The sequence below is a fragment of the Roseivirga spongicola genome, from assembly GCF_034376045.1.
GTDB lineage: Bacteria > Bacteroidota > Bacteroidia > Cytophagales > Cyclobacteriaceae > Roseivirga > Roseivirga spongicola.
The window spans coordinates 1903157-1960827 of the sequence record NZ_CP139724.1 but is presented as its reverse complement, the minus strand read 5'-3'; the positions used below and the strand labels follow the sequence as shown (position 1 = coordinate 1960827).

Below are 57671 nucleotides of genomic sequence, written 5' to 3'. Positions count from 1 at the left end.
AAACAAGTCTCCCATTCCATACGCTACAGTCGTAGAATACAACTCCAAAACCAACGGAACAATAACCGATGAGGAGGGATTCTTTGAATTAAAAATCAAAATATTAGAAGAAAGCCAGATATATATAAGCTCCGTAGGCTACAAAGACACTATCATTTCGGCAGCTATAGCCCTAGACTTGGAACGTATACTGCTCAAGCCCGACATCAATAACTTAGGATCATTCATTATTAAGGCCACAGCAACTGAAACTACAGAATTAGGAAACTCTAAAGCTATTATCAATGAAAAGAATAATTATCAGGCCAGCTTAGGCTTCTACTGGGGAGTCTACTTTAACACTAAGAAAAAAGAAATTGGAGGTATTTTAGATAAAGTGAATATCTACATCAATAAAATGGGTTTTCCTGAGACTCCACTGTTAATGCGAGTATTTGAATTTACTGGTGAATTCGAATTTTTCAGAAGCCAACCCAAGTACCTATTTAAAGAACTAACTAGGGAGCCAATAATTATGAGAAACAATAATTTTGGCTGGAATGAACTTGATGTTTCACACCTAAACATAACAGTCCCCTCCAGTGGTCTATATGTTCTATTTACTCCTGTCGGGACTGACGAAGAATATCAGTATGAAACAATTTCAGGGTTAAAATTCGGATCCACAATCGGTATATACTCAGATAACAAGGACTCCAAAAGAATTTTCCCGGTTTTACAGGATCGAGATAGAATATCGGTTATGAAAAAATCAAGAGCCCCAACTCCAGCTGTCTCGATAATCATATCCAACACCAATTGATATAAAGAGTCATCTTTTATTGGGAATTAAACCAGTCTGTCTATAAACAGACTGGTGCAGCATAACGACTAATTTATTCCTCCCCTTGGTTCAAGGGTAGGTGGTCGAAGACCGGAGGGGTTACTTCTTCTTCATACTCATATCTGAATCACGCTTGGCCTTAAACTCAGAACCTTCATTCCACTGTGGCCAATAGGTTTCATTGGCCAATCTATAGCCAACATTAAAAAGCAGTTTGGCATCCTGAGCAATTCCATTTAAACCCCACTCTTCAGGCTCATAATTATCTTGAGGTTGGTGGTATTTTACTGCTAAATATTCCTGTGTTTTCTCATCGATAAACTCCACTCCTTTTTCCTTAGACTCATAAGAACCAGAGGCATATAATGCCGGAATACCCACTTTAGCAAAATTGAAATGGTCAGATCTAAAGAAGTAGCCTTTTCCTAGATCAGGATCTGGAATTACATATCTGCCTTGTTGCTCCGCAGCAACTGTGGCATAATTATCTAGCTCTGACTGGCCATAACCTGTAATGGTCAAGTCCTTCATTTCTCCATAAGCTGGCAAGCCATCTATGTTGATATTCGCAACCGATTGGTTAGGCGGGAAAATCGGGTTTTGAGCATAGTAGGCAGAACCTAACAAGCCTTGCTCCTCAGCGGTAACAAAAAGAAATACTACTGATCTTTCCGGCTTCTTCTCCAGCTTTGCAAAAGTCTCTGCTATCGCCAATAGCCCCGTAGAACCAGAAGCATTATCATGAGCTCCATTGTAAATTGAGTCACCATCTATTGGCTCTCCAACACCAAGGTGATCCCAGTGAGCAGAATAAATAATGTATTCATCAGGTCGTGTAGAGCCCTTCACCATGCCAACTACGTTTCTTGACATCTCGCGCTTTACTTCGTTGGTTACGCTAACCGAAGCAGTTAAGCCCATAGGTATAGGTTTGAAATCTTTGGTTTTAGCAATCTCAGAATAATCTTTAATTCCAGCTTCTTTGAAGAGTTCTACCGCAGTACTTCTGGTAATCCAACCCTGAATGGGACATTTATAGCCAGCATTCGGATCGTCTAGATTTAGCTTGGAGCCTGTCCATGAGCTTTGAACCACCAACCAAGGGTAGCCAGCCGGAACAGTTTCGTGAACAATCAAAACTCCAGCCGCACCTTGTCTGGCAGCCTCCTCATACTTGTAAGTCCAACGACCGTAGTAAGTCATCTCTTCTCCTTTGAAGAAGGTAGAGTCACCAGAGACAAAACCAGGGTCATTCACCAAAACCACAACCGTTTTTCCCTCTACATTAAGCCCTTCATAGTCATTCCAACCATATTCAGGAGCGACAATTCCATAACCAGCATACACCAGTTCGGAATCCTTGATCTGGGTCATCTCCTCTGGTCTTTCAGTATATACCACCACATCAGAAAGCGTGTTGAAAGTCATAGTTTTACCTTTACCCTTCACCACCATGGTGGGCGACTGAGTTCCAGTGATTTCGACCAAAGGCACATCTTGAAAGTAGGAATCGCCATTACCCGGAGCCACTCCCATGGCTTTCAATTCGGACTCTAAATAGTGAATGGTTTTCTCCTCCCCTTCGGTGAAAGGCTTTCTACCCATAAAATCATCGGAAGCCAGTACCTGCAAATGTCTGTCAATAGATAGTGTGTCTATCTGAACATCTAACTCGGTGGTTTCTGAAGAAGAACCTATACAAGAGTAAATCGTGGCTAGAAGAGCCAGGAACAATATATTTTTGAATAGTCTCATAAATCTGGATTGTGGTCTGAAGTTATGGAAAATTAGTTCTCAAATAAATTGATCTTATTTAACTAAATAATTAGTTTTCATTCATGAAGACTCCAATCTTAATCCTCGCACTATTCTTATCCATCAATATGTTCGCTCAAAATGGTCCCCTCGGTCTTTGGGCAGTAAACGAAGTAATGGTGGGCGACAGGAATGTAACTCCAACTGCCAAATGGTTTCTCTTTCAAAAAGATGGCTCTTTAACCTCAGGCAATGGCAATATCGAGAACTTTTCGAGCTTCTATCAATATGACGCAACAAAGAAAGAACTGACTCAGAGTAATGGAAGTGAACCTGATCCGTATGGCTCCTTCAAAACCGAATTAACCAAATCACATATGACTTGGGAACGCCTGGAAGACGGTATGAAAGTAATCGTTCAACTCACCAAAGTGGATAAAAAGCCAAAAGCTCCTTGGGATTTACTTCAGGGCGGGTGGACAGAAGTCGGGTTTGAAAAGACAAATCTAGAAACAGGTGTAGGTGTAATAGCTGATGTGGAGAGTACCAAATATTTCTTTATGTGGGACAGGGCCTACAGAAGAACCAATGAATTCGGGAAAATCATGGAAACTGGAATCTGGCACATTGGAGGCCACTCCAACGAAATCTGGACCATCACAAACTCTGACAACACCAAAACCATCTGGGAACTGACATTTGATGGCGAGACAATGATCTGGTCTCAACAAAGAGGAAATGAATTGATAAAGGTGTACTTTGAGAGGGATAATGATTAACTTGAAGTTATGTCTACTTTCTTAACAGAAGAAAAAGCGAAGCTGATTTCTAAAATCAACGAAATAAAAGATCAATCTGTAATAGATGACCTAATGCGGTTACTTGCCATCAATTTCGATGACTCCATTTATCTTTTATCTGATGAACAACGAGCCAATGTTATGGAAGCACGCGAACAAATCAGAAAAGGGCAAGGCATAGACTCAGAACAAGCTGACGGTGAAATTGATCAATGGTTAAACGAGTAGTTTGGTCACCTAGGGCTCAAATAGAGCGAAAGGAAATCCTAGATTTTTGGTTCAAAAGAAACAAAAGCAAATCATACCCTAGAAAGTTAAATCTGTTATTCAAAGAGGCAATAAACCTCATTATTGATTATCCCGAAATTGGCAAGCCAACTGATTTAGATAATGTTCGAGCCAAGATAATTCGTGACTATATAATGTTCTATGAGAGTAATGAAGACGAGTTGTTCATTCTTTCGATTTGGGATACAAGGCAAAACCCAGAAAACCTTGAGTTTAAACTCTAATTCTATCTTTGCAACCTTAGCGGTTAATCCTCACCACAAAGTTCCCCAAGTCATTTCTTGCTTCAAGCTTCCAACTTCACGCTTCAAGCTAATACCCATACTTCTCCTTCCACATAGCTTTCAAGCGCTTGCGCATTTCGTCTTCGCGAGCATTGCCTTTAGGGTCGTAAAGTTTCGTGCCTTTAATTTCCTGAGGTAAAAACTCTTGCTGCACAAAATTGCCCGGATAATCATGGCTGTACTTATAGCCCTGACCATAACCCTCTTCCTTCATCAGCTTGGTTGGAGCATTACGAATAGGCATTGGAATCGATAAATCTCCTGTCTTTCTCACCAACTCTTGCGCGCGGCCAATAGCCATGTAAGCAGCATTGCTTTTGGGTGAAGAAGCCAGATAAGTCACCGCTTGCGAGAGAATAATTCGCCCTTCTGGATAACCAATCAAATTCACCGCCTGAAAGGCATTCGTAGCAATTACCAAAGCAGTTGGGTTAGCATTGCCAATATCTTCTGAAGCCAGGATCACCAGCCTCCTTGCAATGAATTTGATATCCTCCCCACCTTCAATCATTCTGGCCAAATAATACACCGCGGCATTCGGGTCGCTTCCGCGAATGGACTTGATAAAGGCCGAGATCACATCATAGTGCATGTCGCCCGTCTTATCGTAAGTAGCTACTCGTTGCTGGGCAATGTCTTTGACCAACTCATCGGTTACCACTGCCGGATCGCCTTCAATATTCTGAACTACCAGGTCTAACAGATTGAGCAGCTTGCGAGCGTCACCACCAGAGATATTAAACAATGCCTGTGTTTCTTTTAGCTCTACCTGACGCTTGCTGAGGATTTCATCCTTTGCCAAAGCCTGCTCTATCAAACGAAACAAGTCTTCTTTAGTAAGTGACTTGAGGGTATACACCTGACTTCGCGATAGCAAAGCCGAATTCACCTCAAAAGACGGGTTCTCAGTTGTTGCTCCGATTAGGGTAATGTCGCCCTTTTCAACAGCTCCCAACAAAGCATCTTGCTGCGACTTGTTGAAGCGGTGAATCTCGTCTATAAAGAGAATCGTATTCGACTGAAATCTAGCTCTTTGAATTACTTCACGGACTTCCTTTACTCCTGAACTTATGGCACTCAGCGTGAAAAATGGAGCTTTAACCGAGTTGGCTATTATATTGGCTATGGTAGTTTTGCCGACTCCCGGAGGCCCCCAGAGTATCATGGAAGGAATTCTTCCAGCATTAATTGCCCTGCGTAAAACGCCCTCCTTTCCAACTAAATGCTCCTGACCGATTAGATCTTCGAGCGTTTGAGGTCTAACTCTTTCTGCAAGTGGCTTTCCGGTAAAATCCATAAGACAAAATTAAGTGCTCTAAGCTAGATGGAAACCATGACGCTAGAAAATCAACAGAATTATTTCTAAGCTCGAAACTGCCATCAAGTCGTCTGACCACTCCAAGTGGTCTGACGACTAAGCAGCATTCCGGTAACTAAGTCCCGAACAGAAAGGACTTTGACCCCAACCCTTCCCGAGGCTTCGGGAGGGTGAAGCGATGAAGCTTTTCGACCTGATGAAGCTAAAGTCCCCTTTAGGGGATCTAGGGGTACTATTTCAATCCAATTGTTGGTAGAAAAAAAGTAAATTTCCAGGAACATGATGACCATTTACTCGGTTCAGAATTGTAACAAATGTTACTTCTTCAAAGTATTCGTGCTTTACCTTTGAAGAAGCTTTTCCACCCATAAATACAACCAATATGGATGTAGAAATCTTAGCCCGAATTCAGTTTGCCTTCACCGTGGCCTTTCACTACATCTATCCGCCTCTTAGTATTGGCCTCGGACTGGTAATGGTCTTTATGGAAGGGCAATACCTTCGAACCAAAGACAAAACCTATGAAGTTTTGGCCAAATTCTGGACTAAAATTTTCGCCCTGACTTTTGGTATTGGAGTAGCCACCGGAATTGTAATGGAATTTGAGTTCGGTACTAACTGGGCTACTTATTCCCGTTTTGTTGGGGATATTTTTGGGAGTGCTTTGGCTGCTGAAGGAATATTTGCATTTGCTCTGGAAAGTGGCTTTTTAGGTGTTTTACTTTTCGGATGGAACAGAGTTAGTTCTAGGGTTCACTTTATTTCTACCGTGGGTGTTTGGTTGGGCAGTATGTTTTCAGCCATCTGGATTGTTGTAGCCAATAGCTGGCAACAAACTCCTGCAGGCTACCAAATTGTAGGCGAAGGTGTCAATGCAAGAGCGGAGGTAACCGATTTCTGGGCAATGGTTTTCAACCCATCGAGCGTTGAAAGAATTCTCCATGTATGGATTGGTGCTTTTCTGGCCGGAGCATTTCTCATCATCTCCGTTCACGCCTATTATCTACTCAAAGGAAGACATGTTGAACTTTCTAAAAAAGCCATCAAAATAGCACTTGGTATTGCCTTGATTTCATCTTTAGCGCAACTCGTTACTGGTCACGCTTCTGCCGAAGTAGTCGCTGAACATCAGCCAGCCAAACTAGCGGCTATGGAGGGGCACTTCGAAGAAAATGCCCCTGCCGATCTTTACCTGTTCGGTTGGGTAGATAAAGAGGCGAAAGAAGTGACAGGCTTAGCTATTCCAGGTGGAACCAGCTTTTTAACACACCAAGATTTCAACGAACCGATTAGAGGTTTGGACAGCTTTCCACAAGATGAGATTCCAACTCAAATCAATGCTGTTTTTCAATTCTATCACATCATGATTGCCATAGGCATGGGCCTAATTGGCCTTACCATCTTAGCTGCATTTTACTGGTGGAAAGGCACTCTATTTGACCAAAAATGGCTTTTGAAAATATTAGTCATTTCGGTACTACTTCCGCAAATAGCCAATCAGGTGGGGTGGTTCACTGCAGAGATGGGTAGGCAGCCGTGGGTAGTTTATGGCCTTCTGAAAACCTCAAACGCACTTTCTGAGGTGGTAACAGCCAATCAGGTACTATTCTCTCTGATCTTATTTTTCGTGATTTACGCTTTGCTTTTCACCCTGTTTATTTATCTACTGAACAAGAAAATTAAGCACGGCCCTGACGAATCTCCATTAAAAGACCAGAGACCACGACAAAGAGAAGTAAGCAACGCATTTAGCAATTAATATGGGCACGTTTATAGGCATAGAATACTCAACTTGGTGGTTCCTAATTGTTGGAGCACTCTTTTCTGGTTATGCTATTTTAGATGGCTTCGATCTTGGCGCAGGCGCATGGCACCTGTTCCTCAAAAAAGAGGAAAGTAGAAGAATTGCCTTAAATGCTATTGGCCCAGTTTGGGACGGAAATGAGGTTTGGCTAGTAATTGGAGGTGGAGCACTGTTTGCAGGCTTTCCTGTTGTCTATGCCAATATGTTTTCTGCCATGTACATTCCCTTCATGCTATTTTTAGCCGCGCTCATTTTTCGGGCAGTGGCCATTGAGTTTAGGTCGAAAGAAGAAATGGCTTGGTGGCGAACCATGTGGGACGTGAGCTATAGCGTCAGCAGTATTTTGCTGGCTTTACTTTTGGGCATTGTATTAGGAAACATTCTGATAGGAATACCACTCGATGAAAACAAGCAGTTTACAGGCCACTGGCTTAGCTTCTTAAATCCGTATGCTATAATGGTTGGCGTTACCACTTTGGCTGCATTTATGATGCATGGTGCTATTTATCTGGGGTTGAAAACTAAAGGGAAGCTTTATGCTCAGATTTATCAGTTTCTCAAAAGAGCTATTATATTTTTTGTGGTGAGCTTCATCATTGTAACCGTCTACACCCTTATATACATCCCTCACCTTACAGACAAAATCCAAAACAACCGATGGATGTTCGTTATACCTGTTATTGCGTTTTTAGCTATCGCGAATATTCCGAGGCTGGCTACTAAGAAAAAATTCTTGCAAGCCTTTCTATTTTCTTCTCTAACGCTTGCCATGCTTTTGGTTATTGTGGCTTTGGAGCTTTACCCAACTATCATTTACAATACGGCCGATCCTGCTCACCACATTACCGTTTCCAATGCAGCATCCTCATCTAAATCTTTAAAGATTATGCTCATTATGGCTGCCATCGGTATTCCATTGATCGCCACCTACACCTACTTTGTCTACAAAACCTTCTGGGGCAAAGTGGAATTGGATGAACATAGTTATTAGTCAGTTTTAAGTTCTATCTTCAAAGTTTAGTGGAGTTCGAAGAATTCATTAAATTAACTAAATGAATAGTTGTCTGGCTTTTATTATATCCCCTCTGCTTCTTTTAACCGGATGTGTTACATCTCCAAATTCCATTTGGAATGAATCTCAAATCGAAGGATCGTGGTATGTTCCTAAAGAGAATGAAGATGAAATTTATGATTTGACTTTTGATTTCGATTCGAATTACTCCCTGTTTCTCGGTCCTTATGGAAACTTTGGTAAATATGAATTAGCAACCGATTCCTTAATAGTTGAATCAGTATCTGATGCGAAGTTTGTTTTCCAGATTGAAGAAATCACTGATTCAAAACTTGTGCTCAAATACATCTCGGGTGGAGAGACTAATCCGTCCTTTGAAGACTATTTTGAATCCAACAATCGGCTCATTTTGAAAAAAATCACTGAGAAAAATGACCTTATTGTAAACCGTATAACATTTTCTAGTAGCGTCTGTTTTGGCACCTGCCCATCTCAAGCAATTGAGATAGACTCGGTTGGCAGCATCAACTATATAGGAGGAGCCTATTCAGAATTTGAAGGGGCTGGATTCGGCCACTTGCCTGAAGAAATTCTTAAAAGCATTTTACGATCGGTCAACTCACTTGATATCTCTGCGATTAAAGAGTATTACGAGTCACCATGGACCGATGATGCCAGCTATTATTTGAAACTTGAGCTTCAAAACAAAAACCAGCCAATAGAATTAGAATCATACGGGTTTGGTGAAACACCCAGTGAGCTAGCCCTCCTCTTATTCAAACTCATGAAAATTACTCAAGTTGTTTCCTTGAAACATACCTCTTTGGACAGTCTAAACCTTCACGACAAGAATCTTTCAGAAAAAGTCTTCTTTGAAGAGTTTTGACTTCAGTCCTATAATCATTTTGAAACTCCTCCTCCGCTAGGAAGACATTACTGCTGCCATCATACTCCAATAGATTGGAACAGCTCCTTCTGAAGTCTAATATCTCTCACCTATAGCCTCATTCAACTTTAAACCTTGAACATTAAACCTTAAACCCACCCTTTCCATTCCCGAGGAATTTCTTCCGCTCCCTTAAAAGCTCCGGTACAGGCCATAACAGCAGCGTACTTTTGATCATCACAAAAACTCAAAATGTTATGAAAAAAGTAGTTGTAAGATTAATAGCGATAATCGCATTTGTAGTTGCCTTGCAAGTTCAGGCTTATACTCCCTCTAAACTGAATGTTAGAGTCATTGGTGAAGGCCAACCCATGATTATGATTCCAGGTCTTACTTGCGATGGTGCCGTTTGGGACACAACCATTGAAGCTCTGGGCGATCAGTATCAGTACCATGTACTCACTCTACCAGGCTTTGCTGGTCAGGCACCCTTAGAGAATCTGGAAGCTGGCTTCTTCGATCAGGTAAGAACCTTGGTTTACAATTACATCGATGAGAAACAGATAGAAAAACCAATAATTGTTGGTCATAGCCTTGGCGGTTTCCTTGCGCTTCAAATAGGCATAGAAAAGCCAGATTTGGCTGAAAAGCTAGTAATTGTTGATGCTCTACCTTTTATGACAGCCATTCAAATGCCTACGGCAACCGAAGAAAGTGCCAAGCCATTTGCTGAAAACATGAAGCAACAAATGAGAGCTGCTGCAAACCAGACAGACGAACAAAAAAGAACCTTCCAGCAAATGCAGTTGCAAAGCCTTATCCGCAACAAGAAGTACATAGAAACCGCAACCAACTGGGGTGTTTCCAGCGATATGAATACCGTAGCCCAAGCTATGTATGAAATGTACACCACCGATATTCGTGCCGATTTGGCCAAAATTAAAGTACCGACATTGGTATTGGGAGCTTGGGCAGCTTACGAGTCTTATGGTTCAACCAAAGAAAGTGTCATGAATATGTACCAGGCACAATACTCCAAGCATCAGCATTTGGATTTAGACCTCTCTGAAGGTGGTTATCACTTCATCATGTGGGACGACCCAGAGTTCTTTCACAACTGGTTGAACAAATTCCTATAAAGCTAAACCCGATTGGTGAATGATTTAATGTTAAATTATTCACCAATCAATTTCTAAGATGAGCAAAAGAGTCATTTATTGGATCTGTCAGGTATTAGGTTGGGGACTTTACACCCTTTTCCTCATAGGTATGATGGCGCTCTTCGGTGGAGAAGGCTACATCACTTCCTCTTCATTGATTCTCCAAGGTATCATTTACGTATCACTAATCCTCTTTTCACACCTTTTCAAACTACACATACAACGCAGCAATTGGCTCGAGCTAAGGCTGAGCAAACTCATACCCAGGGCCTTTGTAGGCACACTAGTTACTGCTATTGTTACTCAAGTTTTTATCCACCTGATCATCTATCTGATCTTCCCTCTATCAGGAATATCTGGCTTTAGTTGGAGCGGTTTTATTGGCTATGTCTTCAACATATATATAGTACTCATACTTTGGGCATCCATTTACTTCATCATCAAGTTTATGGAGAAAAACCGCAAGTCTGAGCTAGAAAAACTAGCGCTAAAATCGGCCTTACAAGAGGCTGAGCTCATGATATTAAAGAATCAGGTAAACCCACACTTTCTCTTCAATGCCTTGAACAACATCCGCTCGCTTATACTGATTGAGCCAGAAAAGGCTAGAAAAATGGTTACGCACATTTCAGACTTACTGAGATATTCCATTCAATTCAACGCTTCTGAAAAGGTGGCTTTAAAAGAAGAGATTGAGATTGTGAAAGACTACCTACAATTGGAGTCAATCCAGTTTCAGGAGAGGCTCAGTTACACTTTCAACATATCGCCAGAAACACTGAAAGTGCAGATACCTCCAATGGCCATTCAACTATTGGTTGAAAACGCTATAAAGCATGGTCTTTCAACCCAGAAAAATGGAGGCCAAATTTTAGTTAGCACATCATTGATTGAAAACTACTTACTCATTGAAGTAAAAAACTCTGGCCAACTACGCTCTAGCCAAAAGAGAGAGGGCATTGGCTTGAAAAACTTAGTAGAACGAATGAAGATTCTGTTCGGCACTTTTGCAGAGTTTAAACTCGAAAACAGCTCTAACCAAATGGTCTCAGCCACCTTAAAAATACCAACCTCATGAAAGCCCTTATCATAGACGATTCTCACTTAGCAAGGCAAGAACTTAAGCATTTACTGAAGGCTTTTGATCACGTACAGGTTCTGGGTGAAGCCGAAAATGTGGAACAAGCGCTGGAGCTAATAGTAGAAAAGCAACCTGAATTGCTATTCTTAGACATTCAGATGCCAGATAAAGATGGTTTCGAACTATTAGAGGAATTGGTTGACGTGCCTGAAGTTATCTTCACTACAGCTTTCAACGAATATGCCATGAAAGCCTTGGACCACAATGCCTTGGACTATCTACAGAAGCCCATAAAGGAAGAGAGACTCGGTTTAGCCATAGAAAAGGCCTCCGAAAAAATTAGACAAAGAAAAGATCGGGAGTCCAAAGCCAAACTTCTAGGCTTAGACAATCAGGTATTTGTAAAAGATGGCGAACAATGCTGGTTTGTAAGTCTTGCAGAAGTTAGAGTTCTGGAGATTATGGGCAGTTATACACGTATTTATTTCAAGGAAGAAAAGCCAATGATTCCACGTTCGCTCAACTATATGGAGTCTCGGTTAGACCCTGAAGTGTTTTTTAGAGCCAACCGCCAGCAAATCATCAACCTCAAATACATCGATAGAATCGAACCATGGTTCAGTGGCACACTTAAACTATACCTCAAAGGTGGAGAAGAAGTGGAAGTAAGTCGCAGACAAAGTATTCGTTTTAGAGAAGTAATGAGCTTTTGATGCTAAAGCCTTATAGGGTATAAAACGAAATGAGTTTTGCCTTTGCCATCCATCCAAAACCACCTAATTTTCGCCCATGAATAAGGTGGAGATCAAGGCGAGGCTAGAAGAATCTTACGATCATTTTCTAAAGTATCTCGGCAAACTTTCCGAAGACGAGTTCGAATATGCTCCTGATGGCAAATGGAATGCAGGTCAACAAGCCGAGCACTTAATTAAAAGTACTCGTCCGCTGATACAAGCATTGGGCTTCCCTAAGTTCATGATCAGCTTTAAGTTTGGCAAGTCCAATAGACCTTCTAGGACTTATGATGAATTGGTTGCCAAATACAAACAAAAGCTAACCACGATGGAGGGCGATCCTCCAGGTTCGTATGTACCAAAAAAGGTGAAATACTCGGAGTACTCTAAGCTCTCCAAAACCCAAACCGAGATTATTGAAAAGATAGAGAACAAGCTCAGTAAGTGGTCTGAAGATGATTTAGACCAATACATTTTCCCTCACCCTTTGCTTGGAAAAGTGACCGTAAGAGAAATGCTCTATTTCACCATCTACCACGCAGAACACCATCAAAACGTGGTAAAGATATACTTGAAGGGTATCTAACCCCCTCCAACTCCCCCTAAATTAGGTGGAGAGTTAGCCTCGTCTACGACAATCAAATTCCAAGAGCAGAATTCAATTCCCCTCCTTGTTTTAAGGAGGGGTTAGGGGTGGTAAAAGTTTTTCCTAAATTCCGTCATGAAACGCGTATTTACTTTTATCCTAGCTATTTTTTCATTGACAATCATGAAAGCTCAGGAACAGAACCCTCCCGTAAAAGTGGCTGTAATAGGCCTTACACATACCCATGTGCATTGGATTCTCGGCAGAGAAGACCGTGGCGATATCGAAATAGTAGGTATTGTTGAGCCCAACACCGACTTAGCCGAAAGATACACCAAGCAACATGGATTCTCCATGGATATAGTTTACCCAACTATGGACGCATTGATGGAAATCGTGAAGCCTCAAGCAGTGACTGCCTTCGGTACAATTTATGACCACCTAAGCGTGGTTGAATTCTTTGCCCCAAAGGGCATCCATGTAATGGTTGAAAAACCTCTGGCTGTTTCTTTAGATCATGCCAAAAAAATGCAAGCCCTCGCTCAAAAGCATAACATTCACCTGTTAACCAACTACGAAACCACTTGGTATGGTAGCACCCTGAAAGCCTATAAAATGGTGCATCAAGACAATATGATAGGCGATATCCGCAAGATTGTGGTGCATGACGGCCACCCCGGGCCTAACGAAATTGGTGTAAATGAAGAGTTTCTCGAATGGCTCACTGATCCAAAATTGAATGGTGCCGGAGCCCTAACCGATTTCGGCTGCTATGGAGCCAACTTAGCTACATGGTTAATGAAAGGAGAAAGACCACAATCGGTTTTCGCCATGACTGCTACCAATAAGCCTGACATCTATCCTAAAGTAGATGATGAAGCCACTATTGTTCTACAATACCCAAAAACTCAAGTGATCATTCAGGCCTCATGGAACTGGCCGGTTTCCCGAAAGGATATGGAAGTTTATGGCGTGACCGGCCAAATCATTGCAGACAATGGCAGCACCATTCGCTACCAGCTAGGAGATAATGCCCAGGAACAGAAACTAACCGACCTTAAAAAGGAAAGCCCGAATGATGATCCTTTCACTCTATTGGCAGCAGTTGTTCGTGGACAGATTACCCCACAAGACGCAGACCTCTCTGCTCTTCAAAATAATATGGTGGTGATGGAAATTCTAGATGCAGCGATGCAAAGTGCTAAGAGTGGGAAGGTAGTTAAACTTAAATGACCACCCCTAGCCCCTCCTAAAACAGGAGGGGAATCAGTGCCAGTAACTGTCTGGATTAAGTAATCGATGGTTTTTCCAGAGTTTCCCGGACTTCTGTCCTCTGCTGGAAGAGGTACGGTCTCGAGACTTCGGGAAGCAGAGGGGAAGTTTACAAACAGGATAGATCAACCTTATTGCATGGCCCAGTTTCTCAAACTATCGAAGTCTTCAGGGTCAACTGGTATTTCTCTGATATCTTGGGTCGTATCTCCATAGGTCATTACCAGCGTAACTTCCCAATGCGGTTCATATAGATAATTGAATTTCCTCTCAAGAATATAACCAGTATCAATATAATTGACCCTGTAACGATCTATTTCGTAGATCAACTTATTGTCAAATCTTCTTATCTCCTTCTCAAAATGACCCAGAGTTCCGCTTACCTCATAACCTGAGTTCCAAACCTGAGTTGTCCAATAATGATCCTGCAGCCTCCTTCTCCTAAAATAAGGCCCAGGCTTTTGTGAAGTTGATTTTGTAAACCAATCATCTGGTAATTTCTCGAGACCTACGCTATTCCTGAAGTCATTATACTTTACACCATAGGGTTCAAACTCCGATTGATTTTGATAGAAAATGATCGTATCACCATAAAGCACGGTATCTCGGTATATTCTATAAGCATAGAATATGAAGATTAATAAGGCTCCGATAAAAAGAACCTTCTTCTTGATCACTGACCCAGGAATTTAATACAAACCGGAGTTGGTACTTCCTCAATGTATCCGGTATCAATCAGCTCACCGGTTTCTTGATTGATCTCATAAGTAACAATGGTGTTAGTATCTTGATTGGCTACCAGCATAAATCGACCTGAAGGATCAATCTCAAAGTCTCTTGGAGTTTTTCCTTTTGATGGATAAGCTCCAATTTTTATCAATTCACCATTATCACCAATTTTGAAGGCAAGAATTTCATTGATCTCACCTCTATTGGAGGCATAAAGGAACTGCCCACTCGGATGAATCTTAATGGCTGCAGCAGAAGATTCTCTATCATCTCCATTTTCTTGTAAGGCTATCATCTGTACCTTTTGCTCTAAACGAAGGCTATCAGAGAAAGTAGCTACTTCAATAGTGCCAATTAATTCATTCAAGACATAGACAATATCTTTCTCTGGGTGAAAAACGATATGCCTTGGCCCCGCCATTCTTGGTGGATTGATAAAGTCTCTCAGATAATTGAGTGTTTGCCCAACAGTGTCCAACTCATATGCATAAATCTTATCAGCGCCTAAATCAACAGCAGCCACCAATCCATTCCTTGGGTGCTGAATAATCTGATGCGCATGAGGTGCGTCTTGCCTAGGGTGAGAAGAACCACCTTCATGCTTTTTGTATGAAGAGTAGTTGCCCAACATTCCGTCTTCCATAATGGGTAAAAGCACAACGCTGCCACCCACATAATTAGCAGCCATTACAAACTTGCCTGAATTGTCTATGCTCAAATAGCAAGGATATTGCCCAACACTACTCACTTCATTGAGGTAGGCCAAACTGTAATCTTCCGGATTGTATTCAAAAGCCGTTACTGCTGCAAAACTATCCTCTCCTCCATCGAATTCATTCACAGCATAGACATTCTTACCATTTGGATGCACAGCTAGATAAGACGGACTAATAACCGCATCACTTGTGGCTTTGTAGCTTATAGCGCCTGTTTTCTTGTTCATGGAATAGACATAAACGCCTTCGCCCTGCCCATCTACATGACCTTCTTTTTTGGTGTAGGTTCCTACAAAAAATATGGCTTCGTTGCTTTCTGGCTTTGCCACTTGTTGTTCAGTTTTCTTCGACCCACAAGCCGTAAAAAAAGCCAGTAGAGCAAGGAGGATTATCTTTTTCATTTATAGTTTTTTCAGAACCTCAATTGTCTTGGTAAGGTCATCATCAGTAAAATCGTAATGTGTTACGAAGCGAATTAATTGAGGACCAAAGCCAAAAGCCAGAATATCATTTTCTGCTAACTTATCCAGAAAGCTCTGATTGGTATACTTATCTGTCAGTTTGAAAATGAGAATATTCGTTTCGCAAGGCAATACTTCTTCAACATAATCAAGCCCTTCAAGAACCTTAGCCATTTCTTTGGCTTTGTTATGGTCGTCCACCAATCTATCTACGTGGTTTTCTAAAGCATAAAGCCCTGCAGCAGCCACATAACCAGCTTGCCTCCAAGCTCCACCCATTACTTTTCTAATGCGCTTAGCTCTTTTGATATCTGCGTGACTTCCAATTAAGAGTGAACCTACAGGAGCTCCTAATCCTTTACTTAGGCAAATAGAAATAGTATCGAATACCTCACCATATTGCTTAGTAGTTTGGCCAGTAGCTACCAAGGCATTGAACAGCCTAGCACCATCTAAATGTAACGCCAAACCATGTTCATGACAGGTCTCACGAATGGCCCAAATTTCCTCGAAGTCGTAGCAACTTCCTCCACCTTTGTTGGCCGTATTCTCCAATGAAACTAGCCTAGAAACTGGTGAATGAATATCATCTGGCTGAATGGCAGATTCTACCGCCTTGGCTGTAATCCTACCTCTTTCTCCTTCTAATAACCTTACAGAAGCACCAGCATTAGACATTATTCCACCTGACTCATAGAGGTAGATGTGTGAATACTTATGGCAGATTACTTCATCTTGAAGATTACAATGCAGCCTGATACCAATCTGGTTAGTCATGGTTCCTGAAGCACAATAAATAGCGGCATCCATTCCAAACATCTTGGCAGCCTTTTTCTCCAATGCGGCCACTGTTGGGTCTTCCCCAAACATATCATCGCCTACTTCTGCCTCCATCATCGCCTGATGCATAGCAGGTGTGGGCTTGGTTAAAGTATCGCTTCGTAAATCAATAGCCATAGAAATATTCTTGTTTGGTACTTGTAGTCTTAATTAATGGTTGAATGGCTTCGAAAGCCTCCAAAGGCCTATCCGTAGCCAAAATATCTGCACCGCGTTGAATATACCCCAAATAAGTTGAATCTCCCTGTGCGATGGCCTTTCTATCCAAGTTTCCCAGAACACCTAAAATACAGTAGATTCCCTTTTCATGGAGGAAGTTATAAAGCGAGGCTTCGGGCTCAGAAACTCCTACGAAGGCAATCATTCTATTGTCTGGCACACCCAGATTGCTATGCGCCTCATAAGCCTCTTGCGACCCAATGCCTACAGATATCATTAGGGAGCCATCTAATTGATTGACCTTCGCAGCATCTCTAGCATTATAAGTGATGATGGCAGCGTAGTCTTGTGCATTATGGGCTTGCACGGCAGCCACCACTTTCTCGAATGGCACACCACGCTTCACATCTAGTGTAAGTACCGCTCTTCCATCGGCCCATTTTAATACATCATCTAAAGTCGGAATGTCTAAAGTGGTGGTACTACCTTCGTTGTCTACCAACTTCATCTTTTCAAGTTCGTCATAAGTGACCTCCATAACTTTCCCTTCACCGGTTGTCGTTCGGTCCAAAGTGTAATCATGCATCATCACCAATACTGAATCTTTTGTCATGGCAATGTCGCACTCAATGATGGTTGGAATTTGATCGGAAATGTGTTGAAAGGTAGCGATGGCATTTTCTGGGTAGCCGGGGTATGGCCCTCCCCTGTGTGCACTGATCAACGGAACCCTATCTGGAGACCAAGTAAAGAACTCAGGGCCAGCGCCATTAGCTATCCTGATTCCCTTTTCAACATCTGAGGTATTTGCCTTAGAATCTGAGCTTTGAGGAGTGCATGCTGCTATAGCTGATAAAAATATGGCTAAAGCCATTAATGAGGAAAAGCGTTTCATTGGGGCAATGTACAGTGCTAGAGAAAAAAGCACAAGAGAAAAAAGTAAGTCATTTCCGAGGCAGTAAATCTTATATCTACTGCCTCGGTAATCATCTCCGTTTCAACCTAAACATATGAAGAGATCAGGTGCTTGGGTCTTGCACCATAAATGACCGGACCGTCTGTCACTTAATGGGTGTGTAATCTCCTAGTTTGCTTCTCAACTGAAGCAACTCGTTTCTTATACCATCATGTAATTCTTTAGGCACCTCTTGTAGGTAGCTATTAAAATGATTGTCTAGGCTGATAATCATTTCATTTTTACTTTTTCTTCCTTTCTCGGTCAGTTGTACGTGAAATGAACGACCATCGTCCTCATTTTCTACTCTTACAATCCAACCATTCTTTTCCATTCTCACCAACATACGTGAAATGGACGGGAGATCTTGGAGCGTAACCCTGCTGATCTCTGTCGGTGTTACGCTCCCATGATTCCAAAGAATAATCAAGACCTGCCACTGCTCAGGCGTCACAGAGTACGCCTTTAACCCACGAATAAGCTCTCTATGAAAGAGCAAATAAGCGCGATACAGATTATAGCCGAGATTATTATTAAGGTGAAAGAGAGCCTTACCGAAATCCATGTTTGTGGTTGTAAGTCTGGTTGAAACTAAGTAAAAATACTTGTCTAAACAAGTATTTGATTGACAAAACTCTTCACTGAACGATTTTCTTATTTTTCATGCAGAGCGAAGCGCAGGCGTCCTTGTATCGGCAGCTAAGAACCCCAAGTTCTATCGACTAATTCAGTGAGATTCTCCAGTCGACCTTAAGGGCCTCGCTCTGGATGACGCACGAATAGAAAAATGAATGAGAAGTAAATATGGGGCTCAGCCCTTAGAAGAGGTATTTTCTTCCAAATCCTTCAATTCAAGCTTGATGGCTTTAGTACTGATTTGGGTTTCGATAAAGGAGAGAAATAGTGAGCCAAGTAATAGAAAAAGGCTTGCTCCAAAAATATACTCGGCAACTACTTGTCTGCCTAAGTACATAAGTACCATGCAGAGCACGCAGCAGAAAAAACTGGCAATACCAAGCGCTTGCATATTACGAATCAAGATAAGCCTAAGCCTTAGGTTCTTGATCTGACTGAAAAGTGTGGTTCGCATTTCTGGCGACTCTTTATACCGAACTCTTAGGCCTCTAGCTAGAGTAGCCAAAGCCACAAATCGATTGGTATAGGCCAAAAGCAACAGGGTGATTGCAGGGAATAAAAGTGCCGGAGTAGAGATGTCTATGTTCATGAATTATCCTTTCTAGAAGAAATTTTTTTGTCGAGAGTTTGCTTCCAAATTCCCCTTAAAACAACAAGACCAGAAATATACATTACTGCTTCCGTGATGTATTGTGCTAAATCTGGGTTAGACAGCCACTGAAGGCCAATAGCATACACTAATAAGAGCGAAATACTCAGGCAAATTGCAGCAATAATTAGCAGTATTTTCTCTAGTCGATCACTCATATTCTCCCTTCAATTTAAGGTTTCTTCTACTCATTTCTGAAAACCCACTCGATCCAAACCACCAAGCGGCCTCGTAAGTAGCAGCAAAGAAAATACAAATCTTAACCTTTTGGTGGACACTGTTCATCAATCTCACAACAAAAATTATGAAAAAGAAAACAATCCTATCCCTTGGCATCTTGGCTCTGCTAGCGACTGCAATAGTCTATGCTGCCGACCACATTGATGCGCCCGGAGTAACAGGCACTAGCTCTGATATTACCGATTACTATGCTTTTCAAAGCCCAGAGAACAATTCAAACATTGTATTTGTAGCCAATCTTCAAGGTTTGCTATCTCCTTCGGCATCTACTTCTGCTGCCTTCGATGAGAATGTAATGGTTGAATTCAACATTGATACCAATGGTGATGCCATGGAAGACTTGGTGATACAGTGTACTTTCAAAGATGGTATGGTAACCGCTTATGGCCCAGTAGCGCCAATTGCTACAGGAACAAGCAGCACACTTGTAACCATTGGCAGCTCTGTGTCTACTAACATTACAACTTATGGCTCTGCTGCTAGTATTGGTAGCGAAGGAGGCATAAGACTATTCGCAGGTCCGAGAGATGACCCATTCTTTATGGATTTTGCCCAATACGGAGAAATTATTGGTGGCAACGCATCAAGTTTTAACGATCCGGGAGCAGACACTTTTGCTGGCACCAATGTAATGTCGGTAGTGGTAGAAGTACCTAAATCAATGATTGGTGGTTCAGGAACCATTAACACTTGGGTAACCAGCAACAGAGAGCAATAATATTTCAACCTTAAAAGAATATAAAAATGAAAATCATAAATAATAAAATTTGGATGTTGGCTGCGGCTCTATTGTTAAGCGTTGGATTCACTTCTTGTAGTGATGATGACGATGAGATGCCCGAAATGCCAGTGAACTATGCTCAGGAAGATCAGATGGGCAGACCAGCTATTAACACAGTATTTGTTAGCAGTTCTATGAAAGACAATTTCAACACTACTGCTCCTAGTGCGCAAGGCGCGGCATATCAGGCTGCTTTTGAGTCTAGGCTATTAGCCTTAAACCCTAACTATAGCACTAACGCACTTGGTATGGATGCAACCACATTTACTACTGCATTGGCCACAGATGTACTAAGCGTTAGCCTTGATGGTACCACAACTTTCTTTGATGGAACCAATGTACTGACTGGAAGAGCCCTAGCGGATGATGTAATTTCTGTTGAGTTGCTACTAATATTTGGTGGCCCTGACGGAACTGCCAACCCTGGTTTATCTGACGATAATGTAGACGCTAATGACAAAGCGTTCTTAAGTTCTTTCCCTTACCTGGCCACTCCATGGTAATAAATATGCTGTGCTTGCCCTACAGGTAAGCACAGCAATTTTCTTTGACCCAACCCACTGAATTATGAAAAATATAATCATTACCCTCCTCTTTCTTGGTGTTATTTCTTGCCAAGAGCACAACAATCAGACACCTGTAGCCTCTACTCAAGACTATGAGGCATTAATGGCCAAAGCTGCCGAGCCACAGCAGAATCTGACCCAATCAGACATAGAGTTTTGGCAAAACAAGCTCAAAAACGAACCTCAAAATATAACCTACCTCTCTAAACTAGCTTCTCTTTATAGCAGTCAGTTTCGAGTAGACGGTAACATCGATCATATTTACAAAGCAGACAGCATTTTTGAGTTAGTGGCCGAAAGAAATCCATTCTCTAATGCCGCAACCTTTCAAGCGCTGGGAGTAAACGCCATTACCAAACACGAATTTCAAAAAGCTAGGGAATATGCAAAGTCAGCACTTAGCGAGGGCGACCAGCAGGGTGCCTCTTACAACCTTCTGTTCGATGCCTCCATGGAAGTTGGAGATTATGCTACTGCTGAAGGTATACTAAATAGATATGAGCAGAAAAATAGCTTTCAATACTTAATTAGAGCTTCAAAAATGGCCGACCATAAAGGCGACTTAGATTTGGCCATTCACTTAATGGAGAAAGCGCATGAAAGAGTTAAGGGGAACGAGAACCTTTACCTATGGTCTAAATCTAACCTTGGCGATATGTATGGGCATGCAGGAAGAATTACCGATTCTTATAATGCCTATTTAGATGTGCTCAATAAAAATGCTCAGCATTGGCATTCATGGCAAGGTCTGGCTTGGATAGCTTACGCTAAAGATGGTAATGTTAACGAGGCAAGAAGAATTCTAAAGTTTGTAGACCAGCACCACTTCGACCCTCAATTGAAGTTAAGCCTGGCAGAACTAGCCGATTTTGAAGGCAATGCTGAAGAAGCCCAAAACCTAAAAGAGGAGTATCATCAGATTGTATCTGATCAGAAATATCTTGCCATGTACAACAAGTACTTAATACTTTTGGAGGCAGAAGATTTGAACTACCCAGAAGTGGCTTTAGCTAGAGCGGAAAGAGAAAAAAATTATAGACCCACGCCCGATATGTTTGACCTATTGGCTTGGAGTCACCTAAAGAATGGCAATAAGCAAAAAGCGCTTGAAATTGCCCAAACTCAAGTTGAAGGAAAAACCAGTGAACCAGATGTGATTTTTCACTTAGGCATGATTTACCTAGAAAACGGTGAGTCTAAAAAAGCAAAGACCTATTTAAACGAAGCTCTTGAAGCCTCTTACGAGTTAGGTCCAATTACTACTCAAGCAGTTCAAACAGCTTTAAGTTCGCTTTAAGTGAAACAGTTGGTATCAGGTACTTTGTTGGTTTTATTTAGTGCACTTATTTTCGGATATGCAGGCGCTTCTTTAACCCACAAAGTACTTCACCTTTATCAAAACTCTCTTCACCACCATCACCATGGACATAGCCATAATCATAGTGATGAGGACACTGGTAATCAGCACGATGTTGATGACCATAGCAAAGCGCTAAAAAACCTTAACCAGAAAGAACAAGACAATACCAAGCAATCAGCCGACTTCATCAGCTTTTTTGCTGTAGACATCATTCATGAATATATTCTAGATGAACCTTCTGAGGAAAAGGCAGAAAAAGCAACTAGCTTTTACGTAAACCTTTATAAGGCAAGAGACCTCAGTACCTCCACCCCTCCCCCGAGTTTATAGTGTATCATATCAGCTTTACACTCAAGAGCTATTAGCCCTTTAGGCTATCTATTGCTCAATTTTTAACACGAAAATACACTCTGATGAAATCAGTAAGAATATTATTATGCCTGATCTTTTTGGCATCAGGCACACTTGGCTATGCACAAACCAATATGGTTCAAGGCACAGTACTCAATGCAGAAACCAACGAAACACTCCCTGGAAGTAACGTTTATATTAAAGAATTAGAAATTGGAACTTCAGCCAATGCACTAGGTTCTTTTAGGTTTGAAGAACTTAATTCTGGCACCTACACAATGGAAGTCAGCTTTGTAGGTTTTGCCAAAAGGTCTGTACAAGTTCAGGTTCAATCGGGAACCAATCAGAAACTGCAGATAGCCCTTCAGCCCTCTTCCATCCAGATGGAAGATGTGGTGGTTACACAGAACTTAGATCAGAATTCCAATACCATATCGGCTGTAGACATTCAGTTCAGACCAATTAACACATCTCAAGATGTGCTGAAAATTGTACCCGGCCTCTTCATTGCTCAACACGCTGGTGGAGGAAAAGCCGAACAGATTTTCTTACGTGGATTCGATATTGACCACGGAACAGACATAGAGCTCAATGTAGATGGAATGCCTGTGAATATGGTTTCGCATGCTCACGGCCAAGGCTATTCAGACTTACACTTTGTAATTCCTGAAACCATTGAGCAAGTAGACTTTGACAAGGGACCATACTATGCCAAGCAAGGTAATTTCAACACTGCTGGCTATGCCAACTTTTTTACCAAAAGAAGGCTAAGCGAGAGTATGTTTAAGATTGAAGGTGGGCAGTTTGGCACCTTCAGAACTGTGGGTCTATTCAACTTATTAAAAGCACAGAAAGCTGAAGACCCAAGCCTTTATTTAGCAACCGAATTCTTCAGAACAGATGGATACTTCGAGAGCCCACAATACTTCAACAGGTTTAACAGTCTTTTGAAATACCATCAAAAACTGAACGACACACAAACTCTTGAGCTTTCATTCTCTGGTTTTACTAGTAGTTGGGATGCTTCTGGCCAAATTCCACAACGAGCTGTAGACAACGGAACCATCACCCGTTTTGGCGCCATAGACGATACAGAAGGTGGTGAAACCAGCAGAATTAATTTAAACTCAAAGCTTACCACAGAACTCAGCAACGGAGGTTACTTTGAAAACCAAGTATATTTTAGTCAATACAACTTTAACCTAGTTTCTAACTTCACATTCTTCTTGAATGACCCAGTAAACGGAGACCAAATAACCCAGTCTGAGAATAGACAAATCTTTGGATCTAAGAATAGTTATTGGGTTGAAAACATGCTTTTTGGACTACCAGCAAGTACCGAAGTAGGAATAGGTTTCCGCTATGACAAGAACAATGATGTTCGTCTTTCGAGAACATTGCAGAGAAGTGAAGTACTATCTGATTTAGCCTTTGGCAATGTTCAGGAAGCCAACATTTTTGCTTTTGCTGAAGAGCAAGTTGATTTAACGAAAAAGCTATCGCTAATAGCTGGCTTAAGGTTCGATCAGTTCACCTTTGACTACAGAGACAAGCTGAGCAATACTTACGACCGTGAATCTGTAAATAAAAGCACTGTAAGTCCTAAGCTTCAGATTGGTTACCAAGCGAACAGCAACCTAAATCTATACGTGAAATCGGGCATCGGATTCCATAGCAATGATACGCGTGTAGTCGTAGCTCAGCAAGGCCAAGAGATCTTACCTCAAGCATACGGAATTGATGTTGGAGCTATATGGAAGCCAACAGAAAACCTCTTGATTAACGCTGCTTTGTGGAGGCTAGACTTAGACCAAGAGTTTGTTTATGTAGGCGATGAAGGAATTGTTGAGCCTTCTGGAAAAACGCAAAGACAAGGAATAGACCTAACCGTTCGCTACCAAATAACCGATTGGTTATACTTCAATTCTGACGTTAACTTTACTGATCCGAAAGCACTCAATACAGCGGAAGGAGAAGACTACATTCCTCTTGCGCCTACCTTTACAAGCATTGGAGGATTCAACTTCAATTTTGACAGTGGTTTTAGTGGCAGCTTACGCTACAGATACTTAGACGATAGAGCGGCAAACGAAGACAACAGCTTAACGGCAGAAGGTTATTTCTTGCTAGATGCCACCTTAGGCTATGAGATTGGCAGATTTCAGTTAGGCCTTAGTGTAGAGAACATTACAGATACTGAGTGGAATGAGGCACAGTTTGAAACAGAATCTAGACTGAGAAATGAAGTAAATCCTACTTCTGAAATCCACTTTACGCCTGGTACTCCTTTCCAAGCAAGACTTTCTCTAGCAGTTAAGTTCTAATACCTTTTAATATGGGTTGGAATGAAAAACAATGCCAACCCATATTTTTTTATCTCTACTAGATCCAAAGGTGAATATAAGTTCGTAAGTCTAACCATAGATTCCTTTTCACCTAAAATGGAATCACTACTCACCAAACTAATGCACTCAAAATATTAAGTGACTATTGTCGCTTTAGAAATACAATCAAGTCCCAATTCTACTTTGGTTGAGGTGTTGGAGCTTACCAGATGGGTAAGCTCCTATTTTTTTGACCAAGCATAGCCCTTCTTAACAGACCGATATCTAGCCGCAAGTAAAAGCAAGGCACAACGGAAAAACACTTGTGAACCTCTCTCGGCAAAGGAGAAACATTCTTAGCTAAACATTGAGCAAAGCTCCTATTCAAATACGTAAGTGAGAAAATAATTAGACGGTACCGAGCACTTGCATAGACTCTAGCGTTGGGTTTTCGCTACCTCCTTTAGGCTCAATGGTTACTGCAAAAGCTGCAGAATTAGACATGTTCTTCATTCTTACCAGACCTTCAGCATTCCAATCGAATACACCAGCATCTACAGGCTTTCCATCTACAATGGCCCATAGTTGATACTGCTGATCTTCAGATAGTTCTTTTAGGTTTCTGATATCCAAGTAGAGTTCTTGGCTTAATTGATTCCAGTAAACGCTGGCAAATGCATCTTTGGCATTATCTGTTCCTGGCATTTCAATTCTTCGGAAGTCAGGGTTAGTAAGTACAAGTAAGTCGCTTTCAATATCTCCAAGCTCTTGCCTTACCCTATTATATTGCTCAGCCATTTGCTCATTATTAGAAAGCAATTCAGCATAAGCCTTATTAGTATTTTTCCACTTGGCTCTATAGTCTACAGCTAAATATCCGCAAACAAGCGTAAGGGTTAGTGATGCAGCTACAGCGTACTTCAACACTGGAGAAGGCTGCATTTGAACCACTTTTGGTTCCTCTTTAGGGCTAGCCTGAGGTTGTGGCTTAACCACAGGTTTTTCCTCTTCTTCTATTAAGTCTAAGATAGAAGACTTTAAATCCCTTTTTGGAGTTTGAGCCGTAGCCATAGCCATATCTTCAAAGGCCAACTCAATATTATTGAGCTCATCTTTGATCTCTGGGTACTTGGCCATCATAGCCTCAACCTCCATCATCTCTTCAGACGAAAGAGCACCGAGGGCGTATTCCTCAAGTATTCCGGACGATATGTATTCTTCAATATTCACGGCTATGCCACTCTTTTTCTCATATGGTTAAGTGCCGAACGTAGCCTGGACTTGACTGTACCCAAAGGTATATCATATTCTTCGGCTATTTCGGCATGAGTAAACCCTTCGAAATATATCTTTTGGAGTATAAACTTCTGATCCTCAACCAAACTATCCATTAGTGTTTTCACACCAATCGCATCAGTACTCATTTCAGTACTATTCTCGCGATCGAAAGTATATACGTAGTCATCAATCGAGTCGGTTTTAGAAGACCTAGAAATTTCCTTAGACCTTAACTTATCGATTGCTGCGTTTCGGGTGAGGTTCATCATCCATGTGAAGAACCTCCCCTTAGACGCATCATATTTGTCTATCTTATTCCAGATTTTAACGAAGACGTCTTGCAGCACTTCGTCTGTAATGTCATCGTTCTTAATTATTCTAGAAGCCACGCCATACAAAGCAGCATTGTACTTATCGTACAAATAGGAAAGAGCACTTTTATCTCGGTTTCTCAACCGCAGTACTAATTCGCTTTCTTCTATATGTGTTGGCGTTGGTGAGATAAAAATTCTTATAAATGTATCACTTCATCATATGCTGCTGCAGCTGCTTCCATTACAGCCTCAGACATAGTTGGGTGAGGGTGAACCGTTTTAATGATTTCATGACCAGTAGTTTCTAGCTTTCTAGCTGCTACTACCTCAGCAATCATTTCAGTTACGTTGGCACCAATCATGTGTGCGCCAAGCCACTCACCGTATTTGGCATCGAAAATTACTTTTACGAAACCATCGCTAGCTCCACCAGCCTTAGCTTTTCCTGAAGCAGAGAATGGGAATTTACCCACTTTGATTTCATAACCTGCATCCTTGGCCGCTTGTTCAGTCATACCTACAGAAGCTATTTCTGGTTGGCAATAAGTACAACCAGGAATGTTACCGTAATCTAATGGCTCAACATTCTGACCTGCAATTTTCTCTACACAAATAATTCCTTCGGCAGAAGCTACGTGAGCTAAAGCAGGACCATGAACAATATCACCAATAGCGTAAATGCCTGGGATGTTAGTTTTGTAGTAGTCGTCTACAATTACTTTACCCTTATCGGTTGCTACGCCAACATCTTCCAAGCCAATTCCTTCAAGATTGGTAGAAACTCCAACAGCAGATAGTACTACATCGCACTCTAGCGTTTCTTCACCTTTCTTAGTTTTTACAGAAACCTTACAAGTTTTTCCTTTAGTGTCTACAGAAGTAACTTCTGAGTTGGTCATTATTTTCATTCCAGCTTTCTTGTAGGTTCTTTCTAATTGCTTAGAAACCTCCTGATCTTCTACCGGAACAATTCTGTCCATATATTCAACAATGGTTACTTCAGTACCAATTGAGTTGTAGAAGTAAGCAAACTCTACACCAATAGCACCAGAACCAACCACTACCATAGACTTAGGCTGCTTTTCTAGCACCATTGCCTGACGGTAGCCAATAATTTTCTCTCCATCGATTGGCAAGTTTGGCAACTCTCTTGAGCGACCACCAGTAGCCACAATAATATGCTCAGCAGAATAGTCTGTAGTTGAACCGTCTTCAGCCTTCACCTCTACCTTCTTACCCGCTTTAAGCTTCGCGAAGCCAGAAATATGATCGATTTTATTTTTCTTGAACAAGAACTGAATACCCTTGCTCATGCCTTGGGCAACGTCTCTACTTCTTTTTACCATGGCACCGAAATCGGCCGAAGCCTTATCTACTTTCACACCATAGTCAGCAGCATGCTGAATATATTCAAATACTTGAGCACTTTTTAATAGGGCTTTGGTTGGAATACAGCCCCAGTTAAGGCAAATTCCACCTAGCTCAGCTTTTTCAACCACACCTACCTTCATACCGAGTTGAGAGGCCCTGATTGCCGCTACGTAACCACCCGGACCACTACCAATTACAATTAAGTCGTATTTAGTTGCCATATTTTTACTTTACCTGTTTTTGGGAGAGGCAAAGTTAAGCCAAATACCATCACATCAAAACACGGAAATTGGAGGAGTTGCGGGTTTTGGTTTTATTTGAAAGTTGAAAGCCAACAGGGCTCAAAATCGACCATAAAGATAAATAACTGAATATGGGTTTATTAACCGGAAAAACAGCGCTCGTTACTGGAGCATCTAAAGGAATTGGAAAGGCCATTGCCACCAAGTTTGCTCAAGAGGGAGCCAATGTGGCATTCACTTACCTCTCTAGTGTAGAGAAAGGTGAAGCGCTTGAAAAAGAACTAGCAGAGTTCGGCACAAAAATTAAAGGCTACCGCTCTAATGCTGCTGAGTTTGCTGCGGCAGAAGAATTGGTAAACGGAATTGTTGCTGACTTTGGAAGCTTAGATGTAATTGTAAATAATGCTGGTATCACTCGCGACAATCTCTTAATGAGAATGACCGAAGAGATGTGGGATGAGGTAATGAACGTAAACCTAAAATCTTGCTTCAACACTGTTAAAGCGGCTACCAGAACCATGATGAAGCAAAGAGCTGGCTCAATCATTAACATTACTTCTGTAGTGGGTATTAAGGGAAATGCTGGCCAGGCTAACTATGCCGCTTCTAAAGCAGGTATCATTGGCTTCACAAAATCTGTGGCTTTAGAACTTGGTTCTAGAGGTGTAAGATCTAATGCTGTAGCTCCTGGTTTTATTGAAACTGAAATGACTGATGCATTGGACGAAAAGACCGTTCAAGGATGGAGAGATGCTATTCCTTTGAAGAGAGGTGGCGCTCCTGAAGATGTAGCTAATGCATGTGTTTACTTGGCTTCAGACATGTCTTCTTACGTAACTGGCCAAACCATAGTGGTAGATGGCGGAATGCTGACCTAAGCACCGCTCATCAAAACATTGAAATTTTAACTATCGGTTGATGACCAAGTTTCGTAGTAATGCGTTAATATGGCATCAACCGATTTTCATTTCAGATTGATAGCCATTGCGTAGCTTACCTGCCTTACTTACGAAAATCACACTTCAAACAGACTTTTCACTTTGGTTTCTACCATTGTGTTTGGTGGTAGGTATTGGATACGCACTAATTCTTTACTCCAAAAAAACACCTTGGAGCAAGGGAGTAAACAGGCTTTTGTTCTCCTTCAGGGCTATAACCGTTTCTCTGCTTTGCTTTTTATTACTGGGGCCACTGATTAACCAAATCAGTTTCTTTGAAGAAAAACCGATTGTGGTTTTGGCTGTAGACGATTCCGCATCTATAAAAGATGCTTACGATAGCGTTCAGTTTCAGCAAGTAAGAGAGTCAATCAATCAGCTTCAGGCTCAGCTAAAAGATGAAGATTACGACTTAAAGATTAGAGGGCTCGACCAGTATTATGATGATTTCGATGAAATCACTTTTCAATCTCAATCTACTGACCTACACAAGATACTAAAAGGCATTCGCCAAGATTTTGAGCAGCAAAATTTAGCAGCTACTATTCTTGCCAGTGACGGTATCCATAACTACGGCAGCTCTCCGCAATTCCTTACTTTAAATTACCCCGTCTACAGCTTGGCAATGGGCGATACTATTCCAGCACAAGATTTGAGCATCACAAAAATTAACTACAACAAGATTGTTTACCAAGGAAACCAATTTCCGTTGGTAGTAGACATTTTTAACAATGGCTATGTGGGAGAAGAGGTTTTTATAGATGTGCTGAAGAGTGGCTCTGTGCTAAAAACCCAATCTATTACACTAGATGCCGACCAAGAGATTAACAGTTTTGAGTTTATTCTAGATGCTGAACTCATAGGAATAGACAGCTATCAGGTAAATATTAGGCCGAAGGCTGGTGAAAGCTCTACCAACAATAATGCGAGAACAGCCTTCATTGAAGTGGTGGATAGCAAACAGAAAATTTTGATTGCCGCCTCCTCTCCTCACCCTGATGTAAAAGCTTTAAGATCTGTGATTGAATCGAAGGAAGGCGTTGAAGTCTCAACCTTTTTAAGTGGCATTACCGAAGACATTCCAGAAGGGCCGTTTGACCTGATTGTATTACATCAACTCCCGCAGCTAACAGACCTACCTAGTTGGTTGAATGCCGCGGTTGAAAACTCTAATACTTGGTTTATAACGGGTGTAAATGACCTCAATAACATCAACAGGCTGAATCCTGTAATAGCTTACAACAATTTTGGGCAATCCGATGCAGTAAGCATGAATGTAAACCCAAACTTTGAACTCTTCCAGATTGATGAGGACTTAAAATTTAGAGCTGCCAACTACCCACCAATACCAGCGCCTTATGGCAACTTCGAAATAAAAAATAACGCAAGTATTTATCTCTACCAGAAGATAGGGAGCGCTGAAACTAGCCGACCGTTATTGACTATCTACAATGGTGACGACAAAAAGTCTGCAGTATTTTCTGGTTCAGGCTTTTGGAAGTGGAGGCTCCAAGAAAGTGGTCAATACGATGAACCTGAGCTTTTCGATGAGCTTTTCGGCAAACTTATTCAGTACCTAGCTACTAAAGATGATAAGCGAAACTTCAGAGTTAATACTACGGATGAAAGTTACTTCGACACAGAATCAGTTGAGTTCATAACAGAGGTGTACAACGAACTTTATGAGAAAGTTTATGACTACAACATAGACATGAATATCACTAATAGTGAAGGCGAGGTAGAAGAGTATAATTATGTGAACTCTCCTACTGAAAATTTCAAAATCAGAGGCTTAGCACCTGGCGTATATAACTACACCGCTTCAACTAGTTTAGCAGGAAAAAGAGAAACCGCTGAAGGTAGCTTCTCTGTGGAAAAACTAGCTTTAGAAGACATTAACTTAACAGCCAACCATCAGCTCCTTCGTAACATCTCCAATAACTCAGGCGGAGAATTCTTTCTATTAGAAAACTACAGCAATGCACTAGAAAGAGTTAAAGCACTCAACCCTCGACCTATCACTAGGTCTAATGAAACGCTAAGTTCAATTATTGAAAACCCCATTTGGCTAATTGTTCTAATTGCCTTGCTATCAGCCGAATGGTTCCTCAGAAAATATAACGGGAGCTATTAAAAAAATCACCTAAAGCACTTGCTTACTAAACTAATTAATTAGTTTATTTGTGTATGCACACTAAGGTCATATCTCTATTATTTCTTTTCCTGGCCATTTGCTCTTGCGATATGTCCGCAACCCGCGAAGAAGCTGATGAATTCTTAAAGCAAGGCGAATACGAGGCCGCTGTAGCCACTTACGACCGAGTGATTAAGCTTGAACCAGATGACATTTACTCCCTATTTAATAGAGCAACTGCCAAAGAAAAACTAGAACTATGGGACGAGGCCTATGATGATTACGACCGACTAGTAAAGCTTAGGCAAAATGTAAAACTGGCTATGTTAGGCAGGTCTAGATGCCTCTTTGCTCAAGAGAAATACGAGTATGTGGTACTAGACATGAATACACTCCTTACAGGAGACCCAAAAAATATTGAGGCACTTGACTTACGCGGTAGAGCATACACCAAGATGGGCGAAAACAACAAGGCTGTAGACGACCTTACCATTGTAATTGACAAGGAACCTAATAATGTACAAGCCTTAATAAGCCGAGGGGCTGCTTATGCTAGAGGCAGAGCTGGTTCTTGGGCCATTCAGGATTTCGATAGAGCATTGAAAATAGAACCGAACCTTCCTGTTGCTCACTTCAACAAAGGAATGGTCTTTTTCCTTTACAGCAACTTTACCGAGGCGGCAGAAACATTCGACAAAGCAATTGAATTAGACCCTGAATATGCAGAAGCCTACACCAGAAGAGGTATGTCTAAATTCGAGTCTAAATGGCATAGCCTAGAAGATGGTTGTTCAGACTTTAAAAAAGCAGAAGACCTAGGCGATGAATTAGCTGCCGCATATGTAAAAAAATATTGCAAATAGCCGATTACCTCGTTATCTATGGTAAACGCTTAGCTATGATCAAAAAATTTCTGAGACACGGAAAGTACCCTACGAATGTTAATCTCGGCCTATTGATTTTTAGAATAGGTATTTCTGCCATGATGATAACACATGGCTGGGGCAAGTTTCAGAAAGTTCTCAATGGAGACTTCAGCTTTGGAGACCCGCTGGGCATTGGTGTGGAAGCATCTTTGATTTTAGCCGCTTTTGCAGAGTTTATCTGCTCATGCTTACTCATCTTGGGTCTCACAACACGTTTTGCGGCAATACCATTAATAGTAACTATGCTTGTTGCTTGGCAAATTGCCCATGGAGACGACCCATTCTCTAGCCAAGAGAAGTCTGTGTTTTACTTACTTTCTTATGTTTTCATTCTGATCACTGGCCCTGGGAAGTACTCTCTCGACCATAAACTGTTTGGGAAGAAGGGAGTTCGGAGTCTATCATAGCAATAGTCTCTCTTATTTCTTCCAATACACTTTCTACAATCACTGCTGTACTGGCCTTATAAGAAAGACCAAATTGCACCAAATGCTTAAACTGATCTGACTTGATCTGTTTGGCCAATTCTCGCTTCACACTGTTATCGGATTGGCTATACCTCAAGCCTATAGCAAAGGGAAAGTTTTCTTCTACAAAGGGAATCAGCTTCTGTCGTACATGTTCAGCGTCAATCAGCGTCCAAGTAGTAACCAATTCAAAGCTACTTTCATACAGTCCTACTAGGCGATTGGCCAAAGAGTCGTTTTCAATTATACCTATTCTACCAGAGCTTTTCATTTGCTGATAAGTGATATCATTAGTATTGAAAGGCACATAATTGAGCAATGAAATGGAGTAATTAGCTAAACTATCTATTGGTAACGCATCATCAGACATGAGCAGCTTTTGTGCATTTTCTACTTGCAGTTTTAGCTGTTTCATTCCTTCATGAAGTGCTAGGCTATCTACCTTTAAATTCTGCTTGAAATTGAGAAGCAACTCCGTTTCTTGAGAACTCTCTTGTTTGGATACACGCCACTCGTTTAAAGCGAACGATGCGGAAATACCGAGTATCAGAATAAATATTTCGGCCAAAAAATACCCGAACCTTCTAGGCTTTTGCTCTCTTCTCATGGTTACTGCTATTGACTAAAGCTAGCAATAATTGAAACTAGAAGCTAGAGGCTTTGAAGCGGGAAGCTGGAAGCTGGGAGCTGGGAGCGGTAAGTTAAACTTCAATCTGAAAAATGGAATTCGAACTTACTTAAAATGGCAGTCCAGCCGAACGCTTGATTTCAGACATTACAAAAGAGCTCTGCACGTTGCCGATATTGTCTAGCTCAGAAAGCTTTTGAGACACAAACATTCTGTAAGTCTCCATATCCTTCACCATTACCTTTAATAGGTAATCGAATTGACCACCAATATGGTAACACTCCAACACCTCTTCCAAAGCCATTACATCTCGCTCAAATTGCTCTATAAACTCCTTCTGATGATCTTTCAGCGAAACACTACAAAATACGTGCAATGCCAAACCTACCTTTTGAGGGTTCACTACTGCCGAATAATGCGAAATGTATCCTTCCCTTTCAAGCTTTTTAATCCTCTCATGTACGGGAGTAATAGTTAAGCCCAATTGAGCCGCTAACTCTTTATTAGTAAGCTTCGCATTTTCTTGAAGAGCCCTTAAAAGCGCCTTGTCTGTTTTGTCCATTAGATAAAATTTCTGGGAGACACTCAGAAAGTATCTCAAAATAGATATTTATACTACTAATCTATATCAAAGCAGTTTCATTTACCAATCTATTGACTAATAATAGACTCCTAGTCTAACTTGAGTAAATTTTACAGAAATGGACGAGAAAAAGAATTTCATGCAACCGGAGAGTCTAATGATGTCTTACGGTTATAAGCCGGAGCTATCGGAAGGAGCAATTAAATGCCCAATTTTTCAGACAAGTACCTTTGTTTTTAAAACTGCCGAAGAGGGTAAAGCATTTTTTGAGGTAGCTTATGGGCTTCGCGAAAAGCAAGAATCCGAAGAGCTTGGCCTCATCTATAGCAGACTCAATAACCCCGATTTGGAAATTCTTGAAAACAGATTAACTCTTTGGGATGGTGCCGAAGACTGCGCTGTTTTTGAAAGTGGAATGTCGGCCATTACCACGGTTCTGATGGAATTCTTAAGCCCGGGTGATGCCCTTCTTTACAGCCAACCTGTTTATGGTGGAACCAGCCATTTCATTGAGCAGATTCTAACTCGTTTCGGTATTCATGTAATTGATTTTGACTCAACCGACACTGCTGAGACTATTCTTCAAAGAGTGGAAGCGGCAGGCCTGATGGATAAAGTAGCGATGATTTATGTAGAAACTCCTGCCAACCCAACCAACGCGCTGATAGACTTGAAGATGTGTAAAAGCCTGGCTGATCAATTCGGTACTGAAGAAAGAAAGACTTTAGTGGCTGTAGACAACACCTACATGGGGCCACTTTGGCAACACCCATTAAGGCATGGAGCAGACCTTATTCTCTATTCCGCTACCAAGTACATTGGTGGCCACAGCGATGTAATTGCCGGAGCTTGTTTAGGTTCCAACGAATTAATGGCCAGAGTTAAAGGCATGAGAACCTTCTTAGGCAACATGGCTGGCCCATGGACAGGCTGGCTTCTTATGCGCAGCTTGGAAACCCTGAAGGCACGCATGAACATTCAGGAGTTTAATGCAGGCAAAGTGGCCGAATTCCTTCAAAATCACCCTAAAGTGGAAAAGGTCTACTATTTAGGAATGATTGAAGACCAAGAGCAAAAGAGAATCTTTGATGAGCAGTGCGAAGGCAATGGAGCTATGGTTTCATTCGATATTAATGGCGGAGAAAAAGAGGCCTTTCAGTTCTTAAACAACCTGAAGTTGATGAAGCTTGCGGTGAGTCTTGGCAGCACCGAATCGTTAGCTGAACACCCTGCTTCTATGACTCACGCGGGCGTGCCTCCTGAAGACAGAGTAAAATACAACATCTCACCAAACTTGGTTCGTTTGTCAATTGGCGTAGAAAACGAGAAAGATATTATCTGGGATATCAATCAGGCTTTAGAAAAAGTTGGGTAGGAGCTGGGAGCTGGGAGCTGGGAGCTGGGAGCTGGGAGCTGGGAGCTGTTAAGTTGAACTTGATTCAGGAAAGGTGGTTTGTTGTTTTTATTCTTTCTATACTTCTTTCTTTTGTATTAGAACAGTATTTATTTTTAAATTAGAGGATATTAGTCAATTTGGTTGCCTTTTAGATAAAGTGCCAATGTTGACTTTTGATCTATTTGACCTAGGTAATTTAGGATTCGTGGTTATTGTTAAATGTTTAATCAGAATGATCAAATCACTTGTTATGGATATAATAGAAACAATTATTCGCGAAGCAGCCTCCGTGCGAAGACTGGCATATTTGCTTAGTAATGATTGGTCGAAAGTTAACTCGGTACTTCTTTAGGATAGGAGGTGTTGGGGGTTCGAATCCCTCGCTTCGCACCATGCATTAACAGTCACCCGACTGAAAATCGAATATCTCTTTAAAAATATTCCAGAAGATCTTCAAAAAACCAGAGTTAATACGGGTTAATATTTTCTTGACGTGTATTTACGTAAGTTTTAAAGTAATTATAGGGCGGTAGAGATATCAATTTTTGATAAAATACGTATACTTGCACAGACGCTTTTAAATGTTCGAAGATTCACGTGCTACGTGGAAGGCTATTAGAACATCTAGGAGCGTTTCCTTTTTTTGCTACCTCCTATATTCTCAGATTTTTTAGGTACAAAAATCCAATGTCTATATTGATCTGTAAACTTATCCAGTTGATCTTGAAAGGAAGTACTAACCCCAATATTGAAATTGGGCTTAATTGATCTGATATTTTGATTAATATGTTTGTATACTTTCTCTTTAGCTAAAGTGCGCTTTCCTCTTCTTCTCTCGCCATCGGGTTTGTCTAAATGATGATCATTTAGTCTAAAGGCAATTGAACCCAAAACAACATCAACACACTGTAAAATTAAATGCTTTTTAGAGTCCACTTCATAAATCGAATCTTTTTTTATGAAAAGGTTTGAATCTATTAACTCAGGCAGAAACTGAATTCCGTATATGTATTTTTTGAAATCGATATTACTCTTTTTGGTTTGTGGCAGTATATCAAAAAAAAGCTCAAGGTCAATTGGGTAGTCGGAATCTAAATGCGAAAACCCGAAGGCATGCTTAATAAATTGATAATAGAGTAAGTGGTAGGATTTTCTTTTATGATCAGATGTAAGTTCTACTGGAACATTGCGATTATCAGTGAACATGATTCTAACCTTAATTTTACCCTCTCTTATAAGCGAAAAAAAAGCAGAAATGATCTTTTTGTATGATTCAACCCTGTGCGTATTTATATTCGACCATTTCAGCTCAGAATCTTCAAACTCTAGTTCAGAAAGCGTTTGATTCAATCGGTTCTTTACATATTCATAATCCTCTTTAAAAATAAGAGCACCTCCATAGAAGTTTGAATAGTGCCTGTCTTTCTTGACAGACTCATCACAGAATATCAAAAAACCTTTTCTCATTTATTCATCGCTTATATAACGATCTTTATTCTTAAGCTGACCATACGTCCCTAGTCTACTGCTGTTATCATCTTACAGCCAGCGGCAACTCGCTATGCATAATCTATCAGTGCTCTCAATCAGTATGAAGTCTGTTAATACCAATCTTTATTAAGGATACTACTTGTATTCCTCTTTGCCCTCTGCAGCTAAGGGTACTTCCGTTTCTTTTTCCTTGTAGGCTTTAGCTGCTTTTTTAGAACCTGTTTTAATTCCATTTATACGCTCCAACAAAACACTGGCGGGCTCATCATTGGGGTTTTGAGGTACCAGCTCTCCTTTAAAGGCTTTGTTTAAAATGGCTTGGGGTAAAGTGTCTATTTTGGTTTTAAGGCTATTGTATTGCGCTTCTATCTTATCTGCCACGGCAAACAAGCCTTCTACTCGCTTAACGATTTCTTGTTGTTCTTGAATTGTTGGAACCGGAATTTGAAGTGCCTTAATCTCAGAGGTATTGATATTATTTACTCCACTGGTCGATCTTGCAACCTCAACAATCTGAGATCTTAGAAATCCGCTCGATAATGAATAGTTTAAGTATGGAGCTAGAAGTTTTTGATCAGTTCTTAACCGAACAAGATAACCAGCATAGGCCATATCTGCTTCCTTCTCTGAAACTATTGCTGATTGCCCAACTAAAGAAACACTTCCATTAGATCTAATTATCAGTATATCTCCGACTTTTAATCTAAGTTTATTGAATTCTTTTGACTCCAATTCAGAGAACTTCAAATCCTTTAAATCTAAATGACCTTTCTCAGTATCAATATTCGGAATCCTTAAGACGGGAACACCTTCAATATCATAATGAGATTTTTTTGATGTTCCATACTTTATATCCGATAAGCAATCACCTAAGTCCTCTACAGGAAACGGATCCATACTAGTCAGCTTACCAGTAACCGCTTGGGTAAGTACTTGCTGGCGGAAGTTTTTTAGTAGCGCTGGTATGCGGTCTAGCTTGGTTGTGAGCTCATCTAAATGCCCAAAAATCTGATCTAACTTGGCTGCAATACGCTTTTGTTCGGGGAGTGGGGCAAGGGGTATTGAAATTTTGGAATACTCCTTAAATTTCAGGTTGCGTAAGTTATTACTTCCACCTTGGTAATTTACTACCTCACCAGAATAATAGAAAAACTCCAGATAGCTGAATAGGTATTTGCTATGAATCTCTTTATTTGGTCGTATTAACCTTAGAAAGTTGGTAGGTACTTTCGGGTATTCAGAGTTATGAGTAAAAACTTCTTTGTCGATAAATACTACTCTACCTACTGGCTGATCAGGTCCTCCTCCACTTATTTCAAGAAGAATATCGCCCTCTTCAAGTTTTCTTTTTTCAAGGCTATTTGTCTTTATTGCTCTAATCGATGCGCTTTGCCCTTTTTCTGAACTCCATTTTTTTATTTCGCTACCTCTTATACATGCCACTAAAGAATAATCTTCTTCAGAAATTTTTTCAGGGTCCTTACCCCAGTCTCCCCCTATTACGAAAGCGATCAAAGAATCGAGTTCATCAGATTCCCATCCTAATGGTAATTTCTTCTCCATTAACCCAGTAATTCAATAATTCGGTTGAGTTCTTTTTGAATGTCGTTTAGCTCTTCGGCTGCTTCTTTGGCAATATCCAACGGTTCACCCAGATTGGCATTTTTGCTTACGCTTTCATCTTCTATCAGGCCAATATCCAAAGAGTCGTTTTTGGCGGCAATATCTTCTCGACTAAACTGTTGCCAGCGTTCGTCTTTAATGGCTTCGCGCTTGTTATGGTCTATTGCGCCATTGTAGCTTTCTGCTACTTTTTCTGGCTCAATACCACCGGTGTAAGCTTTTATAAAACCATCAAAAGCCTTTCGGGTAAAGAGGGTGCGCTTGCCATAGCTTTCTACATTGGTGCGCATATCGTAAAACCAGATATTTTTGGTGTTACCAGTTTCTTTAGTGCCTCTGTTAAAAAAGAGCACATTGGTTTTTACACCAGCCGCATAGAAAATACCTGTAGGCAAACGCAAAATGGTGTGCAGGTCGCACTTGTCCATCAGGTCTCGCCTTACCCGTTGGCCATCACCATCTTCAAACAACACATTATCGGGCAATACTACGGCTGCTCTGGCTGTTCCCTTTTTGTGCAAAGAGCGGTAAATGTGTTGCAAAAAGTTAAGCTGCTTGTTGCTGCTGGGGAAGGTAAAATCATCGCGTGTGGGTTTTTCGCCTCCCTTCTTGGTGCCAAAAGGAGGGTTGGCCAAAACGCCATCAAAATTTTTAAAGTCTTTGCCCTTGTTGGAAAGGGTATCGTCTAAATAAATGGTGCTTTCCAGTCCGTGCAGCTTGGCATTCATTAAGGCCAGGCGGTGGGCATCTTGCACCAACTCACAACCGCTAAAGGCTTTCTTTTTCTGGAATTCAATTTCCGCAGGGCTTAAATCAAAATAGTCATCGGTTTTGGCCTTTAGGTATTCATTGGCGGCAATCATAAAACCGAACGTGCCCGCTGCTGGGTCATTCCATTTTTCGCCCACTTTTGGCGCCAAAAGCTCCACCATAATATTAATTAATGGTCGGGGCGTAAAGTATTGCCCAGCACCACTTTTCTTTTCGCCCGCATTCTTTTCCAGTAGGTCTTCATAAACATGGGCAATCATGTCTTGCTCCTGGTCATCATACCAATCTATGCCATCAATTTGGGTAATGAGTGTGCGCAGGTTAACTGGCTTGCGCAGTGTGGTAGAAGCATTCTCGTAAATCTCTTTAATACTGGCACTGGTAGATTCTCTACTAATGTTGGCCAATAAATCGCGGTACAAGTCGAATAAAGCCTTATTGTCTTTCTCCTCTTTAAGCTTTTTCCATTGGTATCTTTCAGGAATGTCTCCTTCAAAGTTTTTGATCTCAGAGAGTTTAAGGAAGAGTATAAAAGTAAGTTCGTTAAGGTATTGGTGATAGGTTACGCCATCATCGCGCAACACATTACATAAGTCCCATAATTTTTTCGCTATCTGTTCTGCGCTCATAGGTTGTTGTATTCTTTTAGATGCTGAATAAGTGCATCTATTTTCTTTTCTTCAGATTGATCGATCGCTTCAGCACCCAGTATTTTCTGGCTTTCTAAGTACAGTCGCAATATTCTGACTCTATTTAAAAATTCCAGTTGCTCAGTTTCTGCATTGGCCTTTCGGCTTAGGGCTCTGTCTTTTTCTGCTTCGGCCAGCAATTTGGTAATTCTGGCTGCAATTTCTTCGTTTTCTAGCCCACTCTTTTTCAGTCGTTCCTTTAAGCTGCTGATGGACTCGTTAATAATTTCATGTGCCTCACTACCGATGGTATTGCCCTTGGTGGGGTCAATAACGGTATCCATCATGTCTTGGAAGGTTTGCTCTAGCTTGGGTCCAATGGTTTTAAGAAAGCCAGCAAGCTTCTTACCGCCTTTGGGCATAGCAGATTGGTTTTGCTGAATTTCTTCTTGTGTGGCTATCACCTCGCGCATTTCAACAAACGCCCTAATTACAAAAACTGAAATAGAGTTGGCCAGAGGCGAATGGATAACATTGGCTACTTGTAATGCGCCATGTTCGGTAAAAGCATAGGGCAAGGAGCGTCTGCCGCCCCACTGACTTGAGGTCGCAGATTGCGACTTCAAGTTTTCGAACTCTTCTTTGGTGAGTTGAAAGCGGAAATCATCAGGGAACTTACCAATATTCCGTTTTACCTGTTCATTGAGTCGTTTGGTTTCCACTTTGAAAACACGGGCCAGATCTTCATCGAGTAAAACATGCTGCCCCCTAATGGTTTGAATAGCGGCTTTAGTTTTCGATATGGTGTCTAATTCCTTCAAAGTCTGCTTGTGGTCGCAAGTTGCGACAGCAAGTTTAGCTTACATTGGCGTATAGTGCCTCATTTAGCTTACTAATGAGTTGGTCGAGCTCATCATCAAAGATTCTATTTAGGCGGTCGAAGCCACCTTTATCAATAAAAGGCGCATCATTCAGGTCTTGCACGGTTAATATGTTCTCCTGCAAAAGTTGCTTTTCAAATCGGTCGATCCACTTGGCCTGAGTTACATTCCATTGCTTTAGTCCTCTAATGGTATCAACCGCTTTCTTTATTCTTTCTTCGTGACTAATGAGTGAGCTACCCAAAGCCATGGTTCTGATAAAGGAAATTATATCGGCCGCTATGTCTTCATTTTTAGCATTCTTCCAAGCAATATTCAGCCTATTAGCGCTAAAACCAGCCTGATCTAGTTCAAGCATGAGTTTTCTAAGTGATTGCCTATCGAGCGAAGCAGGTTTGGTACAAACTAGATTGAGCGCTTCGATTTTCGTTTGGTTCTCAATAACGAACGCTCTAAAACTCTCCAGATAATCTTCTGGCTTCTTTGCCCTACCATACCCTCGTTCAGTTTCTAAGTGTTCATCTTCATGGTCAGAAACCAGAATGGCCGATAAAGGAGGCCTCATTTCATCGAGCACTTTCCAAAGGCTTGGTAATTTCTTAACCAGCTTTTCAGCTTCCTGTGGAGTTGAAGTTAAAAGCTCATTGATTAGCTCATCGGGGTCTCTATTTTCTGCATTGTAGGCAAAAAGCTCCAGCTGATGATCGGTTAGCCTTCTTCTCTTTCTCTGTATTTTAGCCACAAGCTGCTCTACTTGTTTGCGTACTCTTTCTTCAGTTTCAAAGTGCTGAAATTCCTTCACCAAATCTTCAAAGCTTTGTTTGGGGTTGGCCACCACAGGCTTCATTTGAGAATACTCCTGAAGCGTTTCATAGATTTTAACAGCATCGAAAATCTGAAATACCTGTTTATCTATTTCATCACACTTTCGAGTGGCTCTGCCCAGCATTTGTTCAAAGAGAATTCTAGATTTGATTCTCCTCATAAACACCAAATTGCAAATGGCTGGCACATCAATACCAGTGGTTAGCAAGTCTACCGTAACTGCAATGTTGGGGTATTTTTCATTCTTGTAGCGTTTTACCTGCTCTTCTGGATTATAAGATTTACCAGTGATCTTCTGAATGGCATCGTCATTCAAGTCTACGCCAATAAGATCAAATTCTTCTTTCAGGTATTGGACTATGTCGTCTGCATGATCATCAGTAGCGGCAAAAATGAGTGTTTTCTCTTCTCCTTCGGGGTCTAGATATTTCACCAATTCTTTTACCACAGTACGGTTAAAGCTTTCTGACAAAACCAGCTTGTTAAAGCCAGAGATCTCAATTTTCAGTTCATCTTCTAGCTGTTCCAGTTCTATAATACTGTTGGTTTCCTTATCGTAGGCTTTAGGCTTTTCACCTTTCTCCCAAACTATACCTTCTTCTGACAATTTGGTTTTGATAAGGTGAGGCGGGTCATGATCGATCAGGTAGTTATCAATAACAGCCTCGCGATATGAGTAAGTAAAAATTGAGTCGCCAAAAATCTCTCTTGTGTGCAAAGCAGGCGTTGCGGTAAGCCCAATGGCAAAGCAATCGAAGTAATCGAGCACCATTCTGTACTTACTTACATAGTCTTTCTGGTCTTTGAAATTGATGTCTTCTTCATCTATTTCTCTATCCAAAAGGTAACCTCTGTGTGCTTCATCAATAATGATACAATCGTATTGATCTACACTCGGTTGTTTTTCGTCATCGGCATAGAAAAGGCGCTTTACCATACTTTGCACAGTAGCAAAGTGCAGGCGTGTATCTTCTTCCGGGTTCAATTCTTTCAGCCCTTTTACATCATATATTTCTGCAAAAGTGTTGAGGCCTACCAATTTATTGTCCTGAAAAGCATCGGCTGCCTGTTTGGCTAAAAGGGTTCTATCAACTAAAAAGAGAATCCGTTTGAAACGGTTGGTTTGAATTAGGCGATAGCACAAACCAATGATAGTTCTGGTTTTACCAGTACCAGTAGCCATGGCAATAAGCGCACGCTTTGTATCAGGTTTTTTCAATAGCAATTCCTCCACCTTTTGAATAGCTTTCACCTGATATTTTCTAAGCCCTAGCCCTGCCTTGTCTTCCAGAAAATCTCTCGACTCGGTTCTTAGTCTTTCTTCTGCCTCCTCTAAATTCTGTTCGTAAAGCTTTATAAGCCCCTCAGGACTATACCAATTGTGAAGCGCCTTAGCACGGTTTCTTTCCTTTCGTACATCCAGAAACCAAACTCCACTTTTCGTTTTGATCTGTTCTAGATATGGCCGTCCGTTGGTGGAGAAAAGAAAAGGGACTTTGTAGTCAAACCATTCTCCCAACAGTTCTGCATCATGGTCTGCACTGACCAACCCTGCATAAATTTTTGATTGTCTGAGATCGGTTGAAATGTCTGTTGCGTACTTTTTAGCCTCAATTATTCCATATAACTCAGTGCCTATAAACAAGGCATAATCGGCCCACTTTCCTGAACAAGGCCACTCTGCTATGGCCATATTTCTACCTCGTTGGGGTAGTGTTCTTTTGAGTTTGAAGTTCAGCTCAGTTGTATTGGCTTCCCAACCTGAAGACCTAAGTTGCTGATCGATCAACACCCTAGTCTGCTGCTCGTTCATTTCAATTTTACTAGCAGCCTTTTCTGACCTTTGTTTAATTTCAATTGCCCGATCTTCGTCCATGCTGCCCTTTTCCCTTTGTTCCAGCATCTGATTGAATCGAGCTTCCAGTTCACCATATTGCTTTTCTAATTCATGCAAGGCATGCCTGGCATCCAAGTTTTTAGGTGGGCTGAATTTTACAGAGGTAATATCTTCATTGCTGCTAGAGTAGGCTTCATAGAACCACTTTCCAACTTTAAATGCAGAAAACAGTGTTCCTGTAGCTTCTTGGACAGAGCCTCTGTTTTGATGTATGGCAAGGTTACCAGAGTTTTTTATAGCAAAGAGTAAATCCTTAACAGTGTTAGGTAAAACCCCTTCGAATTGTAGCGCCTTTAACTGATTATGGAGGCTATTCTCTCTGGGAAACTCTAAGTGATGTTCTTCAAAAAGCTTAGAAGTAAGCTTCTCTATAAACAACCTTAGTTTAAATAAACTAGAAACGGGGTCCGTATGCAGATTAAACTCAGCCGATTGTCCGATATTAAAAAGTATCGGGTATTCCTCTTCTAAAAAATCAAAGTTAGAGTTTTGCATTGGTGCGTGTCGAGAATCGAATCAAAGTCTAACTATTTCCCTTCAATTCAGATCAATTACTAAAATTTCAGTTAATAATAATGAAAAGTCTTTATAGACTAAAACCACTCAGATAAGAGAATCTGAACCCCCAACACTTCGAAACTTCAACACTTAACTTTAACTTTGCGGCATGCAGAACGATCCGGAGTTGAATGGTAAATACTTGGGTACAATCACAAAAGACTTTGTGGTAGTATCTGACACTTTGAAAGAAGCTGCCTATCAGGTAAAAAAAAGAGGCTTCTCTGAGTTTCCTATTTTCCCTATCGCCAAAACTGAGATTCCAATTGGCCAGAAACTGATTGGCAAAGAAGACTTGGCTACTAACTGGAACTACTACATCACTTACATCGATGAATTTGTACAGCGTAAGCTTATTGAAGACGAAGAGGCTTTCAAAAAAGCATATAAAAACCCAGATGAATTTTGCTGTCTTTTTGTGGTAGAGCCCGATTTTACCAACTTTTTATTCGTTCCTTACCCTGAAGACGAGTAGGTTCCGAGCAGCCTTGTCTGGTAAAATTTACTAAACTAAATAAGGCGGATAGCGTTGTGTAATTATATTGTGCCAACGTTATCGCAATGATTCAGCTATTTCACGAGAAAAAAGAAACCGTCAGAAGCCTGCTTAATAAGCTGGTTGAGATTGGTAACAACGTGACATGGCGCATCAATAACAGTTACAGTAACGGCATCGACCAAACCATTTTGGAAATTCAAATCTTCGAAAACAAGATGCAGACTGGCAGAATTGCCTTTCAGCTAGAAGATGGCCACGTAATCAATTATCGCTACAAGGAAATGGAAAAGAGAATTCCGGTTCAGATTGTAGATATGTTGCTAGACGTGATTGGCTACGAACTACAAGCCGCTTAAGCTTTCAAATAGTCTTCAATATACTGATCGAAAATCTTGATCATTTTTTTTGTCTGAACCCCAGGCTTTCCGCCCCCTATCAACTGCTCATCTAGCTTAACTATGGGCAAAACCTTTTTGGTTGTACTTGTAATGAACACTTCGTCTGCTTCCAACAATTCCGATAAGCTGATAGCACCAATTTGCACCTCGAAATTATTACTTGCAGCCTTCAACACATGCATTCGAGTAATTCCACCTAAAACACCAGCTTCATTGGTTTTAAGCACACCATTCTTAAACACAAACACGTTGCTTCGCGAAACCTCAGAAATTTCCTCACCATTATGGTAGAGCACATCTATATGACCTTTAGACTGCCACTCACTTTGTAGGGCCACTGTTGTGGCATAATACAGCGACTTAATAGCTGGGAAATCTCTTTGGTATTTGTAGAGCATCAGGCTGGCACCATCTTGGTAAAGCTTGTCAGAAGCATCAGCAAACGTATTATTAAGAATAATTATCTCAGGTTCCCCTGGAGTAAACCCGTCAACTGAATCGCCACCTGTAAGCAAAATTTTAACCGAAGAATAAGCAAAACCATTCCTCCTCAACAACTCATTGACTAAGCCAGCAATCTCCTGCTTAGAAAGAGGAACAGCCATATTCATACCCTTGGCCGAACGGAAAAGCCTATCCAAATGATCTTCCATAAAGAGCGGTTGTTCTGCATGCGCTTTGAAAAACTCAAATACTCCATAACCTCTTAAAAAGCCAACATTATCTACTGAGATATGAATGCGTTCTTCTTTTACAAACTCACCCTTGAAATAGTGTACCGGATTCATTGCTTATGAATTATATTTTTCATTTTTATCTAGAGTAAAGGTCATCCTCTGCTCTAGTTTTGCCTAAAGTTATGTCTAAAGACTATTACGCCATACTGGGAATTGAGAAAACAGCTACAGAGAGCGAGATTAAGTTGGCTTTCAGAAATAAGGCAAAGCAATTACACCCAGACATTAACAAAGAAATAGCCTCCAAAACATCTTTTCAAGAGCTCAATGAAGCCTACAGTGTACTTAGTGACCCTGAGTCTAGAAGAAAATACGATGAAGGCGAATTGGAGTCAGGTGAGATAAGTTTCACATGGGAGGAAGTGGAGCAAATTCTTAAACAACGAGAAGAACAAAGAAGACGAAACCAAAAATACAGTGATGAGTTTGGTTACCATGGAGAAACACAGTACCCTCCTACCAACTACGAAGCAAACTCTAGAGTTGCCATGATGATTAACCTCTTTATTCTTCTTTTTGCTTTCAGTTTTGTGCTAGACTTTTTCGTTTTCAAAGACAACGGTTCTGAACCCATTCTTAGCAAGAACACCATTATTAAAAGGATGAAAAAAGGGCCTATGCAATCGTGGCATGAGCTCAAAACAGCTTCTGTAACTTTCTACATCTCTTATGAAAAGCCAAGCCCAAATATTGGCGACATGGTAGAAACCAAGAGAAGCATGTTTTATGGAAATCATAAGTACCGAGTGAATAATTCTGGCAATTTTCAAAGAGCCGATGATTTACCAATGGTAACTTACATTATGGCACTCATCTCTTTATTGATCTCCTACTTTGGTTACTCAAAGTTTTCGAATGCGGAACAAAAGTTTAACTCAGCCATTATTGCTGGCTTTCTCTGTTTAGCCATGCTAGTAATGCTGCTCTACCCGAGATGATCCCAACCTTGCGCCTTAAGCGGCACTTGGTTGCCATTCTTAGTCATTAGTAAATTGCCTTTCTCTAATACCTGTGCATGACCTATAAAGTGAATATCTCTGTGCTTATCTAGCTTAGCATGATCTTCTTGCTTAATTGTAAACAATAGCTCATAGTCTTCGCCACCATTTAGCACTGCCGTTATCGGGTCTAGATTAAATTCAACGGCTGTGTCATAAGTCTGCTTGTCGATTGGTAGCTGGTCTTCATAAATAGCGAAGCCTACACCAGAGTTTTTAGACAAATGAAAAACCTCTGAGGCTAAACCATCAGAGATATCCATCATTGAGGTTGGTACTATATCAAGCTCAGCCAATTCATGAACAATGTCCATTCTGGCCGAAGGCTTCAATTGTCTCTGAACTATGTATTGGTATTTATCTAATTGAGGCTGCATATCAGGATTGGCCAAAAAGGTTTGTTTCTCTCTTTCTAGCACTTGCAAACCAATAAAAGCTGCACCTAAATCGCCAGTAGCACAAAGAATATCATTGGCGCCAGCACCCTTTCTGTAAACCACTTTATCTTTTGCAGCCTTTCCGAGCACGGATATAGATATAACCAAGCCACTTTGCGAAGCTGTGGTGTCTCCCCCTACAATATCTACATTATAGTCGCTGGCTGCGGCTCTCATTCCATCAAAAAGCGCATCTACTGCCTCTACTGAAAAGCGATTGCTTAGAGCTAAAGAAACTGTCACTTGCTCCGGATTACCATTCATGGCTGCAATGTCGGAGACATTCACTGCTATGGCTTTGTAACCTAAATGAGGAAGCGGGCAATAAGACAGATCGAAGTGAATGCCTTCTACCAACATATCTGTAGAAAGGAGGCCAAACTCTTCCCCACGGTCAATTACCGCAGCATCATCACCAATACCCAGCACCGAGCTCTCATTTTTCAACTCAATACTCTTTGCTAGCTTGTCTATTAGACCAAACTCTCCTAGTTCTGATAATTCCGTACGCTTCTCTTCCATAATTCTATATTCAGGGGGCAAAGATACGATTTCAGTTTGTGAGTTTTAAGTTTCAGGTTCAAAGTTCAATTAGACTTTGATATAAGTAGAAGCCTAAAGTTGGGATTTGGAATTTGTGCATTGGAATTCCTGAATGTGACCCCTAAATCCCCTTAAGGGGACTTGAGCTTCATCAATTCGAAAAGCTTCAACACTCACCCTCCCGAAGCCTCGGGAAGGGCTGGCTATCACCTTATTCGATATCCAACATTAAACATTAAACATTAAACTAACCAGCATCTTGGCAGAGCTCAATCAACACTCCGTTGGTAGTTTTAGGATGAAGGAAGCAGACCAACTTATTGTCGGCACCGCGCTTAGGCTCTTCATTAAGCAGAGTAAAGCCTTCTTCCTTAAGTCTTTTCATTTCTGCGCGAATGTCTTCTACATCATAGGCTATATGATGAATCCCTTCGCCTTTCTTTTCAATGAACTTTGCAATAGGGCTATCTTCTTTAGTAGCCTCAAGTAGTTCAATCTTATTCGGACCTATTTGAAAGAAGCTTGTATTCACGCCTTCAGAATCGACCTCTTCAATTTTGTAGTGGGCTCTTCCAAAAAGCTTCTCAAATAACACATTAGATTCTTCGATGCTTTTTACGGCAATACCTATGTGTTCTATCTTTCTCATTTCGTAGTTTTTAATCAATTGGTTTTCATTGGTTATCTTTGCAGAACGCTTGAACTTAATAGGTAAGCAACCTGTTAAGTAAATCGCTTCAATATAGTGAAAGAAGCGCTTTAACCTGACAATAATGATGACAACAGGAACGGACATACACGTAGAAAGTGTTAAGCTCCAAAGAAAGATTGAGAGCTACTTGGGCATACAGGGCAGCGAGTTAAGTTTTGAATTTCAGCAAATTGAAGGCAAAACTAAACTAGATTTGATTACCATTAACCCAAGACACAACCAGTCGTTTTTGTTTCAGTCGGAAGTTGGGGTTGATAAGCTCGATGCATTGAAGAAAATGTATGAGTACGTACAGTCTTACAAAGACAAGTACAGCTCTTATACCATTCAATGGATTGCCAAAGGTGATAATGAATTACATACTTCTTACTTTAGAGCAAGCAATATGTACGATGCCCTAGACAAGCTGTACTACGGCAGAGACATTAACACCATTACAGTTTTTAGTGTAGTATTAAATCCAGTAGCATAATGATAACGGTAACAGACATAGCAAGAGAGAAAATTATTGAGCTACGTAGCAAAGAAGGCAAAACGGACAATCATAACATTCGTGTAGCTGTGCAAGGTGGTGGCTGCTCTGGCCTGATGTATGACCTAGAGTTTGACGCAGAGATTAGAGAAAAAGACGAAGTGTTTGAAGACAAGGGAGTAAAGATTCTTGTCGATAGAAAAAGCCTACTATACCTACTAGGCACCACGCTCGACTTCTCTGATGGTTTGAATGGCAAGGGCTTTCAGTTCGTGAACCCCAACGCTTCTAGAACCTGTGGTTGCGGAGAAAGCTTCTCGGTGTAAGGTAGAATGATAAATTTTGAATGATAAATGAAGAGGCTGTCTCATAGGGGACAGCCTCTTTTTATACTTTCAGCTTTTTAGACAGGACTTCGGGTTGTTCCTCCTTCTAAATATCGGTTCTACCAGTCTAAATACTTAAGTCTCGGTACTTTGTACTTAATATTCTCTACCCAATGACTAATACGCTCTTACCGTCTTACCCTCCATAAAGTTAACGAAGGCCTTATTCACCACTCGCATACCTCCATTAGTCGGATAGTCTCCTGTAAAGTACCAGTCGCCTTGGTTTCCAGGGCAAGCCTTATGCAGATTGTCTACCGTTTGATAAACCACTTCTAGCTCAGCCTTTAACCCTTCAGGACGAATAATTTCTGTGATTTTAGCAGAAATCTCTTCTTGGGTGAACTGGTTATACAACTGCTGAACGTAGTTAGCCTGATTGTCAGAGTCTAGATTAGCCAGAATCTGGTGGTAAGCTTCATCGAGCAAGTTTTCTTTGTACCTGTCTTTAAGCAGTTGAAGCATCGCTCTGAAAGCAACAAACTCCCTGATCTTACTCATATCGATACCATAGCAATCTGGGTATCTGATTTGAGGCGCTGATGAAACAACAACAATTTTCTTAGGCTCTAACTTGTCGAGCATGGTTAGAATACTCTTCTCTAGCGTAGTACCCCTTACAATAGAGTCGTCAATAACCACCACTGTATCAACACCCTTTCTAATCACCTCATAAGTAGTGTCATACACATTGGCCACCATATCGTCTCTACTAGCGTCATCGGCAATAAAGGTTCTCAGCTTGGCATCTTTGATTACCAACTTTTCAACCCTTGGCCTAAAGCTCAACATCTGATCGATGTCATCTAAAGAAGGTTTCTTATCAATAATTACCTCTTTCTGCTTTTCCATGAGGTAATCATCCAGCCCCTGCATCATTCCTAAGAATGAAACCTCAGCCGAATTCGGAATGTAAGAGAATACAGTGTTCCTTAAGTCGAAATTGATAGCCTTGAGAATCTGAGGCACCAGTAACCTACCGAGTTGTTTTCTTTCCTGATAAATTTCAGGATCGTTACCTCTAGAGAAGTATATGCGCTCGAATGAACATGCCTTTAACTCCTTTTGCTTCATAATTGGAGTCTCGTCATACTCACCGTTTTTGTGAACGATTAATGCATGACCTGGCTGTACTTCATTGATCTTATCGTAATCGACATTGAAAGCCGCTTTTATTGCCTGCTTTTCTGAAGCTACTACAATCACTTCATCATCGATGTATTTGTAAGCAGGACGAATTCCGTGCGGATCTCGCACTACAAAAGAAGCACCGTGCCCTAACAAACCAACCATAGCATAACCGCCATCGAAGTCTTTGAAAGAACGCTTAAGCACCCTTTGAAGATCCATCTCATTTTCAATGATTTCGGTAATCTCAAAGTTGTCCTTCTTCTTTTTATACTTATCGAAAATTCTCTGATTTTCTTCATCGATAAAGTGACCGATTTTCTCCATCACTGTCACCGTATCGGTTTTTTCTTTGGGGTGCTGACCTAGTTCAATAAGTAGCTCAAAGAGCTCATCAACATTGGTCATGTTAAAGTTACCGGCCATTACCAGGTTACGGCTTCTCCAGTTGTTCTGTCTTAAGAAAGGGTGACAGCTTTCAATACTGTTTGCACCGTGAGTACCATAACGTAAGTGTCCCAACCAAGCTTCACCAGTGAATCCCATGTTGTTTTTAAGCCACTTAGCACTTTTAGGGTTATAGCCTTCCTTCTTCTTCGCCTTGTTGAACTTCTTAGCAATTTTGCCAAAAATCTCTTCTACTGGCTCCGAATTGATGGTTCTATACCGGCTAATGTACCTTTTGCCTGGGTCTACCCCCATCTTAATATTGGCTACACCAACTCCATCCTGCCCACGATTCGACTGCTTTTTCATCATGACGTAAAGCTTGTTTACGGCATAAGTGGCCGAACCATACTTATCTATGTAGTATTGAAGGGGTTTTCTTAAGCGAATGTGGGCTATACCACACTCATGTTTAATAGGCTCAAGCATGTTAACTTTTCAAAACACAAAATTAATACTATTCAATAGGTCAACAAACCAATCGGACCTAAAGAATAATAGGAACAAAGGCAAAACCAAGAAAGTGCCCCAAGCCATGTGCCACCTAAAACCCTCTTGCTTTGTAATTATTTGATCTCCTGTTTTGAAGAAAAGCAGATAAGGTATTCGGATATAGTAGAATAATGACACCACCGTGTTAAGCAAACCGAAGATAAAAACCCACAAAATTATTTGATCGCCAGTAGAAACATAACCTTCATAAACGGCAGAAAACAGGAACAACTTTGCATTGAAGCCTGCAACAGGCGGCAAACCTGTGAGAGAAATCATTACAACCAAAAGCAGTATAGCTGTATAAGGCATGGTTTTTCCCAAACCTCTGAAAGAGTCGAAGTTTACCGAACCCGTAGCATTCTCAAAAACCTGAATAAGGTAAAATGCAGCTAGGTTCATGATCAGGTAAATAAACGCATAGAAAACAGTTACCTCTATACCAGCCCTATTGAACAGCAAAACGCCAGACAGCATAAAAGCGGCATGGGCAATGGAAGAATAGGCCAGCATGCGTTTGGCATTGCGCTGCCAAAGGGCAGAAAAATTACCAATTGTCATTCCGCCTATGGCTAAAATGCCTAGCCACTGCTGCCAATTAAAGTCAGTAGTTTCTGTAGATGAAATAAGCCTAAACAGCACAAAAACAGCAGCCAACTTCGGTACAATTGAGAAAACCGTTACTGTTGGCATTGGAGCCGACTCGTATACATCTGGTGACCAAATATGTAAAGGGAATGCACCTAACTTAAACAGCACACCGGCCAAAACCATAAAGATGGCAATGTTAAGCGTGAATGGCTGTGCAGCATTCATTCCTACAATAAACGTATCTGTATTGATATCTAATGAACCCGTGAGCCCATAAAGCCAGCTCATTCCGTAAAGCATTACCGCAGAAGCCGCAGCTCCATAAAGCAAATACTTTAAAGCAGCCTCTGACTTCTTCAAGCCTTTTCCTAAACCCGTGAGGAGGTACGAACTAATAGAAACCACTTCTATAGAAACATAAATCATTAATAAGTTCGAACTGGCCGTCATCAGGAATGCCCCTAAAAGCAGACCAAACAAACTGACCAACCATTCACTAGAGCTAAAATATTGCTGAGCATATTTCTTGGATTGTGCGGCCATAATAAGAGCAAACAAAGCCGTAAGGGTAAAGCCAATTTTAAACAGGTTTGCTCCTGAGGAAACAGTAATCAGCCCTACGAATAAATCTTTTGCTTCAAGGTTCGGCACAAAAGAAAGGCATTGTGCCACTAGCAAGAATGACAACACTGAGATGGAAATAGCAGCTATTCCTACCTCCTTTTTATTCTGAAAAATCAGATCGAAGAGAAGCACCAAAAGCAACCCAACAACTAAAGTGATTTCAGGCCATAAAAAAGCTACACCTTCAGTAAGCGACTGAAGTTGCTCCTTTAATCCATCTGCCATTTGCATTGCTGCTCCAACCATCAAATAGAAGCTGTTAGGTGATCGATGAATGATTCAACTCCCGAATTAATTAAATCAAGAAGCAGCGAAGGGTAAACACCAAAAGCGATAATTAGAATTACCAATGGCACCAGCATTAAGTATTCATGAATGGTTAGATCCTTTAGTGCGGGAACCCATTTCTTCTCTTTCACCCAAAACTTACCCAAGAACATTTTCTGGAAAGTCCAGAGGTAATATCCTGCAGCTAAAACCAGCCCTAAGGTTGAAACCACGGCCATCCACGCAGGTATAGCACCAATCACTGAGGCAGACTTAAAGGCTCCCAAAAACACAAACAGCTCTGCAATGAATCCACTAAAGCCTGGCAGACCTAGTGAAGCAAAGAAGGCAATTCCTACGAACACGGTATACTTAGGCAGCTGATGAGCCAACCCACCGTAATTCTCGATCATACGATCGTGAGTTCTATCATAAATGACTCCCGCAATAAGGAAGAGCATAGAAGAGATTAGTCCGTGAGAGAACATTTGGTAAATGGCCCCGCTCACTCCTTCGCTTGTCATAGCTGCTAACCCAAGCAGTACAAATCCCATGTGAGATACTGAACTAAAGGCAATCAGCTTCTTCAAATCTTTCTGAGCCAAGGCATTCATAGCTCCATAAATAATAGAGAACATCCCGATGAACCCTATGAGCCAAGCATAATGGAATGCGGCATCTGGGAACATGGCATAAGCAGTTCTTATCAATCCGTAACCGCCCACTTTCAGAAGAATTCCAGCTAAGACTACAGACAGAGGTGTTGGCGCTTCTACGTGTGCATCTGGCAACCAAGTATGGAAAGGGAAAGCAGGAAGTTTAATAGCGAAACCAATAAGTATAGCCAAAAACGCAATCCATCGAATGGGTTGGCCGAATAATGTTCCTAAACCTGATTTATCTAGCAAAGAACCTGGAATGTAATTCGCAGAATCTGCCATGTGCAGCATATTGAAAGACTTCACTACTTCTGTCTTGTCAATTTGTCCTTCTAACACCATTGATTGGATATCTGAGATAGCGTATTCGGCCATGCTCAAACCAGCCATTTCTGCCGTCTTTATTGGGTCGTATACTGAATTATACAAGCCAATCATAACGATCAGAATTAAGATAGAACCAGCTAGTGTGTAGAGGAAGAATTTAATAGCTGCATATTCTCTTCTTGGCCCTCCCCAAATTCCAATAAGGAAATACATAGGGAGCAGCATAAACTCGAAGAACAGGTAGAACAAGAAGAAATCTAGTGCAACAAAACAGCCTAGCACAGAAGTACAAAGCAGAAGGTATAAACTAAAATAGGCCTTCTTCTTTTCTTTGATATTCCAGCAAGCAATAGCACCAATAAAAAGGACTATTCCCGCCAACAGCACCATACTTATGTTTAACCCATCTACTCCTAAAAAGTAGTCTACCGATAGCGCCCCTAAAGAACCAAGCTTCAGACTGAACCAAGACGCCTTCTCCATCATTTGCAGATTTCCTTCACCAGAAATCTCTGGCACCAGTGCTCCATTAAATGAGGTGACAGCAAATAGAATCAAGAGCAGGGTTAGGCCTGTCGAACTAATCGCTAGTACTCTATACAAATGTTCATACGCCTTTGGCGTAAGCAAAACCAGTGCAGCACCAACTAGCGGAATAAATACGATATATGATAACAGATGCTCCATGGGCTAAACAACTAGCAGCAAAATTAAGGTTAATAAAAATATGAAAGTCACCAGAATTTGAGCCTGAATATTACCTGACTGAATACTTCTGGTCAATTGCCCCACTTTTCCAACAGAAGCGGCCGTCAGATTCACAAGTCCATCAACAAAAACCTGATCGAACCAGCGTGTAACATGGGCAATAACCACATTCAGCTTAGCCAAGAGATTAACAGCCTCGTCCAGCACGTACTGATCGAACCAAGCCAGTGCTCTAGACTTCGCCAATATGGCTTTCAAAAATATGTTCTGATAAAGTGAGTTCTGATACCAATGGTAGAATGAAATCTGACCCAGAACCCCAACAGGCTCCCTTCTTTCAATAAAAGTCTTCTCTAATTTGGCTCCTGGCTTGTACGATAGCCAAGCAATGAACAAACCCGCCAGTGCTAAAAGAATGGAAACAATATTCACCGTTTTATGAAGGCCGTGAAATGTTTCTTCAGGCACATCTAACAAACTAGTGGCTGCATAGCTTTCAGGCACCAGATACATTGGTGTTTTTAGTGCTTCCATCACCCAGCTATGGTCAGCGTTAAGCGTAAACCCAAATGGGAAAGTAAAAGACAACAAGGCGAAAATGACAGCAGGCACTGTAACCCACAAGTTCCCTTCTTTCAGTTTATTTGGGAGTGATGCATCTCCTAGAATTTTTGGTAATCGGAACTCTCCGAAAAAGACCAGATAAATCATTCTAAATGTGTAGAAAGCTGTAAGCACCACCGTCATAAAAGCCAAAACTTCTGGTATGTAGAAGCCTCCACCTTTAATATCTGCCCAAACCGCTAGGTCTAGCAAAATAGCGTCTTTAGAAAGAAAACCAGAGAAGCCTGGCAAGCCAGCCAAAGCCAAAGAGCAAATAACAAAAGCGAAGAAGGTGACTGGCAGCTTTCTTCTCAATCCGCCCATGACTCGCATATCTTGCGGATCGAATTTTTTTCCGCCTTTCTCCAAATGATGTAACTGGTGAATTATAATTCCTGCACTTAAGAACAACCCTGCCTTAAAGAAAGCATGTGTAATTAGGTGGAAAAGCCCAGCGCTATACGCCCCAACCCCCATGGCCAAAACCATATAACCCAGTTGAGAAATGGTACTATAGGCCAATACTTTTTTAATATCGAACTGAGACAACGCTGCAATGGCCGCCATAAAAGCAGTAACCGCTCCAACAATAGCCACCACCTCCAGTGCCTGAGCATCGAGCAGCACGAAAATTCTTGCTAGCATATATACACCCGCTGCCACCATGGTTGCCGCATGTATAAGAGCGGAAACTGGTGTTGGACCTTCCATGGCATCTGGTAGCCAAACTTGCAGTGGAAACTGTGCAGATTTACCAACAGCCCCACAGAATAAAGCAATACCTCCAGCACTCAGCCAACGGCCATCCATGCTGCTAATAACTTCTTTACCTCCCTGCATAAAATTCACCACCCAATTACCATCTTCAATCTCCGACATAATCATTAGGCTCTTTACAGCATCTAAATCGAGTGAATGGAACTGAGTGAACAGTATCATTAAGCCAGTGATAAAACCGAGGTCTCCAATTCTGTTTAAGATAAAGGCCTTATTGGCCGCAAGAGAAGCTGATTTCTTTTGGAACCAGAAACCAATGAGCAGGTAAGACGATACGCCTACTAATTCCCAGAAAATAAAAATAAATAGAAGGTCATTGAAGAGCACAATACCCATCATTGAGAACGTAAACAGACCTAGGTAAGCAAAATACCGTGGCTTATTGGCATCTGTGCGCATGTACTCTGTAGAGAAAATATGCACTAGCAAAGCCACAAAATTCACTATAAGCGACATCGTCAGTGCCAACTTATCTAAGTAGAATGAATACGTGAACTGATTCTCTCCAAGCTTAAACCAATTGCCTCTAATGGTTAATGGCTCATTCCAGAATACAGTAGCAAGATAAGCAGCCACTAAAAGGTTGCTGGCAATTATGGCCGAAGACCAATAAGGTGCCTTTCCCTTCATAAAACCTGTGGTAGCAAAAGAAAAAATAGGCAATATCAACAATGCCAGAATCCATGGCAGGTAAGCTGAGCTTTGGGGCGATATGATATCCAACAGATCTATCATCCCTTCATGGAGTTAATTTTATCTAGGTCAGAGGTCTTGAAGTATTTGTAGACCTTTACCACTATGGCCAAAGCCACTGCTGCTTCAGCTGCTGCAATGGTAATAACAAAAAGACTAAAAATCTGACCTTGCAAGGCTTGAGGGTCGAAGCGACTAAACGTAACTAAGTTGAGATTGGCAGAATTGAGCATTAGTTCAATGCCAATAAGTACCATAATGGCGTTTTTTCTGGTAAAGACCACAAACAAGCCCACGCAAAACATTAAAGCTCCTAACAGCAGCATGGTATTAAGCAGCATCTGTTCCCTCCTTTCTTGCGTTACCAGCTATTCGCACTGCTCCAATTAAAGCTACCAAAAGTAGTATACCTATCACTTCAAAGGCCAACACATAATCAGTCATTAGACTCAGTCCAAATGACTTAAGCTCTACTTCTTGCGAGTACTCTTGATCTACCCAAGGCAAATTGGAAAATGCTCCTGAATGAATTGATTGTATGAACAGGCCGAAAATTCCTGCTGATATCAAAAAACCAAAGAGCATTTGATACCTATCGGTTTTAAGTTTTTGCCCTTTCAACCTATGCGTTAGCATTATACCAAATACTAAGAGCACCAATATTCCGCCTACATAAACAAGAATCTGGGTAATGGCAATGAATTCGGCTCCCATGAAAACGAATAAGCCAGCTACTCCAATGAAAGTTAGAATGAGCGCAAAAGCAGCATAAAGTATGTTTCGGGTTACTGCAATAAAGAGCACCGAAAACGCTGTAATGCCAGCAAAGAAGTAAAAAAGTATTGCTTCTAACTCCATTTATTCTTCCTTATCGCTATCCGTGTTTTTAGGTTTAATCTTTGGTTTTATCACTGGCCTTGCAGCCTTTTTTGGCAGTTCCGTCTTGCTCTCTGACTGGTTAGCCTCGTCCTTTTTTTGCTGAACCTTCGGTTTCATTACAGGTCTTGGCTTAGACTTAGCTTCTTGCTCTTTAGGCTCTTCTGCAACCTTCTTGGTAGGCACCTTTGGTTTCACTACCACTTTGGGCTTAGCCCCAGGCACTTTCGGCTTTATCACAGGTCGCGGAGCCTTGTCTGAAGTTTCATTTGACTCTTCGCTCTCTTGCTTCTTCGGCTGAACTTTAGGCCTAACCACTGGTTTTGGCTTAGACTTTGGCTCCTGGCCAGACTCTTCTTCAGCAGCTTTTCCAGGAGACATTTCAGGCTTCACAACCACCTTAGGTTTTGCCCCAGGAACTCTTGGTTTGAAAACCGGTTTCGGTTTACTCTGAGATTCTTCGCCACTAGGTTCTTCACCTTCTTTTTTAGCAGGAATTTGTGGTTTCCCCACCACTTTAGGCTTAGCACCAGGCACTCTAGGTTTAAATGCTGGTTTGGCAGCTCCTACCTTTGGTTTCGCACCCGATGCTGCTTTTTCTTCCGGTACTACCTCTTCCCTTTTAAGCGCCTTGGCAGCCTCTTTCTGCTTATTAAACTCTTCCAATTCCTTCTTCTTCTGAAGAATCTCAAGAGGCGTCATATTGGCAAAAGGCACGTTATGCTCTTCAAAGTCGTATGCACTAAAGTCATACTCATCGGTCATTGTCAGGCAC

56 protein-coding genes (2 of these 56 running past the window's edge) are annotated in these 57671 nt (G+C 41.2%); 27 read left to right on the top strand and 29 right to left on the bottom strand.

What is annotated here, in order from left to right; genetic code table 11:
- On the top strand, positions 1 to 802 hold the 3' portion of the coding sequence (locus T7867_RS08670) for a carboxypeptidase-like regulatory domain-containing protein (protein WP_068218208.1). 95 nt of this gene lie to the left of the window's left edge; only the last 802 of its 897 coding nucleotides appear in the window; the start codon falls outside the window, past its left edge; it ends in the stop codon at positions 800 to 802.
- 120 nt (positions 803 to 922) lie between these two features.
- Here T7867_RS08670 and T7867_RS08665 read toward each other — a convergent pair whose 3' ends face one another.
- Positions 923 to 2578 (bottom strand): M28 family metallopeptidase, encoded by a 1656-nt coding sequence (locus T7867_RS08665; protein ID WP_068218205.1) that lies wholly within the window; start codon positions 2576 to 2578, stop codon positions 923 to 925.
- 83 nt (positions 2579 to 2661) lie between these two features.
- On the opposite strand from T7867_RS08665, the gene T7867_RS08660 reads away from it, so the two are divergent.
- From T7867_RS08660 to T7867_RS08650, 3 genes are read left to right on the top strand one after another with little or no spacing between them, the layout of a single operon-like run.
- Positions 2662 to 3357: a hypothetical protein gene (locus tag T7867_RS08660; protein WP_157717548.1), complete on the top strand. Its 696-nt coding sequence runs from the start codon at positions 2662 to 2664 to the stop codon at positions 3355 to 3357.
- A 9-nt stretch (positions 3358 to 3366) separates the two neighbouring features.
- A complete protein-coding gene (locus T7867_RS08655; RefSeq protein WP_068218201.1) occupies positions 3367 to 3606 on the top strand; it encodes a hypothetical protein in 240 nt (79 codons plus the stop codon).
- Positions 3591 to 3890: a type II toxin-antitoxin system RelE/ParE family toxin gene (locus T7867_RS08650; protein ID WP_068218198.1), complete on the top strand. Its 300-nt coding sequence runs from the start codon at positions 3591 to 3593 to the stop codon at positions 3888 to 3890. Before T7867_RS08655 ends, T7867_RS08650 begins: the two co-directional genes overlap by 16 nt.
- A gap of 88 nt (positions 3891 to 3978) precedes the next feature.
- Here the strand turns inward: T7867_RS08650 and T7867_RS08645 are convergent, their stop codons facing one another.
- The gene (locus T7867_RS08645) at positions 3979 to 5247 is read right to left on the bottom strand and encodes a replication-associated recombination protein A (RefSeq protein WP_068218196.1); all 1269 of its coding nucleotides are present in this window, start codon (positions 5245 to 5247) and stop codon (positions 3979 to 3981) included.
- Between the two features lie 403 nt (positions 5248 to 5650).
- Here T7867_RS08645 and T7867_RS08640 point away from each other — a divergent pair, with 403 nt between their 5' ends.
- The 8 genes from T7867_RS08640 (at position 5651) to T7867_RS08605 (ending at position 13764) form a co-directional block, all read left to right on the top strand.
- Complete coding sequence (locus T7867_RS08640) at positions 5651 to 7027, top strand: cytochrome ubiquinol oxidase subunit I (RefSeq protein ID WP_068218193.1); 1377 nt, start codon at positions 5651 to 5653, stop codon at positions 7025 to 7027.
- A 1-nt stretch (position 7028) separates the two neighbouring features.
- A complete protein-coding gene (gene cydB, locus T7867_RS08635) occupies positions 7029 to 8063 on the top strand; it encodes a cytochrome d ubiquinol oxidase subunit II (RefSeq protein ID WP_068218189.1) in 1035 nt (344 codons plus the stop codon).
- A 61-nt stretch (positions 8064 to 8124) separates the two neighbouring features.
- Entirely contained in the window at positions 8125 to 8970 is an 846-nt protein-coding gene (locus T7867_RS08630) for a DUF6438 domain-containing protein (RefSeq protein ID WP_068218186.1), read from the top strand.
- Positions 8971 to 9227: 257 nt separating this feature from the next.
- Positions 9228 to 10109, top strand: coding sequence for an alpha/beta fold hydrolase (locus T7867_RS08625; protein WP_068218183.1), 882 nt, complete (start codon positions 9228 to 9230; stop codon positions 10107 to 10109).
- 58 nt (positions 10110 to 10167) lie between these two features.
- Positions 10168 to 11208, top strand: coding sequence for a sensor histidine kinase (locus T7867_RS08620; RefSeq protein ID WP_273514265.1), 1041 nt, complete (start codon positions 10168 to 10170; stop codon positions 11206 to 11208).
- Positions 11205 to 11924, top strand: a complete 720-nt coding sequence (locus tag T7867_RS08615; protein ID WP_322300085.1) for a LytR/AlgR family response regulator transcription factor — start codon at positions 11205 to 11207, stop codon at positions 11922 to 11924. The genes T7867_RS08620 and T7867_RS08615 overlap by 4 nt, the downstream gene beginning before the upstream one ends.
- A 76-nt stretch (positions 11925 to 12000) precedes the next feature.
- A complete protein-coding gene (locus T7867_RS08610; RefSeq protein ID WP_068218174.1) occupies positions 12001 to 12531 on the top strand; it encodes a DinB family protein in 531 nt (176 codons plus the stop codon).
- Positions 12532 to 12666: 135 nt separating this feature from the next.
- Positions 12667 to 13764 (top strand): Gfo/Idh/MocA family protein, encoded by a 1098-nt coding sequence (locus T7867_RS08605; RefSeq protein ID WP_068218171.1) that lies wholly within the window; start codon positions 12667 to 12669, stop codon positions 13762 to 13764.
- Between the two features lie 170 nt (positions 13765 to 13934).
- Here the strand turns inward: T7867_RS08605 and T7867_RS08600 are convergent, their stop codons facing one another.
- From T7867_RS08600 to T7867_RS08570, 7 genes are all read right to left on the bottom strand, one after another.
- Positions 13935 to 14480 (bottom strand): hypothetical protein, encoded by a 546-nt coding sequence (locus tag T7867_RS08600; RefSeq protein ID WP_068218168.1) that lies wholly within the window; start codon positions 14478 to 14480, stop codon positions 13935 to 13937.
- Entirely contained in the window at positions 14477 to 15649 is a 1173-nt protein-coding gene (locus T7867_RS08595) for a lactonase family protein (RefSeq protein ID WP_068218165.1), read from the bottom strand. Before T7867_RS08595 ends, T7867_RS08600 begins: the two co-directional genes overlap by 4 nt.
- Positions 15650 to 16666 (bottom strand): threonine aldolase family protein, encoded by a 1017-nt coding sequence (locus T7867_RS08590; protein ID WP_068218162.1) that lies wholly within the window; start codon positions 16664 to 16666, stop codon positions 15650 to 15652.
- Positions 16656 to 17603, bottom strand: a complete 948-nt coding sequence (locus T7867_RS08585) for a glycerophosphodiester phosphodiesterase family protein (protein ID WP_068218159.1) — start codon at positions 17601 to 17603, stop codon at positions 16656 to 16658. Before T7867_RS08585 ends, T7867_RS08590 begins: the two co-directional genes overlap by 11 nt.
- A gap of 166 nt (positions 17604 to 17769) precedes the next feature.
- Entirely contained in the window at positions 17770 to 18228 is a 459-nt protein-coding gene (locus tag T7867_RS08580) for a MarR family winged helix-turn-helix transcriptional regulator (RefSeq protein WP_068218157.1), read from the bottom strand.
- A gap of 246 nt (positions 18229 to 18474) precedes the next feature.
- Positions 18475 to 18888, bottom strand: coding sequence for a DUF2721 domain-containing protein (locus T7867_RS08575; RefSeq protein WP_068218154.1), 414 nt, complete (start codon positions 18886 to 18888; stop codon positions 18475 to 18477).
- Positions 18885 to 19106 carry a hypothetical protein gene (locus tag T7867_RS08570; protein WP_068218151.1) on the bottom strand — a complete coding sequence of 74 codons (222 nt, stop codon included), beginning with the start codon at positions 19104 to 19106 and terminating at the stop codon, positions 18885 to 18887. Before T7867_RS08570 ends, T7867_RS08575 begins: the two co-directional genes overlap by 4 nt.
- 146 nt (positions 19107 to 19252) lie before the next feature.
- Here T7867_RS08570 and T7867_RS08565 point away from each other — a divergent pair, with 146 nt between their 5' ends.
- The 5 genes from T7867_RS08565 (at position 19253) to T7867_RS08545 (ending at position 24570) form a co-directional block, all read left to right on the top strand.
- Positions 19253 to 19906: a DUF4331 family protein gene (locus T7867_RS08565; RefSeq protein WP_322300084.1), complete on the top strand. Its 654-nt coding sequence runs from the start codon at positions 19253 to 19255 to the stop codon at positions 19904 to 19906.
- 26 nt (positions 19907 to 19932) lie between these two features.
- The gene (locus T7867_RS08560; RefSeq protein WP_068218144.1) at positions 19933 to 20472 is read left to right on the top strand and encodes a DUF4331 family protein; all 540 of its coding nucleotides are present in this window, start codon (positions 19933 to 19935) and stop codon (positions 20470 to 20472) included.
- 64 nt (positions 20473 to 20536) lie between these two features.
- Positions 20537 to 21832 carry a tetratricopeptide repeat protein gene (locus T7867_RS08555; RefSeq protein WP_322300083.1) on the top strand — a complete coding sequence of 432 codons (1296 nt, stop codon included), beginning with the start codon at positions 20537 to 20539 and terminating at the stop codon, positions 21830 to 21832.
- Positions 21833 to 22225 carry a hypothetical protein gene (locus T7867_RS08550; protein ID WP_322300082.1) on the top strand — a complete coding sequence of 131 codons (393 nt, stop codon included), beginning with the start codon at positions 21833 to 21835 and terminating at the stop codon, positions 22223 to 22225. It abuts the gene before it with no gap.
- 83 nt (positions 22226 to 22308) lie between these two features.
- A complete protein-coding gene (locus T7867_RS08545; RefSeq protein ID WP_322300081.1) occupies positions 22309 to 24570 on the top strand; it encodes a TonB-dependent receptor in 2262 nt (753 codons plus the stop codon).
- A gap of 408 nt (positions 24571 to 24978) precedes the next feature.
- On the opposite strand, the gene T7867_RS08540 is transcribed toward T7867_RS08545, so the two are convergent.
- From T7867_RS08540 to lpdA, 3 genes are read right to left on the bottom strand one after another with little or no spacing between them, the layout of a single operon-like run.
- Positions 24979 to 25800, bottom strand: a complete 822-nt coding sequence (locus T7867_RS08540) for an anti-sigma factor (protein ID WP_273276948.1) — start codon at positions 25798 to 25800, stop codon at positions 24979 to 24981.
- A 2-nt stretch (positions 25801 to 25802) separates the two neighbouring features.
- Positions 25803 to 26330: an RNA polymerase sigma factor gene (locus T7867_RS08535; RefSeq protein ID WP_068218128.1), complete on the bottom strand. Its 528-nt coding sequence runs from the start codon at positions 26328 to 26330 to the stop codon at positions 25803 to 25805.
- Between the two features lie 29 nt (positions 26331 to 26359).
- Positions 26360 to 27754 carry a dihydrolipoyl dehydrogenase gene (lpdA, locus tag T7867_RS08530; protein WP_068218115.1) on the bottom strand — a complete coding sequence of 465 codons (1395 nt, stop codon included), beginning with the start codon at positions 27752 to 27754 and terminating at the stop codon, positions 26360 to 26362.
- 152 nt (positions 27755 to 27906) lie between these two features.
- Here lpdA and fabG point away from each other — a divergent pair, with 152 nt between their 5' ends.
- The 4 genes from fabG to T7867_RS08510 all read left to right on the top strand — a co-directional run bounded on the left by fabG (position 27907) and on the right by T7867_RS08510 (position 32180).
- A complete protein-coding gene (gene fabG, locus T7867_RS08525) occupies positions 27907 to 28653 on the top strand; it encodes a 3-oxoacyl-[acyl-carrier-protein] reductase (protein ID WP_068218112.1) in 747 nt (248 codons plus the stop codon).
- Positions 28654 to 28759: 106 nt separating this feature from the next.
- The gene (locus T7867_RS08520) at positions 28760 to 30847 is read left to right on the top strand and encodes a vWA domain-containing protein (protein ID WP_157717546.1); all 2088 of its coding nucleotides are present in this window, start codon (positions 28760 to 28762) and stop codon (positions 30845 to 30847) included.
- A 110-nt stretch (positions 30848 to 30957) separates the two neighbouring features.
- Positions 30958 to 31710, top strand: a complete 753-nt coding sequence (locus tag T7867_RS08515; protein ID WP_068218106.1) for a tetratricopeptide repeat protein — start codon at positions 30958 to 30960, stop codon at positions 31708 to 31710.
- A 35-nt stretch (positions 31711 to 31745) separates the two neighbouring features.
- The gene (locus T7867_RS08510) at positions 31746 to 32180 is read left to right on the top strand and encodes a DoxX family protein (RefSeq protein WP_084375612.1); all 435 of its coding nucleotides are present in this window, start codon (positions 31746 to 31748) and stop codon (positions 32178 to 32180) included.
- Here T7867_RS08510 and T7867_RS08505 read toward each other — a convergent pair.
- Positions 32110 to 32847: a DUF6090 family protein gene (locus T7867_RS08505; protein WP_068218103.1), complete on the bottom strand. Its 738-nt coding sequence runs from the start codon at positions 32845 to 32847 to the stop codon at positions 32110 to 32112. The genes T7867_RS08510 and T7867_RS08505 overlap by 71 nt on opposite strands.
- Before the next feature lie 130 nt (positions 32848 to 32977).
- The gene (locus T7867_RS08500) at positions 32978 to 33430 is read right to left on the bottom strand and encodes an Lrp/AsnC family transcriptional regulator (protein WP_068218100.1); all 453 of its coding nucleotides are present in this window, start codon (positions 33428 to 33430) and stop codon (positions 32978 to 32980) included.
- A gap of 139 nt (positions 33431 to 33569) precedes the next feature.
- On the opposite strand from T7867_RS08500, the gene T7867_RS08495 reads away from it, so the two are divergent.
- Positions 33570 to 34826 carry a cystathionine gamma-synthase family protein gene (locus tag T7867_RS08495; protein ID WP_068218097.1) on the top strand — a complete coding sequence of 419 codons (1257 nt, stop codon included), beginning with the start codon at positions 33570 to 33572 and terminating at the stop codon, positions 34824 to 34826.
- 645 nt (positions 34827 to 35471) lie between these two features.
- Here T7867_RS08495 and T7867_RS08490 read toward each other — a convergent pair.
- From T7867_RS08490 to hsdR, 5 genes are all read right to left on the bottom strand, one after another.
- The gene (locus T7867_RS08490) at positions 35472 to 36314 is read right to left on the bottom strand and encodes a DUF3800 domain-containing protein (protein WP_068218090.1); all 843 of its coding nucleotides are present in this window, start codon (positions 36312 to 36314) and stop codon (positions 35472 to 35474) included.
- A gap of 159 nt (positions 36315 to 36473) precedes the next feature.
- Positions 36474 to 37901, bottom strand: coding sequence for a restriction endonuclease subunit S (locus T7867_RS08485; protein ID WP_068218088.1), 1428 nt, complete (start codon positions 37899 to 37901; stop codon positions 36474 to 36476).
- Positions 37901 to 39361, bottom strand: coding sequence for a class I SAM-dependent DNA methyltransferase (locus T7867_RS08480; RefSeq protein ID WP_068218085.1), 1461 nt, complete (start codon positions 39359 to 39361; stop codon positions 37901 to 37903). The genes T7867_RS08485 and T7867_RS08480 overlap by 1 nt, the downstream gene beginning before the upstream one ends.
- On the bottom strand, positions 39358 to 40182 hold the full coding sequence (locus T7867_RS08475; protein WP_068218082.1) for an ORF6N domain-containing protein: 825 nt from the start codon (positions 40180 to 40182) through the stop codon (positions 39358 to 39360). The genes T7867_RS08480 and T7867_RS08475 overlap by 4 nt, the downstream gene beginning before the upstream one ends.
- Positions 40183 to 40216: 34 nt before the next feature.
- Positions 40217 to 43459, bottom strand: coding sequence for a type I restriction-modification system endonuclease (gene hsdR, locus T7867_RS08470; protein ID WP_068218079.1), 3243 nt, complete (start codon positions 43457 to 43459; stop codon positions 40217 to 40219).
- Positions 43460 to 43631: 172 nt separating this feature from the next.
- On the opposite strand from hsdR, the gene T7867_RS08465 reads away from it, so the two are divergent.
- Positions 43632 to 43997: a hypothetical protein gene (locus T7867_RS08465; protein WP_068218076.1), complete on the top strand. Its 366-nt coding sequence runs from the start codon at positions 43632 to 43634 to the stop codon at positions 43995 to 43997.
- Between the two features lie 86 nt (positions 43998 to 44083).
- A complete protein-coding gene (locus T7867_RS08460) occupies positions 44084 to 44377 on the top strand; it encodes a hypothetical protein (RefSeq protein ID WP_068218073.1) in 294 nt (97 codons plus the stop codon).
- On the opposite strand, the gene T7867_RS08455 is transcribed toward T7867_RS08460, so the two are convergent.
- Positions 44374 to 45207, bottom strand: a complete 834-nt coding sequence (locus tag T7867_RS08455; protein WP_322300080.1) for an aminotransferase class IV — start codon at positions 45205 to 45207, stop codon at positions 44374 to 44376. The two genes, T7867_RS08460 and T7867_RS08455, sit on opposite strands and share 4 nt — an antisense overlap.
- 71 nt (positions 45208 to 45278) lie before the next feature.
- Between T7867_RS08455 and T7867_RS08450 the strand changes: the two genes are divergently transcribed.
- Positions 45279 to 46094, top strand: coding sequence for a J domain-containing protein (locus T7867_RS08450; protein WP_322300079.1), 816 nt, complete (start codon positions 45279 to 45281; stop codon positions 46092 to 46094).
- Here the strand turns inward: T7867_RS08450 and thiL are convergent.
- Together thiL and mce are read right to left on the bottom strand one after the other, a co-directional pair.
- On the bottom strand, positions 46082 to 47113 hold the full coding sequence (gene thiL, locus T7867_RS08445; protein ID WP_322300078.1) for a thiamine-phosphate kinase: 1032 nt from the start codon (positions 47111 to 47113) through the stop codon (positions 46082 to 46084). The genes T7867_RS08450 and thiL overlap by 13 nt on opposite strands.
- Positions 47114 to 47381: 268 nt before the next feature.
- Positions 47382 to 47783, bottom strand: coding sequence for a methylmalonyl-CoA epimerase (gene mce, locus T7867_RS08440; RefSeq protein ID WP_068218062.1), 402 nt, complete (start codon positions 47781 to 47783; stop codon positions 47382 to 47384).
- Between the two features lie 124 nt (positions 47784 to 47907).
- On the opposite strand from mce, the gene T7867_RS08435 reads away from it, so the two are divergent.
- Entirely contained in the window at positions 47908 to 48318 is a 411-nt protein-coding gene (locus T7867_RS08435) for a hypothetical protein (RefSeq protein ID WP_245660217.1), read from the top strand.
- On the top strand, positions 48318 to 48644 hold the full coding sequence (locus tag T7867_RS08430; RefSeq protein ID WP_068218056.1) for a HesB/IscA family protein: 327 nt from the start codon (positions 48318 to 48320) through the stop codon (positions 48642 to 48644). Before T7867_RS08435 ends, T7867_RS08430 begins: the two co-directional genes overlap by 1 nt.
- Before the next feature lie 177 nt (positions 48645 to 48821).
- Here T7867_RS08430 and T7867_RS08425 read toward each other — a convergent pair whose 3' ends face one another.
- The 7 genes in view from T7867_RS08425 to T7867_RS08395 are tightly spaced (at most 9 nt apart) and all read right to left on the bottom strand, a layout consistent with a single transcriptional unit that may run on beyond the window.
- Positions 48822 to 50708, bottom strand: a complete 1887-nt coding sequence (locus tag T7867_RS08425; protein ID WP_068218053.1) for an amidophosphoribosyltransferase — start codon at positions 50706 to 50708, stop codon at positions 48822 to 48824.
- 9 nt (positions 50709 to 50717) lie between these two features.
- Entirely contained in the window at positions 50718 to 52232 is a 1515-nt protein-coding gene (locus T7867_RS08420; RefSeq protein WP_068218050.1) for an NADH-quinone oxidoreductase subunit N, read from the bottom strand.
- Positions 52232 to 53926 (bottom strand): complex I subunit 4 family protein, encoded by a 1695-nt coding sequence (locus T7867_RS08415; RefSeq protein ID WP_068218048.1) that lies wholly within the window; start codon positions 53924 to 53926, stop codon positions 52232 to 52234. Before T7867_RS08415 ends, T7867_RS08420 begins: the two co-directional genes overlap by 1 nt.
- Positions 53927 to 53929: 3 nt before the next feature.
- On the bottom strand, positions 53930 to 56062 hold the full coding sequence (nuoL, locus tag T7867_RS08410) for an NADH-quinone oxidoreductase subunit L (protein WP_068218046.1): 2133 nt from the start codon (positions 56060 to 56062) through the stop codon (positions 53930 to 53932).
- Positions 56059 to 56346, bottom strand: a complete 288-nt coding sequence (nuoK, locus tag T7867_RS08405; protein ID WP_245660215.1) for an NADH-quinone oxidoreductase subunit NuoK — start codon at positions 56344 to 56346, stop codon at positions 56059 to 56061. The genes nuoL and nuoK overlap by 4 nt, the downstream gene beginning before the upstream one ends.
- 4 nt (positions 56347 to 56350) lie before the next feature.
- Positions 56351 to 56878, bottom strand: a complete 528-nt coding sequence (locus T7867_RS08400) for an NADH-quinone oxidoreductase subunit J family protein (RefSeq protein WP_068218039.1) — start codon at positions 56876 to 56878, stop codon at positions 56351 to 56353.
- Positions 56879 to 57671: the 3' portion of a 4Fe-4S dicluster domain-containing protein gene (locus T7867_RS08395; protein WP_221405969.1), read on the bottom strand. 530 nt of this gene lie beyond the right edge of the window; 793 of the gene's 1323 nt are visible here — the last part of the coding sequence; its start codon lies off the right edge, out of view; its stop codon occupies positions 56879 to 56881.

Excerpts from the sequence above, each read along its gene's own strand:
- fabG (WP_068218112.1), top strand. The coding sequence starts at position 27,907 with ATGGGTTTATTAACCGGAAAAACAGCGCTCGTTACTGGAGCATCTAAA.
- T7867_RS08485 (WP_068218088.1), bottom strand. The coding sequence starts at position 37,901 with ATGGAGAAGAAATTACCATTAGGATGGGAATCTGATGAACTCGATTCT.
- T7867_RS08480 (WP_068218085.1), bottom strand. The coding sequence starts at position 39,361 with ATGAGCGCAGAACAGATAGCGAAAAAATTATGGGACTTATGTAATGTG.
- T7867_RS08645 (WP_068218196.1), bottom strand. The coding sequence starts at position 5,247 with ATGGATTTTACCGGAAAGCCACTTGCAGAAAGAGTTAGACCTCAAACG.
- T7867_RS08455 (WP_322300080.1), bottom strand. The coding sequence starts at position 45,207 with ATGAATCCGGTACACTATTTCAAGGGTGAGTTTGTAAAAGAAGAACGC.
- T7867_RS08565 (WP_322300084.1), top strand. The coding sequence starts at position 19,253 with ATGAAAAAGAAAACAATCCTATCCCTTGGCATCTTGGCTCTGCTAGCG.
- hsdR (WP_068218079.1), bottom strand. The coding sequence starts at position 43,459 with ATGCAAAACTCTAACTTTGATTTTTTAGAAGAGGAATACCCGATACTT.
- T7867_RS08660 (WP_157717548.1), top strand. The coding sequence starts at position 2,662 with ATGAAGACTCCAATCTTAATCCTCGCACTATTCTTATCCATCAATATG.
- lpdA (WP_068218115.1), bottom strand. The coding sequence starts at position 27,754 with ATGGCAACTAAATACGACTTAATTGTAATTGGTAGTGGTCCGGGTGGT.
- T7867_RS08630 (WP_068218186.1), top strand. The coding sequence starts at position 8,125 with ATGAATAGTTGTCTGGCTTTTATTATATCCCCTCTGCTTCTTTTAACC.
- T7867_RS08665 (WP_068218205.1), bottom strand. The coding sequence starts at position 2,578 with ATGAGACTATTCAAAAATATATTGTTCCTGGCTCTTCTAGCCACGATT.
- thiL (WP_322300078.1), bottom strand. The coding sequence starts at position 47,113 with ATGGAAGAGAAGCGTACGGAATTATCAGAACTAGGAGAGTTTGGTCTA.
- T7867_RS08465 (WP_068218076.1), top strand. The coding sequence starts at position 43,632 with ATGCAGAACGATCCGGAGTTGAATGGTAAATACTTGGGTACAATCACA.
- mce (WP_068218062.1), bottom strand. The coding sequence starts at position 47,783 with ATGAGAAAGATAGAACACATAGGTATTGCCGTAAAAAGCATCGAAGAA.
- T7867_RS08505 (WP_068218103.1), bottom strand. The coding sequence starts at position 32,847 with ATGAGAAGAGAGCAAAAGCCTAGAAGGTTCGGGTATTTTTTGGCCGAA.
- T7867_RS08425 (WP_068218053.1), bottom strand. The coding sequence starts at position 50,708 with ATGCTTGAGCCTATTAAACATGAGTGTGGTATAGCCCACATTCGCTTA.
- T7867_RS08615 (WP_322300085.1), top strand. The coding sequence starts at position 11,205 with ATGAAAGCCCTTATCATAGACGATTCTCACTTAGCAAGGCAAGAACTT.
- T7867_RS08650 (WP_068218198.1), top strand. The coding sequence starts at position 3,591 with ATGGTTAAACGAGTAGTTTGGTCACCTAGGGCTCAAATAGAGCGAAAG.
- T7867_RS08655 (WP_068218201.1), top strand. The coding sequence starts at position 3,367 with ATGTCTACTTTCTTAACAGAAGAAAAAGCGAAGCTGATTTCTAAAATC.
- T7867_RS08515 (WP_068218106.1), top strand. The coding sequence starts at position 30,958 with ATGTCCGCAACCCGCGAAGAAGCTGATGAATTCTTAAAGCAAGGCGAA.
- T7867_RS08460 (WP_068218073.1), top strand. The coding sequence starts at position 44,084 with ATGATTCAGCTATTTCACGAGAAAAAAGAAACCGTCAGAAGCCTGCTT.
- T7867_RS08570 (WP_068218151.1), bottom strand. The coding sequence starts at position 19,106 with ATGAGTGATCGACTAGAGAAAATACTGCTAATTATTGCTGCAATTTGC.
- cydB (WP_068218189.1), top strand. The coding sequence starts at position 7,029 with ATGGGCACGTTTATAGGCATAGAATACTCAACTTGGTGGTTCCTAATT.
- nuoK (WP_245660215.1), bottom strand. The coding sequence starts at position 56,346 with ATGCTGCTGTTAGGAGCTTTAATGTTTTGCGTGGGCTTGTTTGTGGTC.
- T7867_RS08640 (WP_068218193.1), top strand. The coding sequence starts at position 5,651 with ATGGATGTAGAAATCTTAGCCCGAATTCAGTTTGCCTTCACCGTGGCC.
- T7867_RS08555 (WP_322300083.1), top strand. The coding sequence starts at position 20,537 with ATGAAAAATATAATCATTACCCTCCTCTTTCTTGGTGTTATTTCTTGC.
- T7867_RS08500 (WP_068218100.1), bottom strand. The coding sequence starts at position 33,430 with ATGGACAAAACAGACAAGGCGCTTTTAAGGGCTCTTCAAGAAAATGCG.
- T7867_RS08575 (WP_068218154.1), bottom strand. The coding sequence starts at position 18,888 with ATGAACATAGACATCTCTACTCCGGCACTTTTATTCCCTGCAATCACC.
- T7867_RS08625 (WP_068218183.1), top strand. The coding sequence starts at position 9,228 with ATGAAAAAAGTAGTTGTAAGATTAATAGCGATAATCGCATTTGTAGTT.
- T7867_RS08590 (WP_068218162.1), bottom strand. The coding sequence starts at position 16,666 with ATGGCTATTGATTTACGAAGCGATACTTTAACCAAGCCCACACCTGCT.
- T7867_RS08610 (WP_068218174.1), top strand. The coding sequence starts at position 12,001 with ATGAATAAGGTGGAGATCAAGGCGAGGCTAGAAGAATCTTACGATCAT.
- T7867_RS08545 (WP_322300081.1), top strand. The coding sequence starts at position 22,309 with ATGAAATCAGTAAGAATATTATTATGCCTGATCTTTTTGGCATCAGGC.
- T7867_RS08595 (WP_068218165.1), bottom strand. The coding sequence starts at position 15,649 with ATGAAAAAGATAATCCTCCTTGCTCTACTGGCTTTTTTTACGGCTTGT.
- T7867_RS08560 (WP_068218144.1), top strand. The coding sequence starts at position 19,933 with ATGAAAATCATAAATAATAAAATTTGGATGTTGGCTGCGGCTCTATTG.
- T7867_RS08435 (WP_245660217.1), top strand. The coding sequence starts at position 47,908 with ATGATGACAACAGGAACGGACATACACGTAGAAAGTGTTAAGCTCCAA.
- T7867_RS08605 (WP_068218171.1), top strand. The coding sequence starts at position 12,667 with ATGAAACGCGTATTTACTTTTATCCTAGCTATTTTTTCATTGACAATC.
- nuoL (WP_068218046.1), bottom strand. The coding sequence starts at position 56,062 with ATGATAGATCTGTTGGATATCATATCGCCCCAAAGCTCAGCTTACCTG.
- T7867_RS08495 (WP_068218097.1), top strand. The coding sequence starts at position 33,570 with ATGGACGAGAAAAAGAATTTCATGCAACCGGAGAGTCTAATGATGTCT.
- T7867_RS08620 (WP_273514265.1), top strand. The coding sequence starts at position 10,168 with ATGAGCAAAAGAGTCATTTATTGGATCTGTCAGGTATTAGGTTGGGGA.
- T7867_RS08420 (WP_068218050.1), bottom strand. The coding sequence starts at position 52,232 with ATGGTTGGAGCAGCAATGCAAATGGCAGATGGATTAAAGGAGCAACTT.
- T7867_RS08510 (WP_084375612.1), top strand. The coding sequence starts at position 31,746 with ATGATCAAAAAATTTCTGAGACACGGAAAGTACCCTACGAATGTTAAT.
- T7867_RS08415 (WP_068218048.1), bottom strand. The coding sequence starts at position 53,926 with ATGGAGCATCTGTTATCATATATCGTATTTATTCCGCTAGTTGGTGCT.
- T7867_RS08580 (WP_068218157.1), bottom strand. The coding sequence starts at position 18,228 with ATGGATTTCGGTAAGGCTCTCTTTCACCTTAATAATAATCTCGGCTAT.
- T7867_RS08585 (WP_068218159.1), bottom strand. The coding sequence starts at position 17,603 with ATGAAACGCTTTTCCTCATTAATGGCTTTAGCCATATTTTTATCAGCT.
- T7867_RS08430 (WP_068218056.1), top strand. The coding sequence starts at position 48,318 with ATGATAACGGTAACAGACATAGCAAGAGAGAAAATTATTGAGCTACGT.
- T7867_RS08490 (WP_068218090.1), bottom strand. The coding sequence starts at position 36,314 with ATGAGAAAAGGTTTTTTGATATTCTGTGATGAGTCTGTCAAGAAAGAC.
- T7867_RS08450 (WP_322300079.1), top strand. The coding sequence starts at position 45,279 with ATGTCTAAAGACTATTACGCCATACTGGGAATTGAGAAAACAGCTACA.
- T7867_RS08400 (WP_068218039.1), bottom strand. The coding sequence starts at position 56,878 with ATGGAGTTAGAAGCAATACTTTTTTACTTCTTTGCTGGCATTACAGCG.